Here is a 57,671-nt window from a genome sequence, read left to right as displayed (position 1 = left end):
TGCTTTAAACTCAGGCGCGTAGTCTTGATCCGTAAATAGTTTAACCGATTCAAATTTTTCTCCAATAGCCATAGGATATTCGGAAGTCCAGGAACGAAAATAGCTGGACGCATAATGATTATCCCCTATAGAATCCGAAAATACATGAAAGAGGTTGTAATACCCCGGGGTTCCACCACTATTTCCTTTAGTAGGTGCTTGATGAATCGCTTTAAAACTGAGCGTCATAGCCAAGGCATTACCACGTTGATTTTCTAGATGATTCCAGTCAATCTCAAATATTTTATTGGTTTCATCTAAAGATAGTAAGGTCCAATTAGGCTCAAACATAATCCCATCCTCCTTTAAATCAGTAAAATAACCTTGAATATAATATCCAGAGACGTAAGGAGTATCACAACAAGTTGTGTCATCACTGGATTTACAGCTGGATAAAAATAGTAAGGAACTAAGTCCCAAAATAAGATAAGTAGTAATTTTCATTCGTAAATAAGGTGTTAAATAATAGCTATTCTAGTATAGCTCGCCATTTCAGGCCGCTAATTTAACATAATTTTATTTTATTCAACCACTCCTTCTTATCTTTTATCCAACTTGTTGTTCAAGTTCCACTTTAGCTGCTTGTTATCGCATCGGCAAATCTGCTGCTGCTCCCCAAAATAACGATATAGTAATAGCGCGATCTAAATTTTTAATAGCAACTGCTTGCACACGCATAAATACCCCTGCGGAAGATGAAATCTCCGCATGTTTAAAGTCCGTGACAAATACTGGGGTTTTCCCTTTTTCTTTTACAATAACAGCTTTCATATCTTTGATTTTGTGTTGTTGTAAAAGTAATTTAAGCAGTGCTAGCGAGCGATAACATTTGTTATCATCTTAGGATCGGAGTAATTTGTTTTTTAAACGACTCAGGTGTACTTTGGAAATCCCCAAATAAGAAGCAATATAATGTTGAGGAATGCGCTTGATTAATTCAGGACGAGTCTCAAATAGCCTAAGGTAACGTTGTTCTGGTGTTGATTGTATAAAAGAAAGACTGTGATTGACATAATCAAACGTGCGTTGAAAAATTACATCAATAAACAGATTCCTGTATTCAGGATGCTGCAAAGAATCTTCTAATAGGGGTTGAATATCGTGCTTATCTGCCACCCAAACTACTGTGGGTTCAATCGTTTCTAAAGTAAATTTACTCGGCTGTCCTTTCCAAAAACTCTCTATCGAGGATACCATACTGTTTTCTAAAAAAAATTGAAACGTAACTTCCTGCCCTTCGTGATTCAACCAAACGCGCATACAGCCTTTTTTAACCCAAAACACTTTGGTAGCCACCTGCCCTTCTTCTAGTAGAATGGTTTTAGCAGGATATGCTTCTTCTCTAAAATATGGGCTATAGGTAGCGATAAAAGTCTGACTTAAAGTAGAGGAAGGATCAAATTTTTCAAACATACATTCATTTTTTAGGCTCATTCATTCAGGATGAACTCCACTAAATTACGGTATTTTTTCCTACCATAAAAAAGGCAAGTTTGGAATTCAAACTTGCCTTTTGTATTAATATCCGATCGTAAAGCGTTCTTGATGATGCTTCGGATGTTCCAATTCATCGATCATGGCTTTGGCATAATCACCAACAGAGATCTTGCTTTCGCCTGCTTCATTGCGTATTAAATCATCTTTTCCAAGACGGTAAACTCCTGTTCGTTCGCCAGGTTCTAAACTTCCTGCAGGAGAGAAAAACACCCAGTCGAGGTCTTCTTCATTCAATAGGGTGTTTAAAACAAGAACGAGCAACGTTGAATCGCTCACTCTCCTGTTGCGATTTTATTGAAAATTAGTTTATCATCTCGCTTTTTTAAACTTAACAACATAATACCGGACCATTTTGTTTCTAAAAATATACCAAGATCTCTTTCTAACATAGGTCGTAATATAATATCCTTCTTCCCTTAACTTGACTACTAAAATATCCGGAATGTAATTAATTACAATCCCATTTTTTCCTTTGCGTGCGCTTTTTTCTAATTTAGTGATAATAGAATCATATTTTTTTAAAGAAGCTTTTATAGCAATGCTATTCAAGCTTTCTGGTGTGATTTTTTTTTGCATAGAATCTAATTATAAAAGAGAACTCCTTTCGAAGTCAGATACAAAAAAACAACCAAAACCAAAAAAGCCTACCACAAATCGTAAAAAATAGTCCTAAAGCCCTTTTATTTATATGATTTTTGCATAATTACACAAAGTATAGACCATTACATTCAAAAGAAGACAATTTTTGCATTGTTCTTTTTTACTTTTACATTTTTTGATCTTTTAACGCTTGTCATTCAGCCTTATATCGCATTTTTCGCTTATTCTTTTCTCCTTTTACTGTGTACTTATTTTCGCGCTATTGAGGTGCTATTCTTTTTATATGTTGTTCATCCCCTTGTTCTAAACGATGTAACTGATTGTCAATCTCTATATTGTACCTATCACTTGGGGTGTATTTATTTTGATGCGCTAAACAGGAACGGTATGGCTCTTCGTTCAGAATAGCGCCAACAAAGTAGCTATAAATTGAGTCACTAATACGTGTAAATTCGTTACTTAGCAAATAAACTTCAAAAAAAAGTGCAACTGAGTTTTGCTCAGTTGCACTTGTCGTAGTTATCAAGTCGTAGCTATAATCCTAAGGCATAGCGTAGCTGAATACCAAAGCTATAGTTTTTAAATACTGCTTTTGAACTCTCTTGAATGCTGTTGTACTCCAACGCATTGTCTATATCTGCTTTGTATACCAGGATGTGTTCTTTTGTCTCTTTCACACTTGGTTTTTGATTATTCAAGCCTAAATCGAAATAAACTCCAATATAAAGATTTTGATTTTCTCTGACATTGTGTTTAACCCCAACCTCAGCAATCCAAGCCCAGCGATCTTTTAATTCGATATCTGGTTTGTGTTCCACCTTATCTTGGTGACCGAATCCTGCAAATAGCAAATCTTCGTTTAGCAGTAAGTTATACTGTGGAAAGTATCCCGAAGTTTCTAAATTATTCCACGTTACGGTAGGTTTACTACTCATCATTAATGAATATTGAACACCTGTTCGAACATAAATAGCGGTTTCTGCCTCACCCACATATTGTACCGTTAAAGGAATATTGATCTGGTTTACCTTCCATTGTTCTTTAAACGTTTTTCCCTCATAAGAAAAAATGAATTTCTCATTTTCTGAATCGATTTCATTACTTTGACCTTTTAAATTAGTAGCCTTAAAGTCAGTAGTATACATAGCATACTGTCCACCAATACCTATACTCCATTGTCTATTTAGGTAGTAGTCATATTGTAAACCAATAGCGGTGCTGAACTTTAAATCGCTAGAAATTTGGTCTGGTAAGCTTCCGTAATTTTGTATCATCCCAGCTTTTAAACTAACCCCTACTTCATGTTCTTTAAAATAATAGCGGCTGTATTGTGCTTGTGCTTGTTGATACCCGCCTACTAAAAGCCCTAATGTGAGAATACCAATATATTTTTTCATTTTTTATCTGAATTTAATTAAAAAATTTACCCTTTTATAAAAAGGAGGGCATCGAGGATGCCCCCTCTCTTGTGTTTAAAAATAATATCGATTATTCTTTTACAATAAATTGAACACGATGTTCGTTTCCATCAATTTTCATCACTAAGAAATAAGAACCTGACGAAACAGTTGCTGGAATTTCAATACGCATATCTCCTTTTTGAATTTGACCTCTCTTAATGGTTTGTCCTTTGATATCGTAAATAATATAGCTTGTTGTCTCTTGTACTTGTGTATCAATTGTAATATTCAACATTTGACTTTTCTGTACAGGATTTGGATATAAACCTAGATTATTTTCTGATTTACTTGTAATGACAATTGGACAGCTACTAATTTTCTTGCCATTGTGTAGGGTTACCTCTACATGGTAAGTTGCTCCTGTATCTAAGATATTCGAGCTATCTTTTCCTGCAGAGTATGCTTGTTTCTTGCCTACTGACTCGCCATTTTTGAACCATTCATAAGCGCTAAACACATAACCTCCGTTGGTTTCCTTGTTGTTGTTTACAAAAAGTACATTATCGTATTTTTGGTGTACAATTAGGTCTGCTGGTATGCGTTTTTCTATAATTACTTTGTAGATTTCTTCATTTCCATGAGCAGAAACTACGGTAATTAATTGTTCATATACGCCGTAATCACGAACAGCAACTTCAATGTAATCCGCTGGTAGTACAGTGGCTCCTTCTTCTACTTCAACTTCTAGTACCACGACATCTTGTGCTTTATCACAACCAATAGTCACGTATACTTCTTTTTCAACTTTACCATAAGAAACGTGATCAACAATTAAATTCAAGATAGAAGCATTTTTGCTAATCACTTCTATTTTTCTAGAAACTGATTGTGCTGCATTGTAGTTTTCATTTCCTGCTTGACTTGCTGTTACTGTAACAAAACCAGGTTTCAAGAATTGAATTTCACCTGATGTAGTTACTGTTGCAATCTCGCGTTCCGCAGCAGCATCAATACTGAAGCTCACTGGTAAAGAAGAACTTGCTTCTGCTACTAATTGCAACGTTGGTGTGTCTTCTAAAATAACCTGAACTGGAGCAACAAAACGAATTGTTTGATCTACTTTTGTAATAGTCAATACGCCTTCTAATGTTGTTGGTTCAAAATTAGTACCATAATCTACATGAGCCGTTACCGTATAAGTTCCCACATTTGTTTGATCGTTATTCGCATACGTAATCACTGCATCAGCAGGAATATTTCCTTGTACAGCCAGTGATTTTACCGTACCATCGTAGGCATAGGTAGCATCTGGTAATGTTAAATTCTCAATACTTCCACTTCTAATTTCAAATTGCTCTCCTGTAAAAGCTACAAGGTAGTAATTGGCTCTTGGAGCAAGTGTTCCTTGAGCAATTGCATAGGTACCGATATCTTCGCCTGGCTCACGTTCTAAACGTCCTACAAAAGAAGAAAGTGCAAAATCACCCAATTGTAATCCTTCCACTGTAAAGGTTAGGATTGGATCAACTTGTCCGTATGTTTTGTATTGATTTGCTGTAACATGTACACTTACAGGTGCAGGTGTAATACTGAATCTCGATTGATTTGCAATAGCAAAAGTATAATTCGCTGGTGTTGTTTGCAAGGTACCTACACCATAGAAATAACTTCCTACGTTTTCGCTACCTAATCTTTCAATCGTACCACTTACTACACTTGCTCTTGTATCATTAAACTGGAATCCAGTAATTTCAAATGAAACAACAGGATCTGTCTGTCCATATACTTTCGTTCTATCCGCTTCAGGATAAACACTTAGCAACGCAGGTGTAATGCTAAAATCATTGCCATTGTATATCAATTCATAATTAGGATTTGTAACAGCAAGACTTCCTTGGTTAATTGCATAGGTTGCTGCATTTTCTCCTGCTGCGCGAACTAAATTTCCAACAAGTAAGTTTTCTACTGTATCGTCGTTTTTAAATCCTTCGGCTTCAAAGGTTAATGCAGGATCAGCTTGTCCATAGACTTTTGTTTTAGGTGCTACAGTAATGATCAGTTTGGCGTGTTTAATTGTAAAGTCGTCACCTGTGAAGTTCACTGTATAATTAGGCCCTACATTTAATGTTCCCAATGCAATAGCATATGTACCTACGGCTTCTCCTTCTGCTCTCGCTAATGCTCCAGTAAAGGAATTCACTGTATCTGTATATTTTAAACCAGTCGTTGTATAAGTCAATACAGGATCTACATCCCCATAAATTTTCTCTTGATCTTCATCCACTGTGATATCCAAGGCTGCTGCTGTAACTGTTAAAGTAAATGTAACATCTGGTGCAGGTAAATAAAGTCCATTTCCAGCTTGTTTTGCCGTTACTTCTGTTTCTCCCACTCCTTTGATAACCAATTTACCGTCTTCAAAAATAGCGACCTCTTCATCTTCAACTTCATAGGTTAATGGAAGACCACTATCCGATGATCCTTCAATAAATGGATCATCACCGTATACTTTGGTTACATCTTCCACGGTAATTTCTTGTAATTCTGCCGCTTCTACCTCAAAGGTAAAAGGCCCTGCCCATTCTTCACAATATTGTCCGCGAATGTAAACATCATAGGTTGTTTCTGCTTCTAGATCCTCAAATACATAAGGGCTAACAATAGTAGTCAATATTGTACCCTCACCTAATTCAAAACCTTCTAATCCATATTGAATATCAAATTTAGTAGCTTCTGATTCAATCGTTAAGGTAGGTCCTTCACTTGTAGCTACATCGATAGTAGCATCTTCGATTTCATAACATGGAATACCTCCTGATATATCAAAATCATCCATAGCAACAAAGAACTCTCCAGAAAAATCAATCATACTAATATCCAAATTAGTTGTCAATTTGATCGTTACATATTGTCCTGCATACGGAGTCATATCGTGTTCAAATTCTTGCCAATTCTCACTTCCATCGCTCGTTATGACACCAATCTGTTGATACGTTGCACCGAAATCTGTTGAGATACTAACCGTATTACTCATCATATCAGCAGAAACTGCACCATCATTACCATAATCAATAAAACGAGTTTTAAAAGTAAATATATCCTCATGTAAAATTGGGCCTACGGCTATTGTACCCGCACTTCCAGTATCTACATAATCCTGAAATATTCCCCAATAATCTATATAATAAAGATAAGATCCTAAACTATACCCCATCGCAGGATCAAATTCATCCAAATACCAATCGCTAGCATCTAATACTCCCCATCCTGGCGGAGTGTCAGTAGTGATAAACGCTTCATGCCAAGGAGACGGTGTCACTAAAGGCGTATTAAATGTAAACGGACCTTGCCATAAACTTGTACCATCATCTCCTCCACAATTTTTTCGTACTAAGTATTTATAGGTAGAAGAAAAATCGAGATTAGTAGCTACGAAATTATTTGTCACATCAGTATACGTAGGTGTTCCTGTTATTGTCTCTCCAGCCGTTACATTAATCAATTCAACATCAAAGGAATCCCCTGTTGCTGTCCAACTTAATGTATAATTTTTGGGATTCGCAGCCATGCGTTCTGCTTTCAAAGTAGAAGGTGCGGGACAGCTTACAGCTTCAACAACAGAAAGCGTATAATCTTCAGTCTCACCATAACTAGTATTGCCACAAGGGCTCCCTTCATCTTCATACTCATCAAATGTTCGAATGCGAATGCGATAATCTCCCACTGCTAAATTAGTAGGAATTGTCAGCGTTCCTGTCCTCGTTACATCATCCCACTCAAAGTCTAAAAAACTAGCAACCAATTCACTTTCATCAAAAACAAAGTCTTGATTAAGGTCAATCCATATTTTTAATAATGTAAAATCTTGAATATCTACACTATAGGTGATTTGTCCCCCTGCTACTTGAGAAACCTTCATGTCTGAATAATTTGTATAAACACTTCTTATTCCATTATTGAGGTTTTCAATATTGGTCAGGCCACCTGTTGTTTTAACTCCTTTGATTTTATAATAGGTAGAATCAGTAACACTGGTTTCACAATAATCGGTATAAAAAGGAAAAACGCCAGTTGCACTAAATGAAGTTGCTCCACATTTAGAACGCACGTGTAAAAAATAATGCGTTGATCTATCTAAATTATCAACTCTTACGCTATTTGTTGATGCAGATTGCCATGTTGTAGGTGTATCCCTAGTAGTTGAAACAGCATAGTCAAAACTTGCTGGTGCACCAGGTGCGCTCCAAGACAAATTAGCTGAAGTATACGAATTCAAGCTATAGGAAAAGTCAAAAGGAGGTAAACAGGTTGCTGGTGTACCAACAAATTGTACTTGTGGTAATTTAGTCTGTAAACTACTCGCTGTTGGTGGTGTTGCTGGATCTGGATTCGTAGTATCACTTTGGTATAGAATTCCTCGATTAAATTCAGAGGTGTACTTTCTAAATCTTGGCTCAGAATCCCATCCTGGTGTTTTTTCATGAACGGCAATAACCAGATTATCTCCCGTATAATTAAAAGGAGTGTCCAATGTAATTTCAAACCAATTGTTAGCTGTTGCAGTGATAACACCATCAAAAACTTGTGTTAGATCTGAAACCGGAATCCAATCTGTTGTCGAATCAAATGCTGTTTTCGTCGTATTACCCATATAAAGGGTCCAGTTATTCCAAACAGACAACGTTCCAATATTTGTTACATAGTAGCGGATCTTGGTAATCGGCCCAGCTCCCCCTCCACTACTATTGTATTCATAGGCTGTGATGATTTGTTGGCTATAGTTAAAATTGAAATTTGTAACCGGGATATTTCCACCGCCACTAGCCGTTAGCGTTCCCTCTCCTACTTGAAAAACATTTTCTGCAGTAAATGAAATTGGTCCTGTCCAAGCACTGAAACCATCTGTTCCACAATTGCGTCTTACATATACATCATAGGTCTGACCTGCAGTTAAACCAGATAAAACGTGGCTAGTCCTTGTTGACGTTTGACTCGTTCCTTCTGTATCAACAGCAAAACCTGTTGCGCCGTATTTTACTTCAAATGAATCGCCTGTACTCGTCCAATTCAATGTGGCACCCGTAGCAGAAACGCCACTTTTTGTAAGGGCCGCAGGTTTTGGACATGCAGGAACATATTCCGCTGAAACAGCAAAAATATTCAAGTACCCACTTGTTGAACTTGTTTTAGTAATCGCTATATGCTGTACAAGTTTTGTTTGGTTAGCTTCTGCAATAGCAATGGGAACCTGAAACAACTTCGGATTTCCATCATTGTTATCTGGGTTTCCACCACTACGAGGAACCCTACCAATCCCTTGTATAGCAACAGCAGGAGTTCCCGTCTGAAACCAATCTGGTACAGACTGAGAGGTAATGGCCTGCGTTGTACCATCGGTAAACGTTATGGTACCCGTAAAGGTTGATGCACTACTTCCTGACGTAGCTAAAATAAAAAGCTTTGATGTAGGATGTGTACTTTCTACCACTAAGGTTCCTGTCTCATTCTGAGCATTGATTTTTAATGTATTATTTTCATCATATGCCCCTAATTGGAATTGTAATCCAGGTGTTGCGGTAGCTACAGATGTAATTAATCCATTGACAGGTAGCCCTACTGTTGCTCCTGGATAAGCCCTTGACATAAAGGCAAAATTCGCACCAGATCCCGTTGCATCAACCGATGCGGTGGTAAATGTTGCCGCGGGACTGTTCTCTGCAATGACGTCTTGGTTAAAACCGGAACTAATGCTTAGAGGAATATATTCCTGCCCTCTAGTCATGTGAACCGATAATAACATCAAACTCAAAAAGAGTTTAAAAAGTAATTGTTTGTTCATATTCAAAATTTGGTTAGTTACTCTAATTCTAGTATAAGGGTGAATCTACTGTTAATTTTCGCCTTAAAATTTTATGTTTTTTAATAAAACCCTTAGTTAAAAAAAGAAACAGTTTTAGGTGTTTTTTCAAATAATCACTAATATAGCAATAATATTGAAATACATTTATCTTTTATAAGAAAAATATAAAGATAAAATATAATGTATTTTTATTATCACATCCCTAACCTCTTCTTGTTAATAAAACCAAAAAAGAAACCATATACCTAACCGATGATAATACCCTAATAAAACTGCGTTTTGTCCATTTCAAACTGCTTTATTTCTTGTCTTTTACCTCTTTTTTAGATTATTTTTGTAATAAAAAAAGCGCATGATTATAAACGTATTCAGAAGAATGTTAGACTTTATCGGTTTTTCTCCGTTTAAACTTCCCTTGGCTGAGGTTTCAACAATCACGGCCATATCGCCTTCCGTTAAAATAATTGAGCTTCAAGGAGATTTTAAACAACTTAATTTTAGTAGTGGTTCTTATCTAAGCCTAACGCTTAACTACATACAAACGAGAAAATATACTGTTTCTCGTCTAGACAAAGACAAGGGAACCCTCGATTTGATTGTATATCTCCACCGCAATAGTGGTACAGGACAACACTTTATGAATAAAATTAAGCTTGGTGACACCCTTAGTATGAATAGCTTACATGCTAATAGCAATTACTTAAAATTAACAGCGGATACTTTTGTTTTTTTTGGGGATGAAACTTCTTTGGGCTTGGCGTATTCCCTCTATAAAAAATGGGTAGAAAAAAGATGTGAGTTTTTATTTCTCTTTGAATTGGACGAAGAAAATAAATCCGTTCCTGCTGCCTTGGGTTTTGAACAGGTACTCGTTTTCTCCAAAAAAAAAACCTTTCGCAATGAAAGGTTAATCAGTCAGTTAGATCCTATTATCTCGCCTCAATGGAAAGATGCTGTATTCTTGTTAACAGGTAATGCGAAATCGATTCAAATTTTCAGAAAAGTAATCAAGGATAAAACAACGAGTAAAGTATATACCCGAGGGTATTGGGTAGAAGGCATTGAAGGATTATAACTACGCTAATTCCAGCTGTAAAATTGGATAAGGCTTTCCTTGTCCGTCCAACTCCATTCTGTTTTTTACTTTAAAACCCAAGTGTTCATAAAATCCAACTGCTTGTGCATTTTGTTCATTTACCTCTACAGTAGTAACCCCTTGTTTTTGGATACCATAGTGGATTAACGCCTTACCTACTCCACGCCCACGTGTAGCTTCATCAATGAATAGCATCTCCAAACTATTTGCCGCAATGCCCATAAATCCCACTAACTCGCCCTCTACTTCATATCCCCATAGGGTGACAAAAGCAAAGTAAGAAGGTAAATTTTCTTTGTAATAGGCAAAATCTTCTGGTTTTAAGAAATCGTGTGTTGCTAAAACTGCACTTTCCCAGATGTGCAATAAACGCGGATAATCCGTTGTGTCAATTGGTCGTATCATGTTGTTCTATTTATAAATTTGCACAAATTTCACTCAATTCTACGTATTACCACTGAACCCAAGTTAAAAAATGCGCTTGCGAATTCTACTCAACGCTTAAGGAGTAATTCCTAAAAATGAAGCAATGTCCTTTAAGGGAATTAATTGCATAGCAGGACCGAATGTAGCTAATAGTTCCAAGTAATAGGCTTCGGGGGTATACTTAATTAAAGCCACTTGACGGTGTAATAGACGATCCAATAAGCGAGCAGTTAACTTGTCAAAAAGGTGTTTAAGTCTTGGAATAGCAGTATACAACGCCTCTACTTCTTCTTTTTTAATGCGGTAAATTGTACAATCAACCAACGCTTGAACGTGAAACGAAGCCTTCTCTCCTAACGTAAACGAAATATTAGACATCGAAAAGGTTCCAGCTTTACAAAACCAAAACGTTTGTTCCACTCCATGCTGATCCATGACCCAACAACGTAACATTCCCTCGTATACAAAATAACTATACGTCTCAATTTCTCCCTCGCGAATCAAAAAGGTATTTTTCTTTAAGGGCATCAATTCAAAAAAGGAATCGAATACTTGCTCTTCTACCGCAGTAAATCCTGTATCCTTTACTTCAAATTCCGCTAATAATTGCTGTAATAACATTGCATTATGGATCTATCTAGTAAAATAACTACAACAAAACTAGATATGCAAATGGAAATGAGTGAATACCACTTACTAATTATCACTTACCACTTACTAATTCATCCAAAGCAATTGTAAATTTGAGGTTCTCAATTAACACAAGGGCTTTATTGGATCGGATTTCTAAAATCGTTCCTGTCTTTCCTCTTCCCTGACGCTTCACTTGATCGCCCACTTTTAGTTTGGTAGGCGGATGAAAAGCGATTTTTTGTTCACTTTGAACAATAATTGACGATGTTTCAATTACTTGCTCAACAACTGCTCTCTCTGCTGTAATTTCTGTAGCAGTTAAGGCTTCTTGTTCTTTTAGCTCCTGTACTTTCGCAGCAACAACTTGCTGTAGCTGTTCTTCAATTCGGAGATAATCCGCATCAATCTTTGACGAAGCTTGGGTCAAGATAGCCTCTGTTAGCCCAATTTGCCTTGCCACATCTAAGGCATACGAACTTCCTGGATGTCCTTGTGACAGCTGATAAAGCGGTCGCATTTCTTTAAAATCATAAAGCATGGCTCCATTTTGTAACCCTTTAGTGCGTTGAGCAAATCCTTTTAAGTTGTAAAAATGCGTCGTGATCATCCCATAGCACGAACGTTGATTTAGCGTTTCTAAAATACTTTCAGCGATTGCTCCTCCTAGTTCAGGTTCGGTACCACCACCAAACTCATCAATTAAAATCAGCGTACTCGCCTGTGTATGTGTCAAGAAAAGCTGCATCGTATTTAAATGAGCCGTATAGGTACTCAAATTATTCTCAATGCTTTGTCCATCGCCAATATCCATTAAAATCTGATCAAAAACACCAACCTTAGATTGCGGATCTACCGGAAGTAATAAACCACATTGAAGCATATATTGCAACAAGGCAACTGTTTTTAAGGTCACCGATTTACCGCCCGAATTCGCACCAGATACTAGGAGAATTCGATGCTCCTTATTCAGTGTTAATGTAAGTGGATGCAGGGTTTTGCCCTGTTCTTTTAAACGCATGGCTAACACAGGATGGTAAGCCTTTATCCATTCCAATTGGGTTTTCGCCTCAAAATTAGGTTTAACACCACCTATTTTATCCGCTAATACCACTTTAGCACGTAAAAAATCCATCGTTCCCAAAAAAGTAAATAACGCATTCATTTGCTTGTCCTGTGCTCGAATTAGTGCAGTTAGCTCTAGTAGAATACGCACAACTTCTCTTCGTTCCTCTTGTTCCAATACAAATAGACGTGTATGGTCTTGAACCAATTCTTCTGGTTCCATAAATACGGTTTTTCCTGATCGAGATTCATCGTGTACAACGCCTTTAAAACGGCGCTTAAAAGAAGCCGTAATCGGAATAACCATTCGTCCATCTCGTTCACTGGCCGATAAATCGCTATCAATTAATCCTGCTGCTTGTGCTTTTCTCCACAGCACATCAAACTTCTTTTGAATCACATGAGCCACCTGAATTTGCTCTTTTCGAATAGTGCCCAGTGCCTTGGTGGCACTATCGCGTATTTGGCCCATAGGATCAATGACTTGATTGAGTCGCTGAGTCAACACTTCCATAGGCTTATAATCCGCTGCTAACTTAGCAATAAGGGGATAACAATAGACCTCTTCTTCAGTTTTAACTGCAATATGATGTACCTTTTCTCCATAACGCAGAAGCTGTTGCAAATCTAACAACTCCTCTACTGTACACCAAAGCTGATCATCTGCTTTAATGGCTTGCATCAGCCCACGCATATCTTTATACTGCTCTAGAGGAAAATGGCGTTCCATGCTTAACAGCTTACGAAACGCTACAATTTCATCTAATTGCTGGTTTATGGTTTCAAAATCAGTTTGAAACGTTAAAGCTTCTATCTTTTCAATGCCATAGGGGCTTAAACAAGCCGCTATGAGGATCTCGCGGATTGTGGTAAACCCGCATTTATCTTCGTAATTTGTTGGATATATCATGGTATTTTTACTACTCCTTTCTGCCATTTAGTACTACAGACTACTTGCCTATTTTCTACATTCTTTTAGTGAATCCTTGGAAAACACAAGAATACTGAAAGCTGGCGCTTACCAGAAGGAGTACTCCTTTTGGTAAGTGCCTTAGCTCTACTGGTTGGCAAGCCAGTCTTCTTTTGTCAATCGACTGATGTATTCGATGCGATAATCGTTCATGAATTGATTGAATTGATTTTCTACAATATGAGAATGTCTAAATCCGCACTTTTCTTGTGCTCGTTTCGATTTCTCATTGCCTTCAAAAAATCCACACCAAAGATCGGTTAGGTTTAATGTTTCAAAGCTATGGGCTATAATCGCCGTTAAAGCTTCTGGTATTAACCCTTGTCCCCAAAACGGAACACCAACCCAATACGCAACTTCCCCCTCATTTTCGGAGATTGGAAAATTACTATCTGCTCCAATTAATACACCAATACAACCAATCGCACGGTTATTCTCTTTCAAAGCAACAGCGTAAATCTCTGGTTTAGAAAATACCTCTTCAATGACAGTGATACTTTCTTCTACACTTTTATGTGCAGGCCAACCCGCTGGTGGTCCAATATTTTCATCTTTTGCATAGCGAAATAAATCTTCTGCATCTCTTAATTCCCAAGGTCTTAAGATTAATCGGTCTGTTGTAAATTTCATCTTTTACTTCTTTATTATTTCTGGGACAAAGGTAGTACGCCTCCCCTTTCAATTTTAGCCTCTAATTTGCGTTATTTCGGTACTTTTGAAAAGTATTTTAAGTAAAAGAAGAATTAATTGACTATTTTTGCGAAACAATCCAAACAGGCGTATGGAACACTTCGATTTAACAAAGACGACAATCAGCTTGAGTCATGGAACAACATGTGGCGAACAGCTCAATTATCCACTCTCGCTTTCCTATCTCGTGGTTTGCATCGGCCTATCAGGTGAAGCAACTCTTAGCGTTAATTTTACGGATTATGTCATCAGTAAAAATGCCTTAACGGTTTTATCTAGCGATGATATTGTGCTTATCCAACAAAAAACAGAAGACTTTAAAGCCTATGTTTATGGAATTGATCGCACACTAGCCAGTGAAATTGCTTATCATCTCCCCCATACTCTTTTTGGTTTCTTGCATGATTATCCCGTTCTACATCTAACCAAAGAACAGCGAAAACAGCTAGAATACTGGATGCTACAGCTCAATTATATCCTAGATCATCCCAATAAATACCTGGATCGAATGGCATGTAATCAATTTCAAAATCTCTTTTTACACCTCACTGACTATATGGGGGAATACAACCAATTAAAAAAGAAAAAATTTAGTCGAAAAGAAGAACTTTGCTGGAAGTTTTGGGATCTGATTGGACAATATGCTAAAACAAATCGAGCAGTTGCCTTTTATGCCGATTTATTGCATATAACTCCGTTTTATTTGGCTCAGATTTCTAAAAGTCATTTGAATGACCTCCCTAAAGACCTTATTAACAGACAAGTAATCCTAGAGATCAAAAACTTACTCCAGACAACAGACAAAAGTATTGGCGTCATTGCGGAGGAACTCAACTTTGTCGATCCTTCGTACATGGGCCGTTTTTTTAAAAGAGAAACGGGGCTCTCACTCAGTGCCTACAGAAAATAATCAAGATTGAAGCGTTTCATCAAACTAGCACAAAAAAGAGCTATAATTTTCATTATAGCCCTCTCCATGATAAAGTAAGAGTATTCCACAACTAGCTAATAGCTGCCTGAGATGTAGTTGCATACTCTTTTGTAAATACACAATTTGTAGTGGTATAAACAGAGAACATGCATTTATTACAGTGGATACACAAGCCAGGTGCATGAGGATTCGCCTTGATTTTATTGATAATATCGGGCTCGCGAAGTAAAGCGCGTCCCATCGCAACCATAGAAAATCCTTCTGTAACTGCTTGTGCAATATGACTGTGCGTATTAATACCGCCAAGTAAAATGAGCTTGGCCTTTTTTACAATCGGTTGAAACTGACGCGCTGATTTTAGCATATACAAATCTTCATACGGGTATTCACCCAAAATTTGCCTGCCAAACCACTTCACGCCTAACTTTAAGATTCCCTTTTGAGTAGCCGCCATCCCATCAATATCCGTATCTCCTCTAAATAGATACATCTGATTGGATACAGAAGATCCCATGGTCAATTCAAAAGCATCAACGGCTCCAGTTTCATCTAAAATACGGGCGGTTTCAGTAGCATCATCTAACCATATAGAGCCTTTAATACCATCATCCATAGAAAGCTTAACAATAATAGCCAATCGATCTTTTACGCGCTCTTTTACACGCAATAAAATCTCTTTGGCAAAACGCGTTCTATTTTCAATGGAACCTCCATATTGATCTTTTCGCTTGTTAATCCATGGACTGAAAAACGAAGAAACTAAATACAAGTGACCAAAATGTAGCTCAACAGCATCAAAACCCGCATCAGCTGCAACTGCTGCTGCATCGGCGAATTGCTCAATCACTTCGTCCATTTCTTTTAGCGAAATCGCACGACAGGTTTGCAAACTCGTTAGATTAAAAAAACGAGAAGGTGCAACAGGTTGCACGCCTGTAATTTTTTTTGTTGCAACAGGTCCAGCATGTCCCAACTGTGCAGAGGCCAAACCTCCTGCTTTGTGCATCGCTGCTGTAAATCGCTTAAGGCCATCTATATTCTCTCTCACCATGAGAATTTCACCTGGTGCAGCAAATCCCGCTTTGGATATTGCACAGTAAGCTAATGTAGTCATAGCAATACCACCTTCAATAAAACCACGATGAAAGTCGATCAGTGCTTGTGTTACTTTTCCTTCAGGACTTCTCCCCTCACTTGTTGCTGCTTTAATTACAGGGTTACGCAAAGTAATGGGACCAAGTTGAACAGGTTTAAACGTTTCCTCTGTTTTGTGTATTATATCTCTATTTTCCATAAGTTTAAATTGTTAATTAAAGTAAAATACATATCAATATACTATTTTTATAACTACAACACTAAAATTATGCGATTAAAAGATCAAAACAAATAGTTAAACTTCGCTTATTGTTGTCAAAAACACCTATACTGGTGTTTCTCGATACGCTTTGGGTGATAATCCTATCTCCTGTTTAAACGATTTAGAAAAAGAAGCTGGAGAAGCATAGGACAATTCGTAGGCAATTTCGGCAATGGTTAACTCACTAGTTGTTAGAAAAAGTTTGGCTTGTGCTAGGCGCAATTCGAGCAAAATATCTTTCGCAGTCTTACCCGTTATTCGCTTCAATGTCTCCGAAAGATACTTAACCGAAACAGCCAATTGATCTGCATAAAAATCGAGTTTGGTTTGTTCTTTATACGACTCCCGCGCAAGAATCATAAACTGAACAGCTAAGTATTCCGCTCGATTGTAATTCTTAAACCATTCCTTGTCTCTTTTACTCCCAATAGCAATAAGTTCTAATACCAATTCTGTAAAAGTCAAATTAAATAGCGGATGAGCAAAGGGATGATGGCCAAAAGAGGCTTTGCGCTCTTTCAATTTCAAAAACAAGGGCACAATAATTTCTTGCTCGCGCACTGACAAATCCCAAATGGGAAGATATTGATATTCAAAATAAGCAAATGTATTGTGAAAATCACTTAGGGTAGTGATTTCTTTAGTATAATCCAAGGTGTACTTTACCCCTAAGATGGAACAATCCGCACTTACATAAGAAGGTACGACTGTCATAGCAGGTGTATTGATCCAAATCTGACCTTGACTTACCCTTTGTTCTTCTCCATCTAGTGCAATGAGGAGAAACCCTCGTTCGATAAAAAACATGGAAAAATACCCCTCCTCAACGATTAATTCGGGTTGGGTATGGTGTTGAAAGACAAAAAATCTCTTCATATGGATATCCATTTGTTCCTTGTTACTAAGTCATATTCAATCGATACTAAGGTACTTCATTTATCTGGTTGAAATACATGGTGAAAGATTGAAAATGAATAGAAAAACAACTAACGTTTACAGGTATCTTACTCTTGTTTGAGCTGCCTAAACGAAAAAGTAATGAGCTACATTTTGTGTAAACAGAACTATCTTTTAATAGAGGATTAATCCAAGAATAGCTGCACCAAAGAGAATGGCAATTGGGTGTATTTTAAATCGAATCGAACACACCAAAGCAGCCAAAAACAGCACCGGACTATAATAATCCGGAAAGCTCTCTTCGTTTGTCAAAGACAAAGCTGCAAGTGCAATCAGTGAAATGCCCAATGGTTTAATACCTGCAATAGCATAGGCAAAAAACTTGTTTGAACGAAAGCGAAAATAAAAAAAAGAAATCAAGCCAATCATAAGAAAAGCTGGTAAACAAAGGGCAATCGTTGTCAAAGCTGATCCCAGCACGGCGATATACACGGGATATCCTTCATTGATAAGTGCAACATAACCAACATAAGTAGCCGTATTAATTCCAATCGGACCTGGAGTCATTTGAGAAACTGCAACAAGATTGGAAAAATCACTTTTCGATACCCATTGATGTCGGTCTACTACCTCTTCTTGAATTAGTGATAACATGGCATACCCCCCACCAAAACCAAAGGTTCCGATCTTAATAAACACCCAAAATAGTTGATAAAAGATCATGGCGTCATTGATTTAGTGCGTAAGCTATAGTAAACGATCCCACCAATACAGCCACTTAAAATAATCCAAATGGGAGAAACCTGCGCGCCCCACATTAACCCCAATGCCACTAAAGGCAATATAAGGGACTGTAGGCTCATTTTATTTACTTTTATAGCAGTATAACAGGGAGCAGCAATTAAAGCCACTACAACAGGTCTTAAGGCTTTAAACGCCTTAACAACATAGACGTTGTCCTGAAAGCGACTAAAGAAAACCGCAAGGAGAAGCACAAGCACAAAGGGTGCAACAATGGTTCCCAAAGCAGCTAAAATCCCGCCTTTTACTCCTCCAATCTTAAACCCAACTAAAGCAGCGATATTGGTCGCAAATACTCCTGGTAGCGATTCTGTAATAGCCAAAAGTTCATAAAACTCATCATAAGTTAACCAAGAACGACTGATAATTTCTTTTTCAATAAGGGGAATTACAGCATATCCTCCACCAATGGTAAAAATACCGATCTTAGTGAAGAGAATAAAGAGTTTAAACAACATGATTTATCGTATTTTTCAAGAGTTAGCAAGATAGTGAATTCCGTTTTTTATCCCTAATAAATACGGGATTAATTCCCTAAAAACACCCGTTTTTTTCCCCTATCTCCTCTGTTTAATCACGAGGTAAATCCAGTGATATAATTCGTCTTTGTATCGCCCATAAAACTAATCCTACAACAGTCTTTGTCCCTGTTTTAACAAATAGTGTGCTCTTGTAATTCTCAACTGTTTTGGACGAGATAAATAGACGTTGGCCAATTTCTTTGGCTGTATATTGCTGGGCTAAAAGATAGAGAATATCCACCTCTCTTTTTGAAATACTAAATTGCTTGCGTGTTGACGCGCTCGCATTGTCATAAACAGCTTCTTTTAAATAGGTAAACTGCTCTTTATCTAAATAATGTCCTTTTGCCAAAACCTCGTGTAAAAGCAATAAAAACTCCGTCAGCTTAATACATTTAGGTAGATAACACGAAACCCCTAACTTAAGCATATAACCAATTAATGCAGGATTATACTCAGCCGTTAAAACAATAATAGGAATGTGCCTTCCCTTTAATTTCATCTGCTCTACTATGCATTCAATACCCTGATCTCCAAGTTGAAAATCCATAATAATTAAATCCATTTTTATTCCCTGTGTTCGAAATGATTCAGACAAGCTCCAACCACTAGCAAACGAATAAGCAACCTCAAAATCTGTTGAAGCATTCAAAAATTCCGTCAATAACTCACGGATCAAGGTATCGCCTTCTACAAGTGTGATTTTATATTTCATTTGATATCATTGCTATTACATTCGTTACAGAAGTATTGTTGTTTATTCTTCATGATGTACCTATTAAGTCACACAGGCACAAAAGCTTATACCACAAGCATGGTTTTTCTATCTACTTCCCGGTGCAAGGTAGTAAACAAATAGTACGCCACAGCATGCCAAAAAATCGATTAAATACCTCAAAAAAATAAAGCAACTATCAACGGATAATAAGCAGAAGAAAAGGGGGAATTTCACTAGCGCATTCGGGGAATTATACCCTATGATTGTACAAATTCTCAATGTAATTTCATATAAAACAAAAAATAAAAGTTATGGAAGCAAATCTAGTATCAATGTCCCAACAATTTACGGGGCTTCCCCTGGATGCCTTGATCGGTGGTCCTTTAAATGCAGCGGCAGATGCCAATGCTAAAATGGCACTCTCACAAACCAAATTTATCCTAGATACTTGTTTTGTGAAAACGGGAACCGAACCAAACTGCTCGTATCAACCCATTATGGTTCAGATGGAATTCAGTAGATCCCTTATGCAAGACGATCAATCCACTGCGCAAATGCACTTGTTTTTTCACTTGCCTCTACTAACGCTCTTACCTCTTAATGCATTAGCAGTCGATCAAATCGATATCCATTTTGATATGGAAGTATATTCTAGCTATGCAGAAGAGCATACAATAGAAAAAAAAGAACAAAAAGGTGGCGAAGCTACATTAGACGCTAAAATAGGTCTAGGTGTATTCTCTGCAACTGTTCGTGGAAATGTGAGCTACGATGCCAAACAGGCCACAAGTGAAAATCAACATTATAAGAAAAACAATGCAGCTAAATACAATATCAGTGTGCACGCAGGACAACTCCCTCTTTCTAGGGGTATTACCACTCTACTGGATATTTTTTCAAAAGCAGTAGATCCCATTATTAAAAAGCAGGAAGACTACAAAGAAATAAGAAAAGAACCCACAGAATAGCTACCTATCAAAATGAAGTTTGATGGTACAGCATTCAACTAAAAATGTGTACGATGAATCTATATAAGCACCCCCCTAGGCACAGTAGAGAGCAAGATTCAGAACTCAATATTGAATCGATTATCTCTGCAGTTTTAGTATCACTCTCAAAAGCCAATACCTTGATGTTGAATGGACAAACCTCTGCAATACTCAATCTGTACTTCACTAAAAATAATAAAACAGCAAGCAAAAAAGAAGGTGATACCTATTGGATATATCAACCCAAATTGATCCATATGCTTTTGACCAAGTACCAACAAGTGGGACAGGAACAAGTCAAACAAGAACTTGTATTTGAAGTTCCACTTCTTGCACTTGCCCCACTTAATTCCATTGCAATTCAGAAAATGCACCTGGCGTTTAATTTAGATATTACCTCTATTACGAGCTACATCAACAACAGCAATAGCATTATTGAGCGAAAAGCGCAATTAAATGGTAAAATATCGAGGACAAGGCCGCCCTTCTTTTCTAGAAAAAAGCGAAAAAAATTCACTCAACAATCGCTGCATATAGACATTCAAGTGGGGTCCTTACCACTACCCTTAGGTATTTTAACGCTTGTAGAATTATACAATAAAAATATTCAACCTGTTAATATATAATCCAAATGCAAACACAAACCACAAGTATCACCTGCCCAAATTGTAAAGCTCCTGTAACATTAGAACTTACACAATTACTTAAGGGCACAAAATTTAGCTGCACGCAATGCCAATCGCTTATTGGATTAGCTACAGATAGCCGAGCTACAGTAAAGCAAGCCATCATCCTGTATAATAAATCAATCGAAAAAATAGAGCCACAATGACAACAATCAGTTTAAAAAAATTCATCAAAGCCATTCACCTAGCCATCTTGCACGCCAATGATCAATTATCAGAGAAAAATCTAAGATTATTAGATCACTATTTTGAAGAGAAAGAGGTTGAATTGATAACTATTCAAGGAGAAAAAGTATGTAAAAAGGCAAAAGTCCCTAAAACAGTACTCTTGAGCTATCCTGAAAAAGCACATAAAAATCTAGAAAAACAGGAGACTTCTCTTGTGTCAATGAACCCCATTGAAGTTCCTTTAATTGCTTTGATTCCCCTAGAGACGTGTAGTATACAAAAAGCTACCTTTTCTTTGGATTTTAATATGGAAGTAGACCAAGAAGAACTCCGATTGTACTTTGGTAAGTCAAATACTAATCTGTTTCAAAAAAAAACACGGATTAACAAAGGAAAACTAAAAGTGACGTTGCGACCACATCCGCCAACAGAAGGGCTAAAACGGATCAGTGAAGGCTATGAAAACTACGTAAAAAGACAAGTCAACTAACCTTTTATCTCATTCGTTATGAACGTATTAAAACCTAATATGCAAGACCTAGCAATTGTTCAATGGAAACAATTTCTACAACAAATGGGACACTCTAATTTTCCCATTGATGATCAATATGACGTTTCAATGGAATTGGCAATTAAAGCGTATCAAGAACAAAAGAAAATAGTAGTAGATGGTCATATTGGCAATGCTACGTGGCTAGCGGCTTATCAGGATGGTATGCTCTTTACTGAAGAACAACGAAGAGCATTTCCTCTCCCACCTAATTTTCGGCCCTACACCTCAAATAAAGAACGCTTTGAAACCTTTGGAATGCTAGAATTCACTGTTTCTCCAGTACCTAATAATCCAGAAAATATTGTTATTCTCAACGATTATGAAACCCAGCATATTGTCTCAGTAGTAATTCCTCAACTACAAGCAGCATTTCCAAAACAACACAGCATGCGTTTTCATCGCAAAGGGGTTGCTCAATTGCTCCAATTTTTTGAAGCTATTGAACAGGGTGGCTTTTTAGAACAACTATTGAGTTATGGCGGAAGTTATCATCCGCGCCTAGTTAGAGGATCAAAAACAAGACTATCTAATCACGCTTTTGGTACTGCATTTGACATCAATATGACCTGGAATCAATTCCATCAAGAACCTGCCCTATTAGGTGCGCAAGGCTCTGTTCGAGAAATAGTGCCCTTAGCACATACTTTTGGTTTTTATTGGGGTGGTCATTTTAAAAATCCAGATGGAATGCATTTTGAACTGGTCAAAATAATGTGATATTCCCCCCTCTATTTTCAAAATTATATCTCTCTTGAAAATAGAAGGGGTATCAAGCTCGATCTACTCGTCCTAAAAATAGAGCACAACAAGCATGGATTAATCTTCATAGTACCTGTCGGAATGACTTACTTTTTTAGTAAGGATAAAGCCATTTTTAATTCAGCGTCCTCTACCTCTTGTAACCCTAGTTGATACTGATCAGCTGAAATGGAATAATCTGGAATCACCCCTCTACAATGACAATCTTTGTTTGCCACTGTATTGAAGAAAATTTCACTTCTTGGTAGGGCAACAATAGATTCGGTATTTGGCAATTTATAATTTAGAAACCATGCCGCTGTAGTAAAATTACTGCAACTTCGCGTTTCTTGTCCCACAATAACACCCCGTTGATTTTGTTGAAACATATAAGCAAAATAAGCTGCTGCAGAAATTGTATTGTTGTTTTGTATCAAAATGACCTTGCCCGTAAATGCATTCTTATCTTGGGGGTAATTCGCTACATATGACTCTTCTAAACGATCATTTCCATAGTAAAACCCGTCTGCTTCATTTTGATCAAATCGCTGTTGCATATAGTTGTCCAAATTAGTAATATCAGTGCGATTCATCAATCGATTTGTATCATCGATCAGATGTTCCTTTACCTTGATATAAGGAACTTTTGTCGCATAACGATAGGTATTTTCAAAACGCTTCGTCTGGCTGATAAAAGAATAAAACAAGGGAATATTCGTTAATGAGCCTCCACTATTATCTCGGATATCTAAAATGAGCTGTTTGATTTTTTTATCTTTTATCTCACTAAATACAGTGTTTAGAATTGCATAGGCATAATCTTCTGATAAAGCGAATGAATTAATCTGCAACAGATACGTTTCTTGATCCAACACAGAACCATAAATCCCCGAAGAATAAGCCAGTACTTTTAAGGGTAAAACACTTTTATTTTTATTGTAGTTAAATCGATCAAAATCAACTGCTTTCAAATTTACTGTTTGCAAAGGTGTTAAGGAATTCGCTCGATAAACAATCGTAAAATACGAAGAATGAGGAAAAAGTATAGAGGCATATTGACCAAAATCTTTTTGTGTGCTAGCCGCAATATCCCCATCGACCTTAGGAGGTATTTGTTTGATAATATCCTGAACAGACTGCCCATTAACCTGAATTAGCTCTGCTCCTATGGGTACTTCTTTGACATACTGATTGACAAACACTCGATTGTCATAAACCGTAGTGTTGAGCGGAAAAAACATGCCTTGCTTGATGAAAGCACTATATACATCACCATCAGGGAGTAACTCCAAATGTGCATCGTGGATCAAGGCCAATGGATTAGCTAAAAAGAAAGTCTCTAAGGTTGGACGCTCCATTAATTGATTCCTTAAGACTGTTGTTTGCTCATCGAACTTTTCTTTAGCAATAAAACGAAAAGGATTGGGGTGTTGTTCTTTGATCAATTTGACGATAAAATCAAAGTCTTCTAAATAATTTTCCCGAGTAAATTCAGTGGTCTTCTTTTGGGCAAAACTCCCCATAGTACAAGACAAAACCACATAAACTAGTATGATGTATCTTTTCACTTAAATAGTTAGATTAATTTATTAAAAACACAAATTTAACCCACAATAAAATAAAAATTAGCAATTAAGATAAGTTTTTAACCAAAAATAAATCAGTAAATCACCTAAAAATCAATAAAAAATACAGGAAATAAATATTCTATTTTAAAAAACAAAATAAGCCTTAAAACACAAGTCAAATTGGAGAAAATTGACTCCTTTTTGGAGAGGTTTAACCTAAACGCCTCTTGCGCTCCAAACTAGTAAACAAGCGTTTCTATTTTGAGAATTCAAAGAAGCATGGAATAACATATTCACCTACAGTCCTAACAAAGAATACTATTCTGTCATTAATTTGTTAAATATACCTTTTACACAACAGTAAATAATTCTTTCAGCTACTTTGAGGTGTTTAAAATAATATATCATGAAAAAATACATCCATATCCTTGTGGTCTTGTTAATTTGCATCGGAGTAAGTAGTTGCACAAAAGATTCGAATGAGCTAAAAACGTCAGAGGCCAGTATTCAGTATTTAGGGCCATCAGTCCATCCAAGTATAACACCGCGGACCACTTTCTTCTTATTTTTAGTTACGTTAAAGGCTAATTCTCCGATGTTCGTCCACGTGATAGCAAAATCTAATAAAAATGAAAGGCTTAAATCAGAAATTCATCTACTTCAAGTAGGGGAAATAAAAGAAATCTACATTCAAAGATCAGGAAGCATTACCGATAGGGATTATATCGAAAGTTATAGTGTTCAGGTAAGCCCAGCGAATATTGCTTTAGTTCCGGGTCTTATTTTACCCCAAAATCCAGGTATTCCAACAAAGACCGCCACGCGCTACTCAGAGAGATGAAGGATCTATTCACTGCGAGAAATAAAAAGGCAGGAATACCGATGTCTCTAAACTTTTGAGTACTTTTGGGCACTTTGAACTAAAAGAAGCAATTGTTGCTAAAATTAAAAAATATGACACACTCAATATCCCCTATTCGCATCGGAATTGTAGGTTATGGTAATTTAGGAAAAGGCGTAGAACAAGCAATTCAACAAAACGCTGATTTGGAGCTCGTAGCCATTTTTACGCGACGATCACCTGAAACCATTCCTTCCACGTCAACAGTGGTTGCTTTAGATCAAGTACTTGATTATAAAGGTAAAATTGATGTTATGGTTCTTTGTGGCGGTTCGTCTACGGATTTACCGGAGCAAGTCATTCAATTAGCCACTAATTTTAATACGGTTGATAGTTTTGACAATCACGGAGAAATTCCCACTTATTTTGCAAAAGTTAATCAATGTGCACAGGCTAATCAAACCTTAAGCTTAATTTCCACAGGATGGGATCCTGGCTTATTTTCTATGTTGCGCTTGATTGGAGAGACTATCTTACCTCAAGGAGAAACGTATACCTTTTGGGGAAAAGGATTAAGTCAAGGGCATTCCGACGCCATTCGCCGTTTAGCAGGTGTAAAAAATGGCGTACAATATACCTTACCAATAGAGGAGGCACTTGAACAAGTTCGTTCAGGTTCAAACCCAACCTTTACTGCTGCAGAAAAACACCAACGTGTTTGTTACGTCGTAGCGGAAGATGGAGCAGATCAACAACAAATTGAACAGGCAATTAAAACGATGCCCAATTATTTTGAACCCTACCATACCACTGTTTCCTTTATTTCTGAAGAAGAATTAAAGCGCGATCACAGTGCGATGCCTCATGGTGGTTTTGTTTTGCGCGCTGGAGAAACAGGCGACGGAAATCAACAACACCTTGAGTTTGGATTAAAATTAGAGAGTAATCCCGCGTTTACTGCTTCTGTATTAGTTGCATTTTCGCGTGCAATAGCCAAAATGGCCAAAGAAGGACATAGCGGAGCTAAAACGGTCTTTGATATTCCCTTGGGCTATTTATCACCCAAATCAGCAGAAGAACTCAGAGCTTCAATTTTATAATAAGTAACATATAACAAAAAAGGGCGTATTACCATGGTAGTACGCCCTTTTTTTATCTGTGCTAAATGCAATTATTTCCCTTGGAAATCAGGCTTTCTTTTTTCAATAAAAGCGCCAATTCCTTCTTTTTGATCCGATGTGTTAAACAAGGTGCCAAAAAGCGCTCCTTCTTGTTTTAATCCATCAGCTAAAGTCAAATCATAACCTGTATGCATGGATGCTTTAGCTTTTGCTACTGCAATTGGTCCTCTAGAAGCAATTGTTTGAGCCATTGTCTTAGCTTGATTTAATAAATCTTCTGCTGCAACCACGCGATTGACAAATCCCATCGCTTCACAAGCAGCAGCTGAATAAAAATCGCCTGTAAATACCATTTCCTTTGCTTTGTAAAGTCCAATAGCTCTTGGTAAACGTTGGGTTCCACCAAAACAAGGCAATAAACCAAGGGTAGATTCAGGTAAACCAAATTTAGCCTTTTCACTCGCTAAAATAATATCACAGGACAGTGCTAATTCACATCCGCCACCTAAAGCAAATCCATTCACTGCTGCAATTACGGCAAAAGGCAACGCTTCAATTGCGTTAAATGCTGCCTGAGCAGTATACGAAAATTCAGTTGCTTCTTGAGGTGTCATACTTTGCATGGCTTTAATATCTGCGCCCGCAACAAAAGCTTTTTCACCAGAACCTGTAAGAATCAAAGCGCGAATATCGCCTTTGTTTTTTGCCTGTTCTGCAAATGATTTTAATTCTGTTAATACCGTTTTATTCAACGCATTTAATGCATCAGGACGATTGATCGTCAATGTCCCAACATATCCTTCTTGTTGGTATTGTAAAGTCTCAAAATTCATAACTATTGCTGATTTAAAAATTTGATTATACTCGAAAAGTCAATTTTTCCATTTCCTGCTTCACTCCACATGCGATACAGATTAAGTGCTGTGTTCCCTAGAGGAGTTGAGCTTTTGGTATCTAAGCTTGCCTCGGCTGCTAGTCCTAAATCCTTTGCCATTAAATCTACGGCAAAACCACCAGCATACCCTTTAGACGCCGGTGTATTTTCAGAAACTCCAGGATAAGGATTATACACTTCCAACGACCAGTTTCTACCCGAACTTTTCTGCATAATTTCACTTAATACTTTAGGATCCAATCCATGGCGAACCCCTAAGTTTATCGCTTCTGAAGTACCAATCATATGAATGGCTAACAACATATTATTACAGATTTTTGCTACTTGTCCAGCACCTGATTCACCTGCATAAAATATATTTTGTCCCATCGCTTCTAGTATCGGTTTTGCACGTTCAAAATCTTGTGCAGCTCCTCCGACAATAAAAGTTAATGTTCCCGCTTGAGCTCCTGCTGTTCCACCAGAAACTGGTGCATCAATCATTGCATGTCCTTGCGCTACGGCTGCTGCTGCAACTGTACGTGCCGTTACTGCATCAATTGTACTACTGTCGATCAAAACAGCATTTGGCTGTAATTGAGCCATAAATTCTTCCGTGTACAAATCTGCCACGTGTTTTCCTGAGGGAAGCATGGATACAACAACTTCAGCACCACGTGCCACTTCTATTGCTGTTGCTGCAACTTTTCCTCCATTGGCAACCAATTGATTCAAAGCAGATTCGCTTACGTCAAATCCTACTACTTGGTGGCCTTTTTTAATTAGGTTGGCGGCCATTGGACCACCCATATTTCCTAAGCCTATAAAAGCTATTTTTGCCATACTCTATTCGGTTTTACCTAAATTCTTTAAAACGTGATTTTCTTTCGTCCAAAGAGGTGTGAAGTATCCGTCCACCCATTCGTCCGTAACATCTTCTAAAGTAGCAGGTTGCCATTTAGGAGATTGGTCTTTGTCCACTAATAAAGCACGTACACCTTCGGCAAAATCAGGGTGAATACAACATTGACAAGCCAAGTTTAATTCCGTTTGAAATACTTGTTCAAGACTGTATGTTTTTCCCTCTTTAAGCTGTCTAAAGATAATATGCGCTGAACTAGGTGATCCTTTTTCAAAACTCTGTACGCCTGCTTCGATCCAACTATCTTTTGCTGCGTCAGTTAAAATAGTACGAAACGCTTCGAGCGTTTGAACTCCTTCAAATTGTTGAACAAAAGTCTGATGTTCTGCTGCTTGTGATACACCAACGGTATACTTTTTCGCTATAGCAGCCAACAATTCACCTACTTGTTCACCTGCTGAATCACGCCAATTTACCTCCATCAAAGCATTGATAACATTCTGCTTTTCAACAGCTTCCATATAGTAATCCGCCAATCCCAAGAAACGACAATCTGCAGCATCTAAACGCGCACCTGTCAATCCCAAATACACGCCATAAGCCGATGGCATGCGGTTTAAGAACCAAGTTGCTCCTACATCGGGAAACAGACCAATTGTAATTTCAGGCATAGCCAGTTTACTTCGCTCTGTAACGATGCGATGAGAAGCTCCCACCATTACGCCAATTCCGCCTCCCATTACAATGCCATGTCCCCACACTATAATGGGTTTAGGATACGTATGGATGGTGTAATTCAATGCGTATTCTTTAGCGAAAAAATCAAAATTCCCTTGAGGCACTTGCGTTCCATCAATCGCGCGTTGCGCGATGATGTTGTCGTATAAACTGCGAACATCACCACCTGCACACAGGGCTTTTTCGCCTGCTCCTTGAATAAAAATACAAACGACTTCCTCTGATGTTTTCCATGCTTCCATGGTGGCTGTTAAGGTCTCTATCATCTCTAAATTCAGAGAATTTAAAGTCTTCTCTGAATTTAGGGTGATAAAACCAACGCGATTTTTTATTTCTGTCAGTATTAAACTCATGTCAATTCATTAACGTATTTCAGCAGTTGCTCCTTCTTCTAATATTCTTCTTGAGATCACCAATTTCATAATTTCATTGGTTCCTTCTACGATTTGATGTACACGTGCATCACGCATCAAACGCTCTACTGGAAAATCTTGCGTACAGCCATAACCACCTAACAACTGCAAGGCATCGTTGCAAACCGTAAAGCTATTATCTGTAGCTAAACGCTTGGCCATCGCACAATACGTTGTTGCATTGGTATCTTTTGTATCCAACTTAAACGCAGCCAAATAGACCATTTGTCTAGCAGCTACTAGTTCAGTCACCATGTCTGCAATTTTAAACTGCAACGCTTGAAATTGAGCCAGTGATTTGCCAAACTGCATGCGCTCATGCATATAGCGCTGTGCTAAATTTAAGGCCCCTTGTGCAGCTCCAACCGAACATATACCTACATTGATACGTCCGCCATCAAGCCCCTTCAAAGCCATTTTAAATCCATCACCTTCTTTCCCTAATAAGTTTTCTGCTGGGATTACAACCTGATCAAAAAAGACAAAACGCGTAGGTTGTGTATTCCACCCTAGTTTTTTCTCTTTTTCTCCAAAGCTAATGCCCGGAGCATCCGCAGGTACAACAAAAGCGCTAATGCCCTTAGGACCAGCTTCTCCTGTACGAGCCATCACCACAAGGAAATCACTTTCTCCAGCGCCAGAAATGAACGCTTTCGTCCCATTTAATACATAGGTATCCCCTTGTTTTACAGCTGTTGTTTTTAAACTTGCTGCATCAGAACCCGAATCAGGTTCTGTTAAACAATACGAACCAAACTTCAGTCCTGCAGCAAGTGGTGGACAAATCGTTTGTCGAATAGTTTCACTACCAAATTCATCAATCATCCAAGTCACCATATTGTGAATAGTGATATAAGCAGTTGTCGACGGACAAGCCGCTGCTAATTCTTCAAAAATAATAGCAGCATCCAATCTTGAAAAACCCAATCCACCTACATCTTCTCGCGTATAAACTCCACAAAAGCCTTGTTCTCCAGCTTTTTGAATCGCCTCACGCGGAAATATCTTATTCGCATCCCAATCTGAAGCATAAGGAGCCAGTTCTTTTTCTGCAAAACTCCTTGCTGCATCTTGAAATGCTAGTTGATTTTCATCTAAATTAAATTGCATAATACCTACCTTTCCCTTATTTAAGATTAATCGTCATATTTACCTTTCCTCCTGGCACATCTTCTTCAAACCAGCGCGCTGTGATTGTTTTGGTTTCCGTATAGAAGCGAACTCCTTGTTTTCCGTAAGAGTGTAAATCCCCGAAAAACGACTTACGCCATCCAGTAAAAGAGAAAAATGGCAAGGGCACTGGAATTGGAAGGTTAACTCCAATTTGCCCAACTTGAATTTCATGTTGGAACTTACGCGCCGCCGCACCTGAGTTAGTAAAAATGGACGTACCATTTCCATAAGGGTTGTCATTGATAATTTGGATAGCTTCATCCAACGTATCTGCTGTTACAAGTAGTAAAGCAGGTCCAAAGATTTCTTCTTTGTAGATATCCATATCGGTTGTCACTTTATTAAATAACGTAGGTCCAACAAAATATCCTTTTTCATAGCCTGGTACAACACAGTCACTTCCATCAAGTAATACTTCAGCTCCTTGGTCGTAACCACTTTTAATTAAGCGCAATACCTTTTCTTTCGCTTGCTTGTTGATTAGCGGCCCATAAGCGGCTGCGTCATCTGACCAAACCCCAGGTTTAATTGTGCTTAATGCTTCTTTAATTTCATTTACCCAGTTTTGAGCTTCTCCTACTAATACTGCTACGCTAATAGCCATACAACGCTGACCTGCAGCTCCACAAGAAGCACCAACTAAGTTATTGATTACTTGTTGTTTATTTGCATCTGGCATAACAACCATATGGTTTTTTGCTCCACCAAATGCTTGAACGCGTTTTAAATTATGCGTTCCCGTACGGTACACATGCTCCGCTACAGGAACAGATCCCACAAATGAAATCGCGCGAATATCCTCGTGATTTAAAATGTGATTTACTTGATCCTTTGATCCGTGTACAATGTTTAAAACACCTTTAGGGAATCCTGCTTGTTGGAATAATTCAGCCAATTTCATCGCTGTCATTGGCGCTTGTTCTGATGGTTTCAAAATAAAGGTATTTCCACAAGCAATAGCCATTGGGAACATCCACAACGGAATCATCGCTGGGAAGTTAAAAGGCGTAATTCCCGCACATACACCCAAAGGTTGAATGTAGCTGTAGGTATCTACTGCACGAGCAACGTTCTCTACCGTTTCCCCCATCATAAGTGTAGGAATAGAACACGCATGTTCAACTACTTCAATCCCTCTCCATACATCGCCCATTGCATCTGCAAAAGTTTTTCCATTTTCAGTCGCTAAAATCTCAGCGATTTCCTTTTGATGCTCTTTTAGCAAATGTTGGTATTTTAAAAATAGGCGCGCACGCTCTGGTGTTGCTACTTCCTTCCACGTTTTAAACGCTTCACCAGCTAAGGCAATAGCCTCGTCTATTTCTTCTATTTTTGTTAGTGGAACTTCCGCTATAATATCTTGATTTGCTGGATTTTCGACAGGTAAATACGCAGTAGTTTTACTTTCTGTAAACGCTCCATTTACAAATAGTTTTATTTTTTGTGACATAATTTTCATAATTTATTGGTTGGTGGTTGCTTGTTAAGGAACAAGAGTTGATCTTCCAATCAACTCTTGTTTATTTTATAAGCTTAGATAACTAGTAGGTCAACAAACTCATTTACATTTAGATCAATCAAAGTGTTGTAATCTAAAGAGTTTTCCATTACTACTCGTTGTTGTTTTTCTGGGTAAACGCGTGCTAAGTTAATTTTGTATTTCTTGATTAATTCAGGAATACCTTCTTCTCTTCTGCGTTTGTGTCCGATTGGATATTCTACTACTACTTCGTCAATTGAAGACCCATCATTAAAGGTAATTGTCAATGCGTTAGCAATAGATCGTTTTTCTGGATCGTGGTAGTCTTTTGTAAATTGAATATCTTCCACACACTCCATTTTGTCGCGTAATACGTCGATTCTCGCATCAGAAGCGATATTATCTTCGTAATCTGCAGCTGTTAATCTTCCGTAGATTAATGGAACAGCAATCATGTATTGAAGACAGTGGTCGCGATCCGCAGGGTTATCTAATGGACCTTTTTTATCGATGATACGAATAGCCGCTTCGTGCGTGCGAATCGTGATCTTCTTAATATCTTCCGTAGATTTTCCTAATTCTTTTAGTTTTGCATGCAATGTCATCGCTGCTTCAACTGCTGTTTGTGAGTGGAACTCTGCAGGGAATGAAATTTTGAATAATACATTCTCCATAACGTAAGAACCGTAATCTCTTTGGAATTTGAATGCATTTCCTTTGAAAGAAACGTCATAGAATCCCCAAGTTTTAGCAGTTAATACAGATGGATATCCCATTTCACCCGTTTTAGCTGTTAAAGCTAAGCGAACTGCACGAGAAGTTGCATCTCCAGCAGCCCATGATTTACGGCTTCCTGTATTTGGTGCGTGACGGTAGGTTCTCAACGCTTGTCCGTCTACGAAAGCTAATGAAATAGCATTGATTAGCTCATCGCGTGTTAGCCCAATTAACTTACCTACAACAGCTGTAGAAGCTAATTTTACTAATAGTACGTGGTCTAATCCTACTCGGTTGAACGAGTTTTCTAAAGCCATTACCCCTTGCACTTCGTGTGCCATGATCATTGCTTCTAGAACTTGTTTCATTTTTAAAGGTGCTTTCCCTTCTGCAATATTCGTTCTTGATAACCAATCCGCAGTAGCTAAAATACCTCCTAAGTTATCTGAAGGGTGTCCCCACTCTGCTGCTAACCAAGTATCGTTAAAATCTAACCAACGCACAATTGTTCCAATATTGAAAGCCGCTTGAATCGGATCTAATTGGAATTGTGTTCCAGGAACTTTAGCTCCATTAGGAACGATTGTTCCTTTTACTACAGGTCCTAATAATTTAGTACATGCAGGGTATGTTAAAGCTTCCAACCCACATCCAATCGTGTCTAATAGACAGTAGTGTGCTGTTTTCCAAGCTAAATCATTCTTAATCTCATAGTTTAATACGTAATCCGCAATGTCCACTAATACTTGATCTGGTTGTGGTCGTTCGTTTGAAATGTGTAATGACATTTTAAAATTTTATTTTTTTAGTTATTAAATTATTTTCTGTTTTTGATTGAAACAAATTCTTTGTTCTCTGGTCCTACATAGTTTGCACTAGGACGAATAATTTTTCCATCCTGACGTTGCTCCATAATGTGAGCGCTCCATCCTGTAATACGAGAAATAACAAAAAGTGGAGTAAACATTAACGTAGGTACACCCATTTGGTGGTAAGATACGGCTGAGAACCAGTCTAAATTCGGGAACATCTTTTTCTCCTCCCACATGACGCTTTCTAGGCGTTCTGCGATATCGTATAAAAGCATATCGCCAGCTTCTTGTGATAGCTGTTCTGCGACTTTCTTAATCACGATATTTCTCGGGTCAGAAATGGTGTATACAGGGTGACCGAAACCGATAATTACCTCTTTATTCTCTACGCGTTTTCTGATGTCTGCTTCGGCTTGATCTGCATCGTTATAGCGGCTTTGGATTTCAAAAGCCACTTCGTTTGCTCCCCCGTGTTTTGGTCCGCGTAACGCACCAATAGCCCCCGTAACACAAGAATAAAAGTCTGAGTTTGTTCCCGCAATTACACGGCTAGTAAAAGTAGAAGCATTAAATTCGTGTTCTGCATATAGAATTAACGATACTTGCATCGCTTTTACCCAGGATTCAGCTGGTTTTTCACCGTGTAACAGGTGTAAAAAGTGTCCGCCGATTGTATCATCATCTGTTTCTACCTCGATTTCTTTTCCGTTATGTGTATAGTGATACCAATACAATAATCCAGAACCAAAAGAAGCTAATAATTTATCAGCAATATCTCTTGCACCAGCTGTGTTGTGGTCATCTTTCTCTGGTTGAATCGTTCCGATTGCAGATACCATGGAACGCATAACATCCATTGGATGCGCGGCTGCAGGTATATTTTTTAAAATACTGCGCACCGATTTAGGCAAACCGCGTAGCGATTTTAATTTTGCTTTGTAATTTCTCAGCTGAGCTTCATTCGGTAATTGACCGTATATCAATAGATAAGCTACTTCTTCAAAAGTTGCGTTCTCTGCTAAGTCTAGTATATTATATCCTCTATAGTATAAATCATTTCCGCTTTTTCCTACGCTACACAAGGCTGTATTACCAGCTGCAACGCCAGACAGTGCAACACTTTTCTTTGGTTTGAAGCTTGTTTCGTTGTTTGACATGCTTATTGTTTTTTAAATAGGTTGTTTAATTTTTGTTCATAATCATGGTAGTTGATACTGCTGTATAACTCCTCACGTGTTTGCATGGTATCTAAAACTTGGGCTTGTGTACCTTCTTGACGAATGTGATTGTAAACATTAAGAGCCGCTTTATTCGCTGCGCGGAAAGCAGAAAGAGGATATAGCACTAAACCAACACCCGCTGCTTTTAGTTCTTCTACCGTATACATTTTGATCATACCGAATTCTGTAATATTCGCTAGTACTGGAATACCGGTAGCATCGACAAATTTTTGGTAAAAGCTCAAATCTGGCACTGCTTCAGCAAAGATGAAATCTGCCCCTGCCTCTTTATAAGCAATCGCGCGTTCTAAGGTACGTTCTAATCCCTCATTCGCAAAAGCATCCGTACGAGCTCCAATAACGAAATGCTCATCTGTACGTGCATCAACAGCAGATTTAATGCGATCTACCATCTCTTGCATACTCACCACCTCTTTTCCTGGGCGGTGACCACAGCGTTTTGCTCCGACTTGATCTTCTATATGTAAGGCAGCTGCCCCAGCTTTAATTAACGATTTTACCGTTCTTGCTACGTTAAATGCCGATGGACCAAATCCTGTATCCACATCTACCATTAGCGGTAAATCACATATGTTGGTAATGCGTTGTACATCAATTAAAACGTCTTCCAATGTGGTAATCCCCAAATCTGGTACGCCTAATGATCCCGCTGCAACACCACCTCCTGATAAATAAATAGCATTAAATCCTGCTTGTTGAGCCAATAATGCGTGATTCGCATTGATCGCTCCAACAATTTGGAGGGGACTTTCCTTCTGCATTGCCTCCCTAAAACGTAATCCGGGAGAATTGAAATTGTTTGTTTTGTTCATTCTTATGGTTGTTAATAATCTAAATCTTTTTATTTCTGTTTATACAAAGCATGGGTTCACTTTAGATGCTGGGATTTTCATGTTCGATGAACCTACACTGCGTTTCGGTTTATCTCACCTAGCTTATATTTTGTTCTGGTGTTCGATGAATCTTCGCTGCGCTACGATTTCCAATCTCCCATCTCTCTTCTCCAAACCCCCTACCTGCTTTGATTTCATAAATATAAAACTATTTATATCTGATAAATATATGAATATTTTTATTGAAAATATTTTTATATCTAAATTTATGTAGATTATAAGCAGCCAAGGAAAAGTTAAATCCTACTAATTAGATAAAATAGGATATAAATTAAACCTTTATTAACAAGAAATGATATTTTATAGGGACTAAAAATGCGGAATTCTAATAAAAAAAAATTATTAAATACAGCTTCCTATGCAATAAGAGATGACTCTTTTTGAAGAACAAAGGAAAGAAGTAGCGGATTGGCTACAGGATTCGCCGTTTACTTCCTTGCGTTTTACTGCGATCTTGATTCGCTTTACACTGAGGTTCTTTGTAATTCGAATTCAATATACTGATTTTTACTCTTTTAACCAGCAAAAAAAAGTGCTTTTAACTGTTAAAAAATCGCGATACGCCCAAATTCAACGCAAAGCTAGCCAATGAAACCCCTCTTCTTAGTCCCGAATATGTCCCCTTTTAACCGAGCTTAACCTAAACAATCACTTGAATACAAAAACAAAAAGCACCTGAAAATCAGGTGCTTTTTGTTTTTGTATCTCGTTTTTTTTATCTTTTTATTTCAAAAGGTAAATGCCATTTTCTTTAATCTCTATTTTCTTTTCCTTATAGAGTCCACCAATGGCTTTTTTAAACATCTTCTTACTCATATTGAGCACCGTTTTAATGTCTTCGGGGTGACTGCTATCTGATAGGCCTAAAAAGCCGTTATTCTCTTCTAAAGCCGCTAAAATTTGCGCTGCACCATCGTTAATTGCCTCTACACCTACTCGAGTGCGAGACACGTCAATTTTGCCGTCTGGTCGTATCATTTTGATATACCCCAAAATACGGTCTCCCGTTCTCAAGTCTTCAAAAACTTCGTTCTTATACATCAAGCCCTTGTGCTGTTCATTGATGATAACATTAATCCCCAAATCCGTAATATGAGAAACGACTAGCTCTACTTCTTCTCCCACAGCTACTGTAATCTCATCATTGTTTAAGAACTGGTTTAAACGACTCGATCCCACCAAGCGATTTGACTTTTCGTCTAACTGCATGTAAACCAAGTAATAATTACCCTCTTTCATTGGGCGTGCTTGTTCTGCAAAGGGAACAAAAAGGTCTTTTTCCAATCCCATATCCAAAAATGCACCAAATTGATTGGTAAAACTCACCTTTAACAAAGCAAATTCATTGCAGTAAATATGAGGTTCTAGTGTCGTAGCAACAGGTCTTTCTTCCTGATCTAAGTAGACAAAAACAACGATTTCATCATCTACTTCAATATTTTTAGGGACGTATTTGTTTGGCAATAGAATATCGGTCTCCCCATCGGTTAAATACAAACCAATGCTCGTCTTTCTTGCCACTTTTAACGTATTATCATGTCCAATTTTAATCATAACGATTATATTTTACTAGTATTTAAACTCTAGATCAAAGATTTCTTTCATGTATTGCATGGCAGGATTAAGCTCGATAAAACGAACTAATTTATCTTCTTTATCTAGTATTTTCTTTTGAATTTTTACTTCTTCGTTGACGATAATTTCGATTTCTAAATCGTAATTATTCAACTTTTTACGCAGGTAATTGACTAAATCAAACTTATTCTCGTCAAAGCTCAATTTTGATCCTTCATTCGGCATTTCTAGGGAAACAGATGTTCCGTTGACTACTGGAGGAACCATCCCCATCAAGGAAGACATCAACATAAAGCCCGAACGAGCTAATTTTTCTGCGTATTTATCCCACTCTTCCATCAGCTTTTCCTTGGTAAAAGGCTCTTTAGGTAGATCATCGGGATTAACCACTTTTTTCTCTAAAGAAGACTCCATTTCCTTACGTGCTCGAATACTGGATAGCGAAAGTGCTGATACCTTTTTCTCTGCAGGAGGTGGTGTTCCCTGTCCAAAGTCCAACTTATCTAAGGACGCTACTTCGGGTGATGCTGCTACTTGTTCTATTTTAGCTGCTACTCCTGATTCTAGGGGTGCTGGAATTGTTGCTGTGGTTTGATGCGTTGCACTGCTTACTGGTTGTGTTGGCACAACAAGCGTTTCTTCTTGTTTCTGCTGCTCTGCTGCTTGCTCTACGGGCAAATCAACAACAGGTTGAGCCTGCACAACTACTTCCACTTGCTGAGCTTCTCCTTTAGGCTCTATTGCAGGTTGAGCTGCTTGATGAACCACTGCTTGAGTTAACTCTGGCAGTACTGTAGTTGTTAAATCAATGGTTTCGAGTACTGTAGCAGGAATTATGAAAGATTTATCTTTTTTTTTTCGCCTTCGTAAGATAAAGACGCTAATTTCATTAAACACAATTCCACTAATAAACGCTGATTTTGACTGGCTTTATATTTTAAATCTGCCTCATTAGCCAAATCAATCGCTTCCAGCAATAAGCCTACACTAGCTTTTTGCGCTTGTTGATCAAATAGTTGCCTTCCGTGTTCTCCTACTTCTAAAAGCGAGGCGGTTTCTGGTGTTTTACACACCATTAAGTTTCTGAAGTGAGACGCCAATCCGGCAATAAAGTGTTGTGCATCAAATCCCTTGGCTAAAATAGCATCAAAAGAGGTCAGCAATGCTGGAATATTATTGGCTAATATCAAATCAGTTACGCGAATATAGTACTCAAAATCAAGTACATTCAAATTCTCCGCAACAGCTTGTCTGGTAAGATTTTTACCACAATACGACACCACACGGTCAAAAATAGACAACGCATCGCGCATGGCACCATCGGCTTTCTGTGCAATGATACGCAAGGCATCACTCTCATAGGTAATCCCTTGGCTATTTGCCACTAAAGCCAAATGATCAGCGGCATCTGCAATAGTAATGCGTTTGAAATCAAAGATTTGACAACGCGACAAAATCGTTGGAATGATCTTGTGTTTTTCTGTGGTTGCTAAGATAAAGATAGCGTGACGAGGCGGTTCTTCTAATGTTTTTAGAAAGGCATTGAATGCTGCCGTTGACAACATATGCACCTCGTCTATAATATACACTTTGTACTTTCCTGTTTGGGGCGGGATACGCACCTGATCGATTAAATTTCGAATGTCATCTACAGAGTTATTCGACGCAGCATCCAATTCGAATACATTAAACGTAAAATCTTCAGTTGGATCATCATAGCCTACCTGATTGATCTTACGAGCCAAAATACGCGCACAAGTGGTTTTCCCTACTCCTCTTGGGCCTGTAAACAACAATGCCTGTGCTAAGTGATTGCTCTCAATAGCATTTACTAAGGTATTGGTAATGGCTTGCTGTCCTACAACCTCTTGAAAAGTTTGCGGTCTATATTTTCTTGCTGATACGATAAATTGTTCCATAAAATCACTATTAATGCAAAGGTAGCTTAATTTTTAGAAAGCCAAAATTATTCCCTTAATTCAATTGGAAAAAACTCTTGGTCGGAAATCTTGAGCTTCCACATTTTTCTCAAAGCATTGAAATCAATATTCTCTTTTCCCCTACTGTAATCCAACTGGTAGTTGTAAAATAAATACTGCAATTGGGTTTCAAGATAAAAATCCTGCAAATCACTGTCCGGATGATATTCTGACTTTAAATCTAAACTAAAGGTCTTCGCCGTTGTATTGGACCAAAAAGCCGTCCATCCACTTCTAAATTCCTTGATTAAAGCAAAGGTAGTTTCCCCTGTTTCACGGTGGATAAGTTTCAATAAAATCTTACCATCTTTGCGTGACAACTTCTTTAATCGCTCTTTAAATTGGCTTTCCAAATACTTTTGAGATCCTTTGATGTACTGTCTTCGTTGCTTTTTTGTTTCTAATTTTTCCAGGTTTTCATTTAGTATCATCAGGTTTTCTGCTGTGGCTCGCGCATACGGATACACCCTGCGAATGCGATTACGCAGAATATTCATATCCTGACGATAGCGTTCCTCTTTTTCATTTGACCCAATGTATATTTCTGGAATACTGTACCTTAGCGTATCAGTCCCTTCTTCAATACTCGGTATAAGTGCAGGTACTGGCTTTAAGAGTTCTTCCTGAGCATAGGCAGAAGGCACGACAAAGAATACTAGAAAATAGAAATAAAGCTTTTTCATGTGTTAAAAATATAACCAAATGTAAAGAATTAGATTGAGTATTCACTAGCGAATCAGTACATTCGTGTAAAAAATAATCATGGATAAAAATACAATATTAAATCAGGAATCCCTTGCTTTTTTGGAAACCTATTTGAATAATGCTTCTCCAACGGGCCATGAATACATAGGCCAAAAGCTTTGGATGGACTACTTACGTCCTTATGTAGATACTTTTATCACAGATACCTATGGCAATGCGGTAGGTGTCATCAATCCCGATGCACCATATAAAGTGGTGATTGAAGGACATGCAGATGAAATCTCTTGGTATGTCAAACACATCACAGATAACGGTTTTATACACGTCGTTCGCAATGGCGGTAGCGACCATATGATTGCGCCATCTAAACGCGTGAATATCCATACGGCTAATGGAATTGTTGAGGGTGTCTTTGGATGGCCAGCGATTCACATCCGAAATAGAGCAGGAAAAGAAGAAGCGCCAAAAATTGAAACAAATTTTATCGATGTAGGTTGTGACACCAAGCAAGAAGTATTGGATCTAGGGATTCACATTGGTTGTGTAATTACCTATCCTGATACGTTTACCATCTTAAACAACAAACGCTGGGTTTGTAGAGCATTAGATAACCGCATTGGAGGTTTTATGATTGCCGAAGTGGCGCGTTTACTAAAAGAAAACAAAAAAGAATTGCCTTTTGGCCTCTATATCGTCAATGCTGTACAAGAAGAAGTGGGATTACGCGGTGCTGAAATGATTACGCAAACCTTAAAACCCAATGTGGCGATTGTAACCGATGTATGTCACGATTCTAATACTCCTATGGTAGACAAAAACATCGAAGGAGACAACACCATCGGACAAGGACCTGTTATTGCTTATGCACCTGCTGTGCAAAACAAGCTGCGTGCCTTAATCGAACAAACAGCAACAAACAACCAAATTCCCTTTCAACGCAATGCCTTATCTCGTGTAACAGGTACAGATACTGATGCTTTTGCTTATAGCAATGGTGGAGTGGCTTCGGCTTTGATTTCTTTGCCGTTGCGCTATATGCACACCACGGTAGAAATGATTCACCAACAGGATGTGGAACATACAATCCAATTAATTTACCATACCTTACTGCAAATCGAAAACGGAGAGACTTTTTCGTATTTTAAATAGTTAATGGAGATGGGAAATGAGAGATGGGAAATGATTCACCACTCACCACTCACCCTTCTCCCTTCTCCCTTCTCCAATTTTACTTATCCAAACGCTTATCAATAATTCGATTAAAGTAATCTTGAATAAAGGCTTTACACTTCATTTCCAATTCTTGCATTTCTTTGTTCTTGTTTTGAATCAAATTATGCTCCAAGCCTTTATCATTGATGGCATAGAATCCCGTTACTTCTTTTCCATTGAATCGAACGATATAGTTTCCTTCCTGGTAGGTATATTCATTGGCTCCGTAATTAATAGTAAAAGGCTTAACGATACTGTCATTCAACAAGCTTCTGCCCCAGCTTCTGAAGGGTTTATCATACCCTATCATATCCAATAACGTTGGGTAAATATCAATTTGTTGGGCTAATTCTTTATTTACTCCTTTGTAGCGTTCGTCTGCGGTATAGAATAAAATTGGAACAGCTGTTCGATTCACCAATTTACGGTATTCATCGTAGTCAATTTGATTGGTATGATCGGCTGTAATAACGAAAATGGTGTTTTTAAACCACGGCTCTTTGCTACTTTCTTCAAAAAAGCGTTTAAATGCATAATCCGTATAGCCAACCGTTTGGTGGATTTGCTGATTTCCCTTTGGAAATTTCCCTTTATATTGCTCAGGTACCTGAAACGGTTCGTGAGAGGAAACGGTGAATAACGTTGCAAAGAAAGGTCCTTTCTTCTCATTCAACGTTTGACGCATGTATTGGAAAAAAGGTTCGTCCCAGATCCCCCATGTACCGTCAAAATCTTCATCGTTATTGTATTCTGTTTTTCCATAGTAATGATCATATCCCAAGATATTTCCAAAGCCTAAGAATCCCATTGAACCATTGGGAGCACCATGGAAAAAAGACGTATCATATCCCTTTGATTTCAGCGTAGAAACCAAGGATTCTATTTTTTGTTTTGGAAAAGGCGACGAGGTAAATGCATCTTTGAAAGACGGTATCCCTGCAATGACTGAAGACATCCCGTGAATTGATTTATATCCATTAGCAAAGGCATTGGGAAAAATCAAGCTATGTTGGGACAAAGAGTCAATAAAAGGCGTATAACTTTTATAGTTGGGAATATTCATGTCTTCATTAAAAGCGCCTACGTATTCTCTTGCGTAACTCTCTGTAATAAACAAGACAATATTGGGTGTAGCAGGATCATGGCCTTCATAGTGTTTTTGACCACTTACATAGCGATCTAATGTCGCTTGATCCATGAATTCTACCTTTTTAAAGCTTGTTTTACCAATGGTGCGCAAAATGGCAAAAGGCGTATTTAAAACGATATCTGCATGTTCTGGTTTCTCTACATGTCGATTGGCATCAATGATATTTAATGGACGTGTTGTTTTCTTTAAATCTCCACGTACCCCAGCGATAAAGCCAACACATACCACAACAAATATAACGGCACTAGAGAGGAAGTAATTCTTCTTCGTTGGCAATTCAAGTGGTTGGGTAAATTTTACGCGCTTGTACAAGTAAACCCACAAGACACAAAGACCAATGCACAAGGCAAATACATGCCAATAGTTCACCAAGAAGTTCAAAAACAATTGTCCTTTATTTGATTCGTGTTCTAAGCTGTCAAAAACGGCAATTGTCGTACGCGCATAGATAAAACGATAGTAGATAAAATCAATAAAATTGGTGGCATAGGCCAGTAAATTCGGAATGATATAGCTCCAAAACACTACTTTTTGGTACCCTTTGGTCGTGCTTTTAAAAATAGGCACGATCGACAACAGGATAAATAATCCATTGACATAAAAAATAGCCATGCGATCAAAGGTCAACCCGTGATAGGCCAATTTTAAAAACTGTCCTACTGAATCAACAGCAAGCAAATCACTATTGTATGTATAAAATAAAACACGGGCGATAAAATAAAAAAAGAAGGCTAAAAACAGTCGGTAAATAAATACCAACATTTCATTTAATCTAAAGCGATTTGAAAGCATGATCGGTTCCTCATTTAAAAATTGAACTACAAATTTAATTATTTCTAGGGCTTTCGCTATGCCCTAGGTCAATTCTTTTTGCCTTTTTAGCAGGAGGTTAATGGAATAGCCCCTAGTACAAACAAAGCGAATGACCTTTTGAGCCATCCGCTTTGCTTTTTCAAACGGTAAACTGTTAACCGATTAACCGTAAACTTAACTGTCACTAGTGACTATGCCCACCGCCACCTTCATTTTTAATTAAATGGCTTTGTAAATAGTAAGCCCCTTGCGTGACAATGTTGTATTGCTCTGGTACAGCCTCAATAATTTCTACTTGGGTATAGCCCAACTCCTTCACTCCCGTCTTAACTTCTACTCGTTTGTAATGAATATGTTCTCCGTGTTCAGCTCCTTCATCGGCAATAAAGATAAACTCTCTTCCATCGGCCTTTACAATGGCTGCATTGGGCAGGGCTTTTACCGTATTTGCTCCTATGTCAATCAGGGCATTGACATATAATCCCGGAATCAGATTATCAGGCACTTGATCAATATTGGCATGTGCAATAACGGTTTTTGTTCCTGGTTCAAATGCTTTTCCTATGCTAAAAATAGTAGCAGTCACTTCGGATCGGTTGATATTCGTCAAATTAAAAGACACCTTCTGCCCTTCGTGTACATAGGGTAAGTCTTTTTCATAAATCTTTAAGTCCAAGTGGATTTTTGAATTATCCACAAGTGAAAACAACGTTTGACCATTGGTGATATTCGTTCCCATACGAATGGGAATGGCAGCTACATTTCCGCTAATTGGCGCGACAATATTCAATGTTCGAGAAGATCCCTTCCCTACTAAAGACAGCTGATTGGTCAGTGATTGGTAGCGTGACTTTTCAATGTTTAATTCTGCCTTTGTTTTTTGGTAGGTCTTTTCCGAATTGACATTTTCTTCGCGTAGTGTTTGTTGTCTTTTATACTCCAGTTCCAGATACTCCAAATTGTTTTTTGAAATCTGGTAGTCCTCTTGCAACTTGATGTATTCGGGGCTATCTGCAACGGCTAATACCTGTCCTTTGCTTACGCGATCTCCTATATTCACCAAAATTTGCGTAATAGTTCCACTTAAAAAGGTTGTTACATCTGCTTGATTTTGAGGAGGTAATTCCGTTTGCCCATTGACTTTAATCACATCAGATAAGTTTTTATCCTCAAGCTGTCCCATGACAATACCTGCTGCCTTTTTTTGAGCAGCATTTAATTCCACTTCTTTGCTGGCATTTTCCTCCTGATCATGGTCTGCTTCTTGAGCAACCTCAGGGGTTGTCTTTTCCTTCTTATCTTGACATCCCACAAAGGACAAACTGCCCAAGGTAAGTAAAGCGATATATATTCTTTTCATTTTAAATTCAAATTATTGGTTAACTAAGTAATGGAGTGCATTATGTCCTAAATTGTATTGCAATACCGCATCTAAATAATTGATCTGAATGTTCAGAGCTGTTTCCATTGATTGGATATATTCTACATAGGAAATATCCCCATTATTATACGATTTATTGGCGTGATCTTGAATGATAGCGGCATTGCGCAAGGCACTCTCTTGGTAGTAGTCAATCACCGATTGCTGTGCGTTGATGATCTCCAATTGCTGTTGTACGGTTTCAGTTAATTGCTTGTGTAAGTACTCTTTTTCCAACGTAGCTTGTTCCATACTATAGCGCATGGCTTTGAGCTTTTTGGACTGGCTTCCGAAAAAGATTGGAATGGAAATTCCAACGGTATAACTTGGAATGCGCAATTCTCTTCCGTAATTCGCTCCATTGGCGCGCAATCCCGCTTCTGATTCAATCGCATACCCCAAGGTAATATCGGGTAATAATAGGGATCGTTCCATTTTACGCAGGGCTTCTACACGCTCAATTTCCTTTTCTGCCACTTGTAAGCTGTTATTTTCTTCCAAGTTCAAATCATCTAATGGATCATGTCTATCGTATTCCAACTCTTCTTCCAACAGGTCAAAATTGTCTTCTAAATTCAAATACGCTTTAATTTTTGATTTCTCATTTTGTAAGAACGTCCTATTTTGCGTTAGCAATACACTGATTTCCTGTTCTTTTGCTTGAGCTACATTGCTTTCCATTAAAGTTGTTTCTCCTGTTTCATAGCGCAACTTGGCCGATTTTGAAAAGGCTTGGAGCAGGGCAAATTGCTGCTCCAACAATTTCTTTTTGGACTGTGCATACAGGATATTTTCCCAAATTTGTCGAATTTCAAATTCGACGGTTATCGTTTTTCCCTGCATTTGAAGTTCAGCACTTTCGTAGTCCTTTTGCAATACCTGCTTCTTTTTTCCATAGGTAAAAGGACTAAACGCCTGGCTTACGGTCAGGTTGACATCTTTTTGCCCTTTGCCATTCAAATAACCAAATCCCATGGATACATCGGTTTTGGGTATATCATAGGCTGTTTTTACGAGTTGCTCCTGACTCAAAACATGGGCTCTTGAGGCTTTTAGGCTTTGGTTATTCTCTCTTGCTAATTCCAATGCTTGATCCAATGAAATACGCTTTACGGTTTGGGTTTGATCTTGTGCTTGTACCTGTCCTACTCCAAGGGTAAATAAAAGCGTTAACACAGCTGTTGTACTGGCATTCACTTTATTCTTTTTTCCAAAACCTCTTTCCTCGTAGTAATAGATAATAGGCAATACCAATAAGGTCAACAAGGTGGCGGTAATTAACCCTCCAATCACGACAGTTGCCAACGGTTTTTGCACCTCTGCCCCTGCACTCGTGCTCAATGCCATGGGCAAGAATCCCAAAGAAGCCACTGAAGCGGTTAACAATACAGGTCGGAGGCGTATTTTTGTACCTTCTATAATTCGTTCGTATAATCCCATTCCTTGTTCTTTTAGTTGATTAAACTGCCCAATGAGGACAATACCATTTAATACAGCAACGCCAAATAGAGCGATAAATCCAACACCTGCAGAAATACTAAATGGCATATCGCGCATCCATAAGGCGGCTACACCACCAATGGCAGAGAGTGGAATCGCAGTAAAAATAATCAGTGATTGCTTGACTGATTTAAATGTAAAATACAGCAACACAAAGATTAACGCCAAAGCAATAGGAACGGCGATCATCAAGCGATTAGTCGCTTCAACCAGGTTTTCAAATTGACCACCATAGGTAATATAATAGCCATCTGGCAGTTCCAATCGCTCGTCCAAACGCGCTTGAATATCGTGAACCACACTTTTTACATCACGACCTTTTACATTGAATCCCAACACAATACGTCTTCGTCCATCTTCACGGCTAATTTGTTGAGGCCCATCTTCATAGTCTATATCTGCAATCTGACTCAATGGAATTTGTTGCCCATTGCCTAGGGGAATAAAAAAGTGCTTTAAATTTTCAATATCGGAACGCGATTCTTGATCCAATCGCACCACTAGATCAAAACGCTTTTCCCCTTCGTAGACCAAGCCCGTGGTCTCTCCTGCAAATCCCGCGCGAATAATCTGACTGATATCGGCAATTTTCAATCCGTATAGTGCCAATTTATCTTTGTCGTATTTGATTGAAATCTGTGGCAAACCCGTTACGCGTTCTAATTTTGGACTAGAAACCCCAGGAATATCAGCTATCATTCCATTGATATCATCGCCAATACTCGCCAGACGATCGAGATCTTCACCGAATACTTTAATCGCTACATCGCTTCGAACGCCCGTCATCAATTCGTTAAAACGCATTTGAATCGGCTGAGAAAACTCTGTCGTTACGCCAGGAATTTCTTCCAATGCCGCTTCCATTTTATCAATGAGTTCTTCTTTCGTTTTGGCGGATGTCCACTCCTTTTTTTCTTTGAGTACAATAATCATATCCGCAGCCTCCATTGGCATGGGGTCTGTTGGAATTTCAGCACTTCCAATTTTGGAAATCACCATCTTTACCTCGGGGAATTGTTCCATCAAAATCTGCTCCGCTTTGGTGGTCGTCTCAATCTCTTGTGACAGGGAGCTTCCTGATGAAATGATAATATGGGTTGCTAAATCTCCTTCATCCAACGTTGGAATAAATTCGCCCCCCATTTTACTGAACACCACGAGAGCAAAGGCAAACAAACCAAAAGCAACCACTAAAACAAGTCGTTTTATTTTGAATGCCTTTTCTAAAATCGGTTTGTACCCTTGGTAAAGTTTATCGATTAATTTATCACTAAAATTCGGTTTTACTTTTCCCGCTTCTTTCTTTAAAAATAAAGCAGAGGCCATGGGAACATAGGTCAGTGAAAGAATAAATGCCCCTAAGATGGCAAAGGACACCGTCATAGCCATCGGACCAAACATCTTGCCTTCAATCCCCGTTAGCGCCAAAATAGGCAAGTACACAATTAAAATGATGATTTCACCAAAAGAAGCACTTGTTCTTATTTTAGAGGCAGCGGTGTACACCTCTTGATTCATCTCCTGTTGGGAGAGTTTTCTATTTTTGCCCAAATGCAGTCGATGAACAATCGCTTCAACAATAATAACTGCGCCATCGACGATCAATCCAAAGTCAATGGCCCCCAAACTCATTAAGTTTCCACTAACGCCAAATAATTTCATTAAGCTAATGGCAAATAACAAGGATAGAGGGATTACCGAAGCAACGATTAAACCTGCGCGCCAATTTCCTAAAAGCAAAACCAGTACAAATACCACGATTAATGCTCCTTCTAACAGGTTATTTTGAATGGTATTCACGGTTTTATCAATCAGTTTGGTTCGATCGATAAACGACTCTATCGCAACACCTTCGGGTAAGGTTTTTTCAATTTGCGCCATTTTTTCTTTGACCAATTTCACTACATCTTGGGTATTGGCATCTTTCAACATCATCACCATACCACTTACATCCTCGCCTTTTCCATCTTTGGTCACCGCTCCATAGCGAATACTACTTCCAATCTTCACTTCCGCTACATCGCGAATTAAAATTGGTGTTCCATTCACTGTTTTAACCACAATTTTCTCAATGTCTTCCATCGATTGAACCATTCCAATGCTTCGAATAAAATAAGCATAGGGTTTTTTATCGATATAGGCACCTCCTGTATTTTCGTTATTCTGTTCTAAGGCATCAAAAATTTCAAGAATGGAGGTATCCATACTTTTGAGGCGATCGGGTTGTACAGCCACCTCATATTGTTTCAAATGTCCCCCCAAAGTGTTGACTTCAGCAACACCCTTCACCCCAATTAATTGAGGTTTAATAATCCAATCCTGAATGGTACGTAAATCCATACTGTTGTACTGATCTTCATACCCTTCTTTGGAATAAACGACATATTGGTATATTTCTCCTAAGCCCGTACTTACTGGAGCTAACTCAGGCGTTCCTACATTTTTGGGAATCACTTCTTCTGCTGCTTTCAGATTTTCATTGATCTGATTTCTAGCCCAATAAATATCGGTATCTTCTGTAAAAACAACGGTTACTACGCTCAATCCAAAGCGGCTAATGGAGCGAAGTTCAGTAATATTAGGGATGGGCTTAACGGCTTGTTCAATGGGATAAGTAATGAACTGCTCTACCTCTTGTGTAGCTAAAGTTGGCGAGCTTGTAATAATTTGAACCTGATTATTCGTAATATCAGGCTGTGTATCCATAGGCAAATGCACCAAAGAATAACTTCCTACTGCGATGAGTCCCAGCACAAAGAGTCCTACAATGAATTTGTTTCGGATACTAAATTGAATAATTTTATCTAGCATCTTGGTATAAATATAAAGGGAATAAAAGCGTTAACTTCTCCTAGAAGTTTACGTTCATAAATCGATACATTTAGACCAGCTTAGGCGGCTGCCAGATGTGATAAACAAGGTTTTCTACAAAGGGATAAGGGTGTATTGTTTTCGCTGTACGTACCGTTTGTACAGGAGCATCAAGTACGTAGCTTGGTAAACTGATGTTCACCGATACCGCACAACATACACAAGCACAAAAAGGAGAGCATGCGTCAGGTGTATCGGCCTTGTGTTTGGCTTCATACACGTGATCGGCCACGGACTCTACAGCTGCTATAGATGAAACATATCGATCTGCACAAGGATAGAACGAAATAACCAGCACGGTTATCGCTAAAAGTAAAGATAGTATGTAGGTGTACTGTTTCATCCGAACAAAAATAGCAAGACTTTTTTAATTTTAATACTCTTTTTAGCTCTTTGCAACCCTGTTGCATGACAAAAATTAAATATTTTTTAAAAAGCTAAAAACTGGCATCATGTTTGCAATATGTTAAATATAAAAATTATTTAAAATAATAATAACATAAATCAAAAAATAAATTACATTTGATTAACTGAGAAAAACAAGAATACCCAAAATAGCCCGCTAGAGATAGCAAAAACAACAAACAACAAACGAAGTAGCCTTTTCTTTCCCAGGAAAAGGCTTTTCACATCTTGGTCTACAGCCAACGGTTTATGGTTTACAGCTAACGGTTTAGTTACTAGACGTTGATCATTCACCACTTTCCCTTTTCCACTTTCCACTCACCACTCACCGCTTTCCACTCACGCAAACAAAATATAACTTAAAAATTAAAAAAATGATTCCCTATTACATTTTCACTGGTGGCCCAGGTAGCGGGAAGTCTTCTGTTCTTGAAGCACTTGCTCTAAAAGGGTATACAACCGTTCCAGAAGTGGGACGTGCCATTATCAAACAACAAATGCAACAAGGTGGCGAAGCGCTTCCTTGGTTGAATAAACAGCTTTTTTTTGAACAGATGTTTACCCAATCCCTTGCTGATTATCACAAGCAACCGAAAGAAACACTTACTTTTTTTGATCGCGGCTTGCTCGATAGCATCGGTTACGCTACGCTCGAAGAACTTGATATCTTCCCGTACCACTTTGATGGTGCTCGAGAAACAGCATATGCCCCTCTTGTTTTTATTTTTCCGCCTTGGGAGGCGATCTATCAAAATGATACCGAACGAAAACAAGACTTTCAACTCGCTCAACAAACCTATGAGGTCATGCAAATTACCTACAAAAAAATGGGCTATCAACTTCTAGAAGTCCCACTCACCTCTATCGAAAAACGAGTAGAATTTATTCTACATACACTAGACATAAACCGATAGAAGAATTACCTTTGCACTCGAAATAACATAGGTTATTTTATACGTTATGGAACTCGATATTATCTTCTATCTGTGTATAGTAGCTTTTTGTGCAGGCTTTATTGATGCTATTGCCGGCGGTGGTGGATTGATTCAAACTCCCTTAGGGCTTGCCTTACTGCCTGCTATTCCCGTATCATCCGTGATCGGAACACTAAAAATACCTGCTTTTTCAGGCACAGCTATTGCCGTACTGCAATACCTCAAACGAACGAAAATCCAATGGTCGTATTTTTTACTACTGGCTGCTTTATCTTGTGCAAGTGCCTTCCTCGGATCTTATACACTGACGATAGTAAACAATGACTTTATGAAGCCGTTACTACTCGTGATCCTCATTGCACTTTGGGTATTTACTTATTTCAAAAAAGACTTTACAAAGAAGCACCTCACTGAAATAACTGCAAAAAAAAGATATACCTACGGTATTCTTATCTCACTGGTGATTGGTTTTTACGATGGATTTATTGGTCCCGCAACGGGAACCTTCTTCATTATGGGGTTTGTCTTTTTAATTGGTTTTGACTTTTTTAAAGCTTCTGCTTATGCCAAACTCATCAACTTATTTACCAATTTAGGGAGTATTTGTCTCTTCTTGTTAAAAGGACAGATTCTGTGGTCCGTAGCACTACCTATGGCCATATGCAATGGTATTGGAGGATATTGTGGAGCGAAATTAGCCATCCTAAAAGGGCAACAATGGGTGCGCTATGTGTTCTTGTTTATTATGCTTATTGCTATTTGTCGATTTGGCTATGAGGTGATTAACAGATAACGGTTTACTAACGCTTAACTCATAAAAAAAGCAGCCTCTATAAAAGAAAACTGCTTTTCGCACAAACCTATACTCTTACGTATGTAAATCTTCCTCAATCTTTTCTCGGTCTTTACTGCTAATCCACAGTTGTCCAATTTTAGATAAGCGGATTCGCGTTAGTACATCTTTTGTTCGACCGTAGTGGTGAAACAAGGCATAAAGTAAAATACCGATACCTAGTATATTTAAAAACCCAAAAATAATTTTATTGGCTGCGAGGATTGCATTGAGTTGAACGGTCCCTAGATTGAGTTTTCCTCCTGTTTGAATCAGCAGAACATCATCCAAATATACCGCGAGATTACTCAAGCTCTGTACTTGCAATTTGTATTGCAACCACGAAAATAATGCGCTAAAAATACCCAAAGAGATAAAGGTTCTCCACAACAGCACAAAGCCTATCAAACTCAATAAACTAGGGATATCCAACTGATCCAGTGTATAGTACCAAATCACAATAAACAAAATGCTCATTCCCATTCCTTTGAAGAACATGGGCAATAACCACATCGTATAATTTAACTCAGGTACCATAAAGAAATACATCATCACGGTATACAACACAAAAGAAGCAAACCCAATGAAGGTCAACATACGTATTGGAATTAAGTGGTTAAACCACTTATAGGCAATAATTGCACCGACAAGTAAACCGGGAATCATCATCACATTTAACGATGCATTGGTCAGTGCATTGTATCCTAAAACTCCCATAGCAAAGGTGTTTTGCAAATTGGTCGTTGCTAAATACATCCCCAAAAAGAGCAACATCACAATACCATGTCGCACGTTGTTCTTTTTAAAGGCCTTGAGTGACAAAAAAGGACGAGTTAATAGCTGTTGGCGAAAGAAAAAGGCAAAAGTCAGTAGGACAAACGATACGGTGGCGTATTGAATATGCGTGGAGTTAAACCAATCTTGTTGTTTGCCAAAAGCTAAGATATATCCCAAAATCATAAAGGAGCTGGTGTATAGCAAAACGCTGATCCAATCAATATAGAACAAGGGAACTTTGCGCATAAAACGCTGATTGTGTTGAAAAACAACACAAACTAAGGCAGTTACTAAACAAATCGCAGCATAATATAAATAGCCAAATTGCCAATTGGCATAATAGGATACTTTGGTTATATAGTAGCCTGCAATTTGCGTAACAATCAATACAGCGGTATAAAAAATACTGTAAAAGCGCCCGCGGTTTCCATCTTTTGATAAAATAAACATCAACGGTAGTACAACTTCCATCATCCCCAGCATTTTGAAAACGCCAATTAAAAAAGAAGCGCCAATAATTACTTGCGGTTGATGTGTGGTTCCCATCACAGTATAAAAAAGGGCAATTCCTGTTAAACTACCCACTAAAATTTCTTTGGTTCGAAAACGAGCTTTGATACGGACAATCAAAGGCATAACCGTTCCCATCCCCACTACACTCGCATAATTCGCCCATAAATAGTATTCACTCATGGCGCCTGTACTCCCTACGAGATACGTAATATTGGACGTATAAATGGCACTTACTCCAAAGAAAATCAGTGCAATTACCACCAAGAGTAATAGCATGATAGGCTTGGGAACCCAAGAGTGAAATAAACCTTGATTATACATAAATTCGCTGTTGTTCTACTTATTTTTCAGTTGGACATTCATATTCATTCCCGCTTTTAGACGACCTAGTAGTTCTTGCTTATTGGTCGCTGTAAATTCAATACGCACGGGAATACGCTGTTGTACTTTGACGAAATTACCGGTTGAATTGTCCGTTGGCATACTAGAATAGCGATTTCCTGTTGCAGCAGAAATAGCTGTTACAACACCTTCAAACTGCTCTCCTCTTACTGCATCAGCTGTCATCGTTAAAATAGTTCCAATCTCCACATCGGGCATTTGCGATTCTAAGAAATTCGCCGTTACCCACTTCTCATTGTCGCGCACAATGGTTGTAATTTGCTGACTTGGGTTTAGTAGTTGACCTGCATTAATCAATCTTCTTCCCATCGTGCCATCATAAGGAGCGCGAATCACGGTATAAGACAAATTGAGCTGCGCCATAGCTAGCATGGCTTTGGTGCGTTTGATATCTGCGTCATTTAAAGCCAATCGCGTGTCGATTTCCGATACGGATAAACGCGTTGTCGTTTGTTGTTTTTTCAAGGCATCATACGCTGCTTTCGCCGCTTGATACTCCGTATTCATCTGATCATATTGCTGTTGTGTCACGGCTTCCACTTTGAGTAAGCGCTGAAAGCGATTTTTATTTTGCTCTGCATTCCACAAACGCGCTTGTGCTCCTTGAATATTAGAGTCAAAAACGCCAATGGTATTACTTGCCGTTTGTCGAGCAGATAAGGTTACCTCTTTTGCAGCTATCGCACTTAAATATGCCGCTTCTGCTTGTTCTACTTGGGTGCGAATCTCGCTCTCATCCAAAATAACAAGTGTATCTCCCTGTTTAACCCTTTGGTGTTCAATGAATCGGATATCCTTGATATAAGCTGATACCCGAGTATTGATTGGGTTAATATACTCTTCTACTTGAGCCGATTCGGTATAATCCTTATCTCCAATGTGGAAGTATTTGGTTAAGAGCCAATAAAAAGCAAAAGCTACAACCAAAAAGGTCAAGGTGTTTAAAAATATAATCTTTCGCTTTTTCGTTACCTCTTGTTTGTGATTAATCGTAATCGGAGCACTTTTTTTTGCTTGTGGCTCTGTCGGTGTCGTATGCGTATTGTCTGTTTGTTCCATGTGAATAATCCTTCGTTTCTTACAACGTTCCCGTTGCTTTTACTAAACTGTAATATTGATAAAGTACATTAATCTGAGCATTAGCATATTGCAATTCTGCTTCGAGTTTGGCATTTGTAGCATCTGTCATTTCCGCTTGGATAGCCAATTGATTTAAGTATTTTGCCTCGATAATGCGGTAATTTTCTTGGGCCAATTGCTGACTTCTTTCTAACAAATGAGCATTTTGAATCGCTTCTTCATATTTAGAATAGGCAGCGTGTACGCTCATTTCTACTTGTTGCATGGCCCATACCTTCGTTTCTTCTGCCTTTTCTTTTTGTAAGCGTTCTAACTTGACCTTTTTAGGTGTTTTATATAAATTGTCTAAGCTGTAGTTCAACGATACGCCAACCTGCCACGTATTCGAATACATATCTAGGACTGGATTTGACGTTGTAATGGGTCTGCTCATCGAATACCCTCCTATCGCCGCTAAGGCAGGATACTGGTCTGTTTTGGCAAGGGCAATTTTTTTATCCGCAGCTAACACCGCTTGATCGGTTAATTGCAAGGTTGGATGGTGTTCATAAGCCAATGACAAATACTGATCGTAAAGTCCTACTAATTCCTTTTCGTCAATTTCTTCCGTTGGTAAAATTGTTGTTTGGGTATCCAATCCCAAGGCAATAGCCAAATTGTAGTTGACAATATTTAGCTTGTTATTCACGACTAATAAGGCCTGGTCCATATTTTGCAACGCCAGTTCACCGCGAATCACTTCATTGCGGGTCAACATACCTTGGCTGTAAAATTGCTTGACATTTTCTAGTCGAATTTGCCCTAATTGCTTGTTATTTTGGTAAACTTCTTGCTGATTTAAAAGCTTATAGAGATCTAAATAGCTGGAAATTACTAAAAACTTAATACTTTGTTGGTCGTTGACCCAGTCCAATGCAGCAATCTGCTCACCAATTTTTGCGAGTTCAATGGATTTTTTAATCGCGCCACCTTTAAAGAGTAATTCCGATGCCTGAATCGCATAAGAATTGCCAAAATGAGGCATATCATTTGTCGTTACTTTAGAGAAATCCCGATCGAGAATTAAAGCGTCTCCAATATAAGCAGCAGTTGCTGAAACGCCAATCGTCGGTAGTTGTTGTAGTTTTAAAACTTGAGTTTGTTGATTTGCAATATCTTTTTGTTGAGCGCTGATTTTCAACTGTTGGTGATTGGCTAACGCTAACTCAATGATTTCGTCTACCGTTAATTTTGTGGTATGCTCTTGTGCATATCCCCCAGTAGTCGAAAACAATAAAGCTGCAAAACCACCCAAGATTATGCGCCATTTACTTTTCATTCTTCACTTTGTTTTAGGCAGACAAAGTTAATTTGCTTCTACTCGAGTCACAATGATCGAAATTAACCATTAGATGTTCAAAAGTACTATTTCTTACTTTTAAATGAGGCCCTATATTGCGTTGGACTCATTTTTTGATGTTTTTTAAAGAAGTGAGTAAAAGCATATTGATCACTAAAATGCAAGGTAGTTGCAATTTCTTTGAGTGAATTCGTCGTTGTACTTAATTGAGCTTTAGCCTCATTTACCACAAATTCACTGATAATCTGATTGGGTGTTCGTTGAGCGACTTCCTTCACAACCGCACTCAAATAACGGATGGATATATGCATAGCATCTGCGTAAAACTGTACGCTTTTAGATTGCAAATAGTGTTCAGCTACTAGGTTAAAGAACGCATAAGCCAGTTTTTGTTGTCGACTGAGTTGCAAGACTTGTTCTTCGTGCAAAGGAGTAACGATACTAACCAAATGGTACAACAAGATATTGAAGTAATTTTGAATGATCTGCTCCGCATAAGCAATCTCTTTGTGGTGTTGGGTATAGTAGATCAACAAGGTTAGGTTATCCCAAAACACAATAAATTCTTCCGTGGGAATGGTAAAAATTCGCCTCAATTGATTTTTCAAATCTTTGTACACTTTCACTCGATTTAGTTGAAAGGTGTTGTGTTCTACAAAATCGCGATCATAGCCCAACAAGCGAAACTCGGTGTGGGGTTCAATTTCTAAGATTTCATATACATACTTGGTGTTAATCAAGAGAAAAGAAGTACGGGTAATTTCAATTTCATGGATTTGTTCCTTCATTCGGATGCGTCCTGTGTAGACAAACAAAATAGACGATCGCTTGGGGCGATAGGGACGTCCAGGGTATGCAGTTTCAAATAGGGTCTCCTCCGTATAAATGCGAAGTGCCTCGTAATACTCGTTCTCTTGTTCTGTAGTTGTTGCTATCATAGTGCATATTGAGTGCACAAAGTACAAAATGATTCCATAGGTTGTTCCTCTTTTATAGGTCACTATAAAATAAACAAATCAAATACTTACACGCTAAAATCGCATTTTACATAAACTATTCAAATAATTTTTCCTTTATACCAGCAAACTAATAATAATAGGTATACTTTTTGCTAACTATAAATTAGTTGTTTATTCCTTTCGAAGGCCCTTTTTAGAAATTGTTTCTATAGTAGGTAGCATTCGAGAAGAACATACATAAATTGAGTTATTATTACTCACTTAAAGATTTTCATTCAATTTTTAGCTACTACTATTTGTCATCAACACGCCGTTCAAACTGCGTGTCAACTAAATTGTTCTTCTATCTATTTAGTGACAAATAGTAGTTTATTTTCGCTATTTTATCTAATTCTAAATAGCACTACCCCCCTTAGACAAACTGTTCTTTACACTTAATAAAGCGCTATATTTGCATGCTTTTTCCTTTCCTCAACACAGGAATCAAAAGGAACAAGTAGAACGCATAGATCATTCAATTATGGAAACAAAGACAACAATACCTTTTTCAAGGTATGAGAAATTTGTCATCTTTATACTGGCTATTACCCAATTTACCGTTATTTTAGATTTTATGGTTATGGCACCCTTAGGGGATTTACTCCTAAAGAGTTTAGCCATGGATACGCAAGATTTTGGAATTGCGGTATCGGCTTATGCTTTTAGTGCAGGTGCATCGGGGCTACTAACCGCAGGTTTTGCGGATAAATTTGATCGCAAAAAATTATTGCTGTTCTTCTATATTGGTTTTATCGTTGGAACCTTGTTCTGTGGTTTGGCCTACTCCTATGAAACACTGGTTGCAGCTCGAATTTTCACGGGTCTATTTGGCGGTGTAATCGGTTCTATCTCTATGGCAATCATAACAGATATCTTTAGCTTACAACAACGTGGACGCGTGATGGGATTTATTCAAATGGGATTTGGGGCGAGTCAAGTATTGGGTATTCCCATTGGTCTTTATATTGCTAATAAATGGGTATGGGAAGCTCCTTTCTTTTTAATTGTCGCTCTTTCCATTCTTATCGCATTGCTTATTTTCCTATACCTACGTCCTGTCAATGCACATTTGGCTTTACAACAAGAAAATAAACCGCTGGTTCACTTATGGAATACGCTCAAAAACAAAGAATACCGCATCGGTTTTGTCGCTACTACCTTTCTATCCGTAGGCGGCTTTATGATGATGCCCTTCGGTACTATATTTGCCGTTAATAACTTAGGAGTGCATCCGGATCAATTGCCTTTGCTCTTTATGGTTTCGGGAGTAACTTCTCTTATTTTTATGCCTTTTATTGGTAAACTCAGTGATAAAATGAACAAATACCTCCTCTTTAGTATCGCTTCTTTTTGGTTGATGCTCGTTTGTGTGGTGTATACGAATATGGCGCAAATTCCGCTGTGGTTGGTTATGCTGATTAATATTTTCATGATGTTCGGAATTATGAGCCGCATGGTACCATCTTCTGCACTTACTAGTGCTGTACCTGAAGGAAAAGATCGCGGTGCTTTTATGAGCATCAACTCCTCTATTCAACAGATTGCTGGCGGAATTGCCGCAGCAATCGCAGGACTTATCGTTTATCAAGAGCACAAAAATAGCCCCCTAATGAACTATGACATTGTAGGCTATGTTGTTGTAGGTGTTTCTTGCTTGAGTATCCTCTTGATGTATCGTGTAAATCAATTGATTAAAACGAAGCGATAACTGGGTTATGAGTTATGGGTTATGAGTTATGGGTTATGAGTTATGGGTTATGAGTTATGGGTTATGAGTTATGGGTTATGAGTTATGGGTTA

49 protein-coding genes (1 of these 49 running past the window's edge) are annotated in these 57,671 nt (G+C 38.2%); 12 read left to right on the top strand and 37 right to left on the bottom strand.

What is annotated here, in order from left to right:
* From ACPDHL_RS02930 to ACPDHL_RS02900, 7 genes are all read right to left on the bottom strand, one after another.
* Positions 1–483 carry the 5' portion of a hypothetical protein gene (locus tag ACPDHL_RS02930; protein WP_430531312.1) on the bottom strand. Its footprint begins 324 nt before the window's first position, so the window shows 483 of its 807 coding nt (coding positions 1–483); its start codon is at positions 481–483; the stop codon falls past the left edge of the window.
* Positions 484–624: 141 nt separating this feature from the next.
* Entirely contained in the window at positions 625–810 is a 186-nt protein-coding gene (locus tag ACPDHL_RS02925) for a hypothetical protein (protein WP_430531311.1), read from the bottom strand.
* A gap of 69 nt (positions 811–879) precedes the next feature.
* Positions 880–1,452: a Crp/Fnr family transcriptional regulator gene (locus tag ACPDHL_RS02920; RefSeq protein WP_430531310.1), complete on the bottom strand. Its 573-nt coding sequence runs from the start codon at positions 1,450–1,452 to the stop codon at positions 880–882.
* A 105-nt stretch (positions 1,453–1,557) separates the two neighbouring features.
* Entirely contained in the window at positions 1,558–1,812 is a 255-nt protein-coding gene (locus ACPDHL_RS02915) for an NAD(P)-dependent oxidoreductase (RefSeq protein WP_430531309.1), read from the bottom strand.
* A 33-nt stretch (positions 1,813–1,845) separates the two neighbouring features.
* Complete coding sequence (locus ACPDHL_RS02910) at positions 1,846–2,112, bottom strand: hypothetical protein (RefSeq protein ID WP_430531308.1); 267 nt, start codon at positions 2,110–2,112, stop codon at positions 1,846–1,848.
* 557 nt (positions 2,113–2,669) lie between these two features.
* A complete protein-coding gene (locus ACPDHL_RS02905; protein WP_430531307.1) occupies positions 2,670–3,533 on the bottom strand; it encodes an outer membrane beta-barrel protein in 864 nt (287 codons plus the stop codon).
* A 91-nt stretch (positions 3,534–3,624) separates the two neighbouring features.
* Positions 3,625–9,375, bottom strand: a complete 5,751-nt coding sequence (locus tag ACPDHL_RS02900) for an MBG domain-containing protein (protein WP_430531306.1) — start codon at positions 9,373–9,375, stop codon at positions 3,625–3,627.
* A 373-nt stretch (positions 9,376–9,748) separates the two neighbouring features.
* Here ACPDHL_RS02900 and ACPDHL_RS02895 point away from each other — a divergent pair, with 373 nt between their 5' ends.
* Positions 9,749–10,471: an FAD-binding oxidoreductase gene (locus ACPDHL_RS02895; protein WP_430531305.1), complete on the top strand. Its 723-nt coding sequence runs from the start codon at positions 9,749–9,751 to the stop codon at positions 10,469–10,471.
* Here ACPDHL_RS02895 and ACPDHL_RS02890 read toward each other — a convergent pair whose 3' ends face one another.
* From ACPDHL_RS02890 to ACPDHL_RS02875, 4 genes are all read right to left on the bottom strand, one after another.
* Positions 10,472–10,897: a GNAT family N-acetyltransferase gene (locus tag ACPDHL_RS02890; RefSeq protein ID WP_430531304.1), complete on the bottom strand. Its 426-nt coding sequence runs from the start codon at positions 10,895–10,897 to the stop codon at positions 10,472–10,474.
* 96 nt (positions 10,898–10,993) lie between these two features.
* The gene (locus ACPDHL_RS02885; protein WP_430531303.1) at positions 10,994–11,539 is read right to left on the bottom strand and encodes a Crp/Fnr family transcriptional regulator; all 546 of its coding nucleotides are present in this window, start codon (positions 11,537–11,539) and stop codon (positions 10,994–10,996) included.
* An 82-nt stretch (positions 11,540–11,621) separates the two neighbouring features.
* The gene (locus tag ACPDHL_RS02880) at positions 11,622–13,523 is read right to left on the bottom strand and encodes an endonuclease MutS2 (protein WP_430531302.1); all 1,902 of its coding nucleotides are present in this window, start codon (positions 13,521–13,523) and stop codon (positions 11,622–11,624) included.
* Between the two features lie 147 nt (positions 13,524–13,670).
* The gene (locus ACPDHL_RS02875) at positions 13,671–14,213 is read right to left on the bottom strand and encodes a GNAT family N-acetyltransferase (protein WP_430531301.1); all 543 of its coding nucleotides are present in this window, start codon (positions 14,211–14,213) and stop codon (positions 13,671–13,673) included.
* A gap of 151 nt (positions 14,214–14,364) precedes the next feature.
* Here ACPDHL_RS02875 and ACPDHL_RS02870 point away from each other — a divergent pair, with 151 nt between their 5' ends.
* Complete coding sequence (locus ACPDHL_RS02870) at positions 14,365–15,183, top strand: helix-turn-helix domain-containing protein (RefSeq protein ID WP_430531300.1); 819 nt, start codon at positions 14,365–14,367, stop codon at positions 15,181–15,183.
* 91 nt (positions 15,184–15,274) lie between these two features.
* Here the strand turns inward: ACPDHL_RS02870 and ACPDHL_RS02865 are convergent, their stop codons facing one another.
* The 5 genes from ACPDHL_RS02865 to ACPDHL_RS02845 all read right to left on the bottom strand — a co-directional run bounded on the left by ACPDHL_RS02865 (position 15,275) and on the right by ACPDHL_RS02845 (position 19,495).
* Positions 15,275–16,498, bottom strand: a complete 1,224-nt coding sequence (locus ACPDHL_RS02865) for an NADH:flavin oxidoreductase (RefSeq protein ID WP_430531299.1) — start codon at positions 16,496–16,498, stop codon at positions 15,275–15,277.
* Between the two features lie 126 nt (positions 16,499–16,624).
* On the bottom strand, positions 16,625–17,437 hold the full coding sequence (locus ACPDHL_RS02860; protein WP_430531298.1) for a helix-turn-helix domain-containing protein: 813 nt from the start codon (positions 17,435–17,437) through the stop codon (positions 16,625–16,627).
* Between the two features lie 195 nt (positions 17,438–17,632).
* Complete coding sequence (locus ACPDHL_RS02855; protein WP_430531297.1) at positions 17,633–18,181, bottom strand: chromate transporter; 549 nt, start codon at positions 18,179–18,181, stop codon at positions 17,633–17,635.
* The gene (locus ACPDHL_RS02850) at positions 18,178–18,717 is read right to left on the bottom strand and encodes a chromate transporter (protein ID WP_430531296.1); all 540 of its coding nucleotides are present in this window, start codon (positions 18,715–18,717) and stop codon (positions 18,178–18,180) included. The genes ACPDHL_RS02855 and ACPDHL_RS02850 overlap by 4 nt, the downstream gene beginning before the upstream one ends.
* Positions 18,718–18,829: 112 nt before the next feature.
* Entirely contained in the window at positions 18,830–19,495 is a 666-nt protein-coding gene (locus ACPDHL_RS02845) for a response regulator (RefSeq protein WP_430531295.1), read from the bottom strand.
* A 314-nt stretch (positions 19,496–19,809) separates the two neighbouring features.
* Here ACPDHL_RS02845 and ACPDHL_RS02840 point away from each other — a divergent pair, with 314 nt between their 5' ends.
* The 4 genes from ACPDHL_RS02840 to ACPDHL_RS02825 all read left to right on the top strand — a co-directional run bounded on the left by ACPDHL_RS02840 (position 19,810) and on the right by ACPDHL_RS02825 (position 22,611).
* A complete protein-coding gene (locus tag ACPDHL_RS02840) occupies positions 19,810–20,466 on the top strand; it encodes a DUF2589 domain-containing protein (protein ID WP_430531294.1) in 657 nt (218 codons plus the stop codon).
* A 53-nt stretch (positions 20,467–20,519) separates the two neighbouring features.
* Positions 20,520–21,113, top strand: a complete 594-nt coding sequence (locus ACPDHL_RS02835; protein WP_430531293.1) for a DUF2589 domain-containing protein — start codon at positions 20,520–20,522, stop codon at positions 21,111–21,113.
* Between the two features lie 202 nt (positions 21,114–21,315).
* Positions 21,316–21,831 carry a DUF2589 domain-containing protein gene (locus ACPDHL_RS02830; protein WP_430531292.1) on the top strand — a complete coding sequence of 172 codons (516 nt, stop codon included), beginning with the start codon at positions 21,316–21,318 and terminating at the stop codon, positions 21,829–21,831.
* An 18-nt stretch (positions 21,832–21,849) separates the two neighbouring features.
* The gene (locus ACPDHL_RS02825) at positions 21,850–22,611 is read left to right on the top strand and encodes a M15 family metallopeptidase (RefSeq protein WP_430531291.1); all 762 of its coding nucleotides are present in this window, start codon (positions 21,850–21,852) and stop codon (positions 22,609–22,611) included.
* A 128-nt stretch (positions 22,612–22,739) separates the two neighbouring features.
* On the opposite strand, the gene ACPDHL_RS02820 is transcribed toward ACPDHL_RS02825, so the two are convergent.
* On the bottom strand, positions 22,740–24,200 hold the full coding sequence (locus tag ACPDHL_RS02820) for a S41 family peptidase (protein ID WP_430531290.1): 1,461 nt from the start codon (positions 24,198–24,200) through the stop codon (positions 22,740–22,742).
* A gap of 406 nt (positions 24,201–24,606) precedes the next feature.
* Here ACPDHL_RS02820 and ACPDHL_RS02815 point away from each other — a divergent pair, with 406 nt between their 5' ends.
* Both ACPDHL_RS02815 and ACPDHL_RS02810 read left to right on the top strand, forming a co-directional pair.
* On the top strand, positions 24,607–25,041 hold the full coding sequence (locus ACPDHL_RS02815; RefSeq protein WP_430531289.1) for a hypothetical protein: 435 nt from the start codon (positions 24,607–24,609) through the stop codon (positions 25,039–25,041).
* A 113-nt stretch (positions 25,042–25,154) separates the two neighbouring features.
* Positions 25,155–26,141 carry a diaminopimelate dehydrogenase gene (locus tag ACPDHL_RS02810; protein ID WP_430531288.1) on the top strand — a complete coding sequence of 329 codons (987 nt, stop codon included), beginning with the start codon at positions 25,155–25,157 and terminating at the stop codon, positions 26,139–26,141.
* 71 nt (positions 26,142–26,212) lie between these two features.
* On the opposite strand, the gene ACPDHL_RS02805 is transcribed toward ACPDHL_RS02810, so the two are convergent.
* From ACPDHL_RS02805 to ACPDHL_RS02750, 12 genes are all read right to left on the bottom strand, one after another.
* Positions 26,213–26,995: an enoyl-CoA hydratase/isomerase family protein gene (locus tag ACPDHL_RS02805; RefSeq protein ID WP_430531287.1), complete on the bottom strand. Its 783-nt coding sequence runs from the start codon at positions 26,993–26,995 to the stop codon at positions 26,213–26,215.
* Positions 26,996–26,997: 2 nt separating this feature from the next.
* Positions 26,998–27,879 (bottom strand): 3-hydroxyisobutyrate dehydrogenase, encoded by an 882-nt coding sequence (gene mmsB, locus ACPDHL_RS02800; protein WP_430531286.1) that lies wholly within the window; start codon positions 27,877–27,879, stop codon positions 26,998–27,000.
* Between the two features lie 3 nt (positions 27,880–27,882).
* Positions 27,883–28,989, bottom strand: a complete 1,107-nt coding sequence (locus ACPDHL_RS02795; protein ID WP_430531285.1) for an enoyl-CoA hydratase/isomerase family protein — start codon at positions 28,987–28,989, stop codon at positions 27,883–27,885.
* Between the two features lie 9 nt (positions 28,990–28,998).
* Positions 28,999–30,159, bottom strand: a complete 1,161-nt coding sequence (locus ACPDHL_RS02790; protein ID WP_430531284.1) for an acyl-CoA dehydrogenase family protein — start codon at positions 30,157–30,159, stop codon at positions 28,999–29,001.
* 16 nt (positions 30,160–30,175) lie between these two features.
* Complete coding sequence (locus ACPDHL_RS02785) at positions 30,176–31,672, bottom strand: CoA-acylating methylmalonate-semialdehyde dehydrogenase (RefSeq protein WP_430531283.1); 1,497 nt, start codon at positions 31,670–31,672, stop codon at positions 30,176–30,178.
* Positions 31,673–31,755: 83 nt separating this feature from the next.
* Complete coding sequence (locus tag ACPDHL_RS02780) at positions 31,756–33,207, bottom strand: bifunctional 2-methylcitrate dehydratase/aconitate hydratase (RefSeq protein ID WP_430531282.1); 1,452 nt, start codon at positions 33,205–33,207, stop codon at positions 31,756–31,758.
* A gap of 29 nt (positions 33,208–33,236) precedes the next feature.
* A complete protein-coding gene (gene prpC, locus ACPDHL_RS02775; RefSeq protein WP_430531281.1) occupies positions 33,237–34,388 on the bottom strand; it encodes a bifunctional 2-methylcitrate synthase/citrate synthase in 1,152 nt (383 codons plus the stop codon).
* 2 nt (positions 34,389–34,390) lie between these two features.
* Positions 34,391–35,284 (bottom strand): methylisocitrate lyase, encoded by an 894-nt coding sequence (gene prpB / locus ACPDHL_RS02770; RefSeq protein WP_430531280.1) that lies wholly within the window; start codon positions 35,282–35,284, stop codon positions 34,391–34,393.
* 804 nt (positions 35,285–36,088) lie between these two features.
* Positions 36,089–36,919: a CvfB family protein gene (locus ACPDHL_RS02765; RefSeq protein ID WP_430531279.1), complete on the bottom strand. Its 831-nt coding sequence runs from the start codon at positions 36,917–36,919 to the stop codon at positions 36,089–36,091.
* A 15-nt stretch (positions 36,920–36,934) separates the two neighbouring features.
* The gene (locus tag ACPDHL_RS02760; protein ID WP_430531278.1) at positions 36,935–37,837 is read right to left on the bottom strand and encodes a hypothetical protein; all 903 of its coding nucleotides are present in this window, start codon (positions 37,835–37,837) and stop codon (positions 36,935–36,937) included.
* Positions 37,774–38,859: a DNA polymerase III subunit gamma/tau gene (gene dnaX, locus ACPDHL_RS02755; protein ID WP_430531277.1), complete on the bottom strand. Its 1,086-nt coding sequence runs from the start codon at positions 38,857–38,859 to the stop codon at positions 37,774–37,776. Before dnaX ends, ACPDHL_RS02760 begins: the two co-directional genes overlap by 64 nt.
* A 47-nt stretch (positions 38,860–38,906) precedes the next feature.
* Positions 38,907–39,602 (bottom strand): DUF4294 domain-containing protein, encoded by a 696-nt coding sequence (locus ACPDHL_RS02750; RefSeq protein ID WP_430531276.1) that lies wholly within the window; start codon positions 39,600–39,602, stop codon positions 38,907–38,909.
* A 79-nt stretch (positions 39,603–39,681) separates the two neighbouring features.
* Here ACPDHL_RS02750 and ACPDHL_RS02745 point away from each other — a divergent pair, with 79 nt between their 5' ends.
* Positions 39,682–40,773: a M42 family metallopeptidase gene (locus tag ACPDHL_RS02745; RefSeq protein ID WP_430531275.1), complete on the top strand. Its 1,092-nt coding sequence runs from the start codon at positions 39,682–39,684 to the stop codon at positions 40,771–40,773.
* A gap of 79 nt (positions 40,774–40,852) precedes the next feature.
* On the opposite strand, the gene ACPDHL_RS02740 is transcribed toward ACPDHL_RS02745, so the two are convergent.
* The 4 genes from ACPDHL_RS02740 to ACPDHL_RS02725 all read right to left on the bottom strand — a co-directional run bounded on the left by ACPDHL_RS02740 (position 40,853) and on the right by ACPDHL_RS02725 (position 48,888).
* Positions 40,853–42,778 carry an LTA synthase family protein gene (locus ACPDHL_RS02740; RefSeq protein ID WP_430531274.1) on the bottom strand — a complete coding sequence of 642 codons (1,926 nt, stop codon included), beginning with the start codon at positions 42,776–42,778 and terminating at the stop codon, positions 40,853–40,855.
* Between the two features lie 205 nt (positions 42,779–42,983).
* The gene (locus ACPDHL_RS02735) at positions 42,984–44,159 is read right to left on the bottom strand and encodes an efflux RND transporter periplasmic adaptor subunit (RefSeq protein ID WP_430531273.1); all 1,176 of its coding nucleotides are present in this window, start codon (positions 44,157–44,159) and stop codon (positions 42,984–42,986) included.
* Between the two features lie 12 nt (positions 44,160–44,171).
* On the bottom strand, positions 44,172–48,530 hold the full coding sequence (locus ACPDHL_RS02730; RefSeq protein WP_430531272.1) for a CusA/CzcA family heavy metal efflux RND transporter: 4,359 nt from the start codon (positions 48,528–48,530) through the stop codon (positions 44,172–44,174).
* A 70-nt stretch (positions 48,531–48,600) separates the two neighbouring features.
* A complete protein-coding gene (locus ACPDHL_RS02725; RefSeq protein ID WP_430531271.1) occupies positions 48,601–48,888 on the bottom strand; it encodes a hypothetical protein in 288 nt (95 codons plus the stop codon).
* Between the two features lie 481 nt (positions 48,889–49,369).
* Between ACPDHL_RS02725 and ACPDHL_RS02720 the strand changes: the two genes are divergently transcribed.
* Both ACPDHL_RS02720 and ACPDHL_RS02715 read left to right on the top strand, forming a co-directional pair.
* On the top strand, positions 49,370–49,909 hold the full coding sequence (locus ACPDHL_RS02720) for an AAA family ATPase (RefSeq protein ID WP_430531270.1): 540 nt from the start codon (positions 49,370–49,372) through the stop codon (positions 49,907–49,909).
* A 46-nt stretch (positions 49,910–49,955) separates the two neighbouring features.
* A complete protein-coding gene (locus ACPDHL_RS02715) occupies positions 49,956–50,723 on the top strand; it encodes a sulfite exporter TauE/SafE family protein (protein ID WP_430531269.1) in 768 nt (255 codons plus the stop codon).
* Positions 50,724–50,798: 75 nt separating this feature from the next.
* Here ACPDHL_RS02715 and ACPDHL_RS02710 read toward each other — a convergent pair whose 3' ends face one another.
* The 4 genes from ACPDHL_RS02710 to ACPDHL_RS02695 form a co-directional block, all read right to left on the bottom strand.
* Positions 50,799–52,373, bottom strand: coding sequence for an MFS transporter (locus tag ACPDHL_RS02710; protein ID WP_430531268.1), 1,575 nt, complete (start codon positions 52,371–52,373; stop codon positions 50,799–50,801).
* A 15-nt stretch (positions 52,374–52,388) separates the two neighbouring features.
* Positions 52,389–53,513: an HlyD family secretion protein gene (locus tag ACPDHL_RS02705; protein WP_430531267.1), complete on the bottom strand. Its 1,125-nt coding sequence runs from the start codon at positions 53,511–53,513 to the stop codon at positions 52,389–52,391.
* 19 nt (positions 53,514–53,532) lie between these two features.
* Positions 53,533–54,852 carry a TolC family protein gene (locus tag ACPDHL_RS02700; protein ID WP_430531266.1) on the bottom strand — a complete coding sequence of 440 codons (1,320 nt, stop codon included), beginning with the start codon at positions 54,850–54,852 and terminating at the stop codon, positions 53,533–53,535.
* Between the two features lie 86 nt (positions 54,853–54,938).
* Positions 54,939–55,811: a helix-turn-helix domain-containing protein gene (locus ACPDHL_RS02695; RefSeq protein WP_430531265.1), complete on the bottom strand. Its 873-nt coding sequence runs from the start codon at positions 55,809–55,811 to the stop codon at positions 54,939–54,941.
* Between the two features lie 541 nt (positions 55,812–56,352).
* On the opposite strand from ACPDHL_RS02695, the gene ACPDHL_RS02690 reads away from it, so the two are divergent.
* Positions 56,353–57,579 (top strand): MFS transporter, encoded by a 1,227-nt coding sequence (locus tag ACPDHL_RS02690; protein ID WP_430531264.1) that lies wholly within the window; start codon positions 56,353–56,355, stop codon positions 57,577–57,579.
* Positions 57,580–57,671 lie beyond the last annotated feature (92 nt).

The sequence above is a fragment of the Myroides sp. C15-4 genome (assembly GCF_050522745.1).
In the GTDB taxonomy this organism is placed as follows: domain Bacteria; phylum Bacteroidota; class Bacteroidia; order Flavobacteriales; family Flavobacteriaceae; genus Flavobacterium.
The sequence above is the reverse complement of the archived record's forward strand: the minus strand, read 5'-3'. Positions and strand labels throughout refer to the sequence as shown.

Bases quoted from the DNA above. Each gene is read 5' to 3' on its own strand.
- ACPDHL_RS02925 (WP_430531311.1), bottom strand. From the start codon at position 810: ATGAAAGCTGTTATTGTAAAAGAAAAAGGGAAAACCCCAGTATTTGTC.
- ACPDHL_RS02920 (WP_430531310.1), bottom strand. From the start codon at position 1,452: ATGTTTGAAAAATTTGATCCTTCCTCTACTTTAAGTCAGACTTTTATC.
- ACPDHL_RS02910 (WP_430531308.1), bottom strand. From the start codon at position 2,112: ATGCAAAAAAAAATCACACCAGAAAGCTTGAATAGCATTGCTATAAAA.
- ACPDHL_RS02905 (WP_430531307.1), bottom strand. From the start codon at position 3,533: ATGAAAAAATATATTGGTATTCTCACATTAGGGCTTTTAGTAGGCGGG.
- ACPDHL_RS02900 (WP_430531306.1), bottom strand. From the start codon at position 9,375: ATGAACAAACAATTACTTTTTAAACTCTTTTTGAGTTTGATGTTATTA.
- ACPDHL_RS02895 (WP_430531305.1), top strand. From the start codon at position 9,749: ATGATTATAAACGTATTCAGAAGAATGTTAGACTTTATCGGTTTTTCT.
- ACPDHL_RS02890 (WP_430531304.1), bottom strand. From the start codon at position 10,897: ATGATACGACCAATTGACACAACGGATTATCCGCGTTTATTGCACATC.
- ACPDHL_RS02885 (WP_430531303.1), bottom strand. From the start codon at position 11,539: ATGTTATTACAGCAATTATTAGCGGAATTTGAAGTAAAGGATACAGGA.
- ACPDHL_RS02880 (WP_430531302.1), bottom strand. From the start codon at position 13,523: ATGATATATCCAACAAATTACGAAGATAAATGCGGGTTTACCACAATC.
- ACPDHL_RS02875 (WP_430531301.1), bottom strand. From the start codon at position 14,213: ATGAAATTTACAACAGACCGATTAATCTTAAGACCTTGGGAATTAAGA.
- ACPDHL_RS02870 (WP_430531300.1), top strand. From the start codon at position 14,365: ATGGAACACTTCGATTTAACAAAGACGACAATCAGCTTGAGTCATGGA.
- ACPDHL_RS02865 (WP_430531299.1), bottom strand. From the start codon at position 16,498: ATGGAAAATAGAGATATAATACACAAAACAGAGGAAACGTTTAAACCT.
- ACPDHL_RS02860 (WP_430531298.1), bottom strand. From the start codon at position 17,437: ATGAAGAGATTTTTTGTCTTTCAACACCATACCCAACCCGAATTAATC.
- ACPDHL_RS02855 (WP_430531297.1), bottom strand. From the start codon at position 18,181: ATGATCTTTTATCAACTATTTTGGGTGTTTATTAAGATCGGAACCTTT.
- ACPDHL_RS02850 (WP_430531296.1), bottom strand. From the start codon at position 18,717: ATGTTGTTTAAACTCTTTATTCTCTTCACTAAGATCGGTATTTTTACC.
- ACPDHL_RS02845 (WP_430531295.1), bottom strand. From the start codon at position 19,495: ATGAAATATAAAATCACACTTGTAGAAGGCGATACCTTGATCCGTGAG.
- ACPDHL_RS02840 (WP_430531294.1), top strand. From the start codon at position 19,810: ATGGAAGCAAATCTAGTATCAATGTCCCAACAATTTACGGGGCTTCCC.
- ACPDHL_RS02835 (WP_430531293.1), top strand. From the start codon at position 20,520: ATGAATCTATATAAGCACCCCCCTAGGCACAGTAGAGAGCAAGATTCA.
- ACPDHL_RS02830 (WP_430531292.1), top strand. From the start codon at position 21,316: ATGACAACAATCAGTTTAAAAAAATTCATCAAAGCCATTCACCTAGCC.
- ACPDHL_RS02825 (WP_430531291.1), top strand. From the start codon at position 21,850: ATGAACGTATTAAAACCTAATATGCAAGACCTAGCAATTGTTCAATGG.
- ACPDHL_RS02815 (WP_430531289.1), top strand. From the start codon at position 24,607: ATGAAAAAATACATCCATATCCTTGTGGTCTTGTTAATTTGCATCGGA.
- ACPDHL_RS02810 (WP_430531288.1), top strand. From the start codon at position 25,155: ATGACACACTCAATATCCCCTATTCGCATCGGAATTGTAGGTTATGGT.
- ACPDHL_RS02805 (WP_430531287.1), bottom strand. From the start codon at position 26,995: ATGAATTTTGAGACTTTACAATACCAACAAGAAGGATATGTTGGGACA.
- mmsB (WP_430531286.1), bottom strand. From the start codon at position 27,879: ATGGCAAAAATAGCTTTTATAGGCTTAGGAAATATGGGTGGTCCAATG.
- ACPDHL_RS02795 (WP_430531285.1), bottom strand. From the start codon at position 28,989: ATGAGTTTAATACTGACAGAAATAAAAAATCGCGTTGGTTTTATCACC.
- ACPDHL_RS02790 (WP_430531284.1), bottom strand. From the start codon at position 30,159: ATGCAATTTAATTTAGATGAAAATCAACTAGCATTTCAAGATGCAGCA.
- ACPDHL_RS02785 (WP_430531283.1), bottom strand. From the start codon at position 31,672: ATGTCACAAAAAATAAAACTATTTGTAAATGGAGCGTTTACAGAAAGT.
- ACPDHL_RS02780 (WP_430531282.1), bottom strand. From the start codon at position 33,207: ATGTCATTACACATTTCAAACGAACGACCACAACCAGATCAAGTATTA.
- prpC (WP_430531281.1), bottom strand. From the start codon at position 34,388: ATGTCAAACAACGAAACAAGCTTCAAACCAAAGAAAAGTGTTGCACTG.
- prpB (WP_430531280.1), bottom strand. From the start codon at position 35,284: ATGAACAAAACAAACAATTTCAATTCTCCCGGATTACGTTTTAGGGAG.
- ACPDHL_RS02765 (WP_430531279.1), bottom strand. From the start codon at position 36,919: ATGATTAAAATTGGACATGATAATACGTTAAAAGTGGCAAGAAAGACG.
- dnaX (WP_430531277.1), bottom strand. From the start codon at position 38,859: ATGGAACAATTTATCGTATCAGCAAGAAAATATAGACCGCAAACTTTT.
- ACPDHL_RS02750 (WP_430531276.1), bottom strand. From the start codon at position 39,602: ATGAAAAAGCTTTATTTCTATTTTCTAGTATTCTTTGTCGTGCCTTCT.
- ACPDHL_RS02745 (WP_430531275.1), top strand. From the start codon at position 39,682: ATGGATAAAAATACAATATTAAATCAGGAATCCCTTGCTTTTTTGGAA.
- ACPDHL_RS02740 (WP_430531274.1), bottom strand. From the start codon at position 42,778: ATGCTTTCAAATCGCTTTAGATTAAATGAAATGTTGGTATTTATTTAC.
- ACPDHL_RS02735 (WP_430531273.1), bottom strand. From the start codon at position 44,159: ATGAAAAGAATATATATCGCTTTACTTACCTTGGGCAGTTTGTCCTTT.
- ACPDHL_RS02730 (WP_430531272.1), bottom strand. From the start codon at position 48,530: ATGCTAGATAAAATTATTCAATTTAGTATCCGAAACAAATTCATTGTA.
- ACPDHL_RS02720 (WP_430531270.1), top strand. From the start codon at position 49,370: ATGATTCCCTATTACATTTTCACTGGTGGCCCAGGTAGCGGGAAGTCT.
- ACPDHL_RS02715 (WP_430531269.1), top strand. From the start codon at position 49,956: ATGGAACTCGATATTATCTTCTATCTGTGTATAGTAGCTTTTTGTGCA.
- ACPDHL_RS02710 (WP_430531268.1), bottom strand. From the start codon at position 52,373: ATGTATAATCAAGGTTTATTTCACTCTTGGGTTCCCAAGCCTATCATG.
- ACPDHL_RS02705 (WP_430531267.1), bottom strand. From the start codon at position 53,513: ATGGAACAAACAGACAATACGCATACGACACCGACAGAGCCACAAGCA.
- ACPDHL_RS02700 (WP_430531266.1), bottom strand. From the start codon at position 54,852: ATGAAAAGTAAATGGCGCATAATCTTGGGTGGTTTTGCAGCTTTATTG.
- ACPDHL_RS02695 (WP_430531265.1), bottom strand. From the start codon at position 55,811: ATGATAGCAACAACTACAGAACAAGAGAACGAGTATTACGAGGCACTT.
- ACPDHL_RS02690 (WP_430531264.1), top strand. From the start codon at position 56,353: ATGGAAACAAAGACAACAATACCTTTTTCAAGGTATGAGAAATTTGTC.